48 protein-coding genes and 6 tRNA genes are annotated in these 52,373 nt (G+C 52.8%); 33 read left to right on the top strand and 21 right to left on the bottom strand.

Going from position 1 to position 52,373, the window contains the following annotated elements; all coding sequences use genetic code 11:
• The 3 genes from BQ7483_RS13985 to BQ7483_RS13975 all read left to right on the top strand — a co-directional run.
• A partial coding sequence (locus tag BQ7483_RS13985) for a MobC family plasmid mobilization relaxosome protein (protein ID WP_072546320.1) occupies positions 1-363 on the top strand: 363 nt, incomplete at its 5' end.
• Positions 329-1,258, top strand: a complete 930-nt coding sequence (locus BQ7483_RS13980) for a relaxase/mobilization nuclease domain-containing protein (RefSeq protein WP_072543637.1) — start codon at positions 329-331, stop codon at positions 1,256-1,258. The genes BQ7483_RS13985 and BQ7483_RS13980, both read left to right, overlap by 35 nt.
• 6 nt (positions 1,259-1,264) lie before the next feature.
• Entirely contained in the window at positions 1,265-1,984 is a 720-nt protein-coding gene (locus tag BQ7483_RS13975) for a hypothetical protein (RefSeq protein ID WP_072543636.1), read from the top strand.
• An 89-nt stretch (positions 1,985-2,073) separates the two neighbouring features.
• Here BQ7483_RS13975 and BQ7483_RS13970 read toward each other — a convergent pair whose 3' ends face one another.
• From BQ7483_RS13970 to BQ7483_RS13940, 7 genes are all read right to left on the bottom strand, one after another.
• On the bottom strand, positions 2,074-2,766 hold the full coding sequence (locus tag BQ7483_RS13970) for a hypothetical protein (RefSeq protein ID WP_072543635.1): 693 nt from the start codon (positions 2,764-2,766) through the stop codon (positions 2,074-2,076).
• 16 nt (positions 2,767-2,782) lie between these two features.
• Positions 2,783-3,427: a DUF4377 domain-containing protein gene (locus tag BQ7483_RS13965; RefSeq protein WP_072546319.1), complete on the bottom strand. Its 645-nt coding sequence runs from the start codon at positions 3,425-3,427 to the stop codon at positions 2,783-2,785.
• Between the two features lie 119 nt (positions 3,428-3,546).
• The gene (locus BQ7483_RS13960) at positions 3,547-4,239 is read right to left on the bottom strand and encodes an SIMPL domain-containing protein (protein WP_072543633.1); all 693 of its coding nucleotides are present in this window, start codon (positions 4,237-4,239) and stop codon (positions 3,547-3,549) included.
• A 15-nt stretch (positions 4,240-4,254) separates the two neighbouring features.
• Positions 4,255-4,923: a SecDF P1 head subdomain-containing protein gene (locus tag BQ7483_RS17930; protein ID WP_072543632.1), complete on the bottom strand. Its 669-nt coding sequence runs from the start codon at positions 4,921-4,923 to the stop codon at positions 4,255-4,257.
• 122 nt (positions 4,924-5,045) lie between these two features.
• On the bottom strand, positions 5,046-7,214 hold the full coding sequence (locus BQ7483_RS13950) for an XAC2610-related protein (RefSeq protein WP_072543631.1): 2,169 nt from the start codon (positions 7,212-7,214) through the stop codon (positions 5,046-5,048).
• Between the two features lie 262 nt (positions 7,215-7,476).
• Complete coding sequence (locus BQ7483_RS13945; RefSeq protein ID WP_072543630.1) at positions 7,477-8,619, bottom strand: PDDEXK nuclease domain-containing protein; 1,143 nt, start codon at positions 8,617-8,619, stop codon at positions 7,477-7,479.
• A 25-nt stretch (positions 8,620-8,644) separates the two neighbouring features.
• Positions 8,645-9,871 carry a site-specific integrase gene (locus tag BQ7483_RS13940; RefSeq protein ID WP_072543629.1) on the bottom strand — a complete coding sequence of 409 codons (1,227 nt, stop codon included), beginning with the start codon at positions 9,869-9,871 and terminating at the stop codon, positions 8,645-8,647.
• A gap of 430 nt (positions 9,872-10,301) precedes the next feature.
• Here BQ7483_RS13940 and BQ7483_RS13935 point away from each other — a divergent pair, with 430 nt between their 5' ends.
• A complete protein-coding gene (locus BQ7483_RS13935) occupies positions 10,302-11,111 on the top strand; it encodes a Fic family protein (protein WP_072546317.1) in 810 nt (269 codons plus the stop codon).
• Between the two features lie 126 nt (positions 11,112-11,237).
• Here BQ7483_RS13935 and BQ7483_RS13930 read toward each other — a convergent pair whose 3' ends face one another.
• Both BQ7483_RS13930 and BQ7483_RS13925 read right to left on the bottom strand, forming a co-directional pair.
• The gene (locus BQ7483_RS13930; protein WP_072546316.1) at positions 11,238-11,900 is read right to left on the bottom strand and encodes a DUF1349 domain-containing protein; all 663 of its coding nucleotides are present in this window, start codon (positions 11,898-11,900) and stop codon (positions 11,238-11,240) included.
• A 13-nt stretch (positions 11,901-11,913) separates the two neighbouring features.
• Positions 11,914-12,498 carry a sugar O-acetyltransferase gene (locus BQ7483_RS13925; RefSeq protein WP_022020506.1) on the bottom strand — a complete coding sequence of 195 codons (585 nt, stop codon included), beginning with the start codon at positions 12,496-12,498 and terminating at the stop codon, positions 11,914-11,916.
• 109 nt (positions 12,499-12,607) lie between these two features.
• On the opposite strand from BQ7483_RS13925, the gene BQ7483_RS17615 reads away from it, so the two are divergent.
• The 5 genes from BQ7483_RS17615 to BQ7483_RS13900 all read left to right on the top strand — a co-directional run bounded on the left by BQ7483_RS17615 (position 12,608) and on the right by BQ7483_RS13900 (position 17,519).
• Complete coding sequence (locus BQ7483_RS17615) at positions 12,608-13,345, top strand: response regulator transcription factor (RefSeq protein WP_317041275.1); 738 nt, start codon at positions 12,608-12,610, stop codon at positions 13,343-13,345.
• 84 nt (positions 13,346-13,429) lie between these two features.
• Positions 13,430-14,062, top strand: coding sequence for a hypothetical protein (locus BQ7483_RS17610; RefSeq protein ID WP_022020504.1), 633 nt, complete (start codon positions 13,430-13,432; stop codon positions 14,060-14,062).
• A 39-nt stretch (positions 14,063-14,101) separates the two neighbouring features.
• Positions 14,102-14,662, top strand: coding sequence for a cob(I)yrinic acid a,c-diamide adenosyltransferase (locus tag BQ7483_RS13910; RefSeq protein ID WP_072546314.1), 561 nt, complete (start codon positions 14,102-14,104; stop codon positions 14,660-14,662).
• A 77-nt stretch (positions 14,663-14,739) separates the two neighbouring features.
• The gene (locus tag BQ7483_RS13905; RefSeq protein ID WP_002558131.1) at positions 14,740-14,961 is read left to right on the top strand and encodes a DUF2795 domain-containing protein; all 222 of its coding nucleotides are present in this window, start codon (positions 14,740-14,742) and stop codon (positions 14,959-14,961) included.
• A gap of 125 nt (positions 14,962-15,086) precedes the next feature.
• Complete coding sequence (locus tag BQ7483_RS13900; RefSeq protein ID WP_022020502.1) at positions 15,087-17,519, top strand: DEAD/DEAH box helicase; 2,433 nt, start codon at positions 15,087-15,089, stop codon at positions 17,517-17,519.
• A 39-nt stretch (positions 17,520-17,558) separates the two neighbouring features.
• Here BQ7483_RS13900 and BQ7483_RS13895 read toward each other — a convergent pair whose 3' ends face one another.
• On the bottom strand, positions 17,559-18,062 hold the full coding sequence (locus BQ7483_RS13895; RefSeq protein WP_072546313.1) for a GNAT family N-acetyltransferase: 504 nt from the start codon (positions 18,060-18,062) through the stop codon (positions 17,559-17,561).
• A 125-nt stretch (positions 18,063-18,187) separates the two neighbouring features.
• Positions 18,188-18,274, bottom strand: a tRNA-Ser gene (locus BQ7483_RS13890).
• A gap of 98 nt (positions 18,275-18,372) precedes the next feature.
• Here BQ7483_RS13890 and BQ7483_RS13885 point away from each other — a divergent pair.
• The 4 genes from BQ7483_RS13885 (at position 18,373) to BQ7483_RS13870 (ending at position 23,517) form a co-directional block, all read left to right on the top strand.
• Complete coding sequence (locus tag BQ7483_RS13885) at positions 18,373-19,020, top strand: porin family protein (protein WP_072546746.1); 648 nt, start codon at positions 18,373-18,375, stop codon at positions 19,018-19,020.
• A 104-nt stretch (positions 19,021-19,124) separates the two neighbouring features.
• Positions 19,125-21,590, top strand: a complete 2,466-nt coding sequence (gene priA / locus BQ7483_RS13880; protein WP_072546312.1) for a replication restart helicase PriA — start codon at positions 19,125-19,127, stop codon at positions 21,588-21,590.
• Positions 21,591-21,614: 24 nt separating this feature from the next.
• Positions 21,615-22,337 (top strand): phosphatase, encoded by a 723-nt coding sequence (locus BQ7483_RS13875; protein ID WP_072546311.1) that lies wholly within the window; start codon positions 21,615-21,617, stop codon positions 22,335-22,337.
• A 676-nt stretch (positions 22,338-23,013) separates the two neighbouring features.
• Complete coding sequence (locus BQ7483_RS13870) at positions 23,014-23,517, top strand: low molecular weight protein-tyrosine-phosphatase (protein WP_072546310.1); 504 nt, start codon at positions 23,014-23,016, stop codon at positions 23,515-23,517.
• Between the two features lie 66 nt (positions 23,518-23,583).
• Here BQ7483_RS13870 and BQ7483_RS13865 read toward each other — a convergent pair whose 3' ends face one another.
• On the bottom strand, positions 23,584-24,351 hold the full coding sequence (locus BQ7483_RS13865) for a hypothetical protein (protein WP_072546309.1): 768 nt from the start codon (positions 24,349-24,351) through the stop codon (positions 23,584-23,586).
• A gap of 19 nt (positions 24,352-24,370) precedes the next feature.
• Entirely contained in the window at positions 24,371-26,446 is a 2,076-nt protein-coding gene (locus tag BQ7483_RS13860) for an HD family phosphohydrolase (protein WP_072546308.1), read from the bottom strand.
• A gap of 97 nt (positions 26,447-26,543) precedes the next feature.
• Between BQ7483_RS13860 and gltX the strand changes: the two genes are divergently transcribed.
• The gene (gltX, locus tag BQ7483_RS13855) at positions 26,544-28,070 is read left to right on the top strand and encodes a glutamate--tRNA ligase (RefSeq protein WP_072546307.1); all 1,527 of its coding nucleotides are present in this window, start codon (positions 26,544-26,546) and stop codon (positions 28,068-28,070) included.
• Positions 28,071-28,103: 33 nt separating this feature from the next.
• The gene (locus tag BQ7483_RS13850; RefSeq protein WP_072546745.1) at positions 28,104-29,324 is read left to right on the top strand and encodes a 3-deoxy-D-manno-octulosonic acid transferase; all 1,221 of its coding nucleotides are present in this window, start codon (positions 28,104-28,106) and stop codon (positions 29,322-29,324) included.
• Positions 29,325-29,494: 170 nt separating this feature from the next.
• Here the strand turns inward: BQ7483_RS13850 and BQ7483_RS13845 are convergent, their stop codons facing one another.
• Positions 29,495-30,010, bottom strand: a complete 516-nt coding sequence (locus BQ7483_RS13845; RefSeq protein WP_022020001.1) for a gamma carbonic anhydrase family protein — start codon at positions 30,008-30,010, stop codon at positions 29,495-29,497.
• Between the two features lie 87 nt (positions 30,011-30,097).
• The gene (locus tag BQ7483_RS13840; RefSeq protein WP_072546306.1) at positions 30,098-31,879 is read right to left on the bottom strand and encodes an aminopeptidase P family protein; all 1,782 of its coding nucleotides are present in this window, start codon (positions 31,877-31,879) and stop codon (positions 30,098-30,100) included.
• 293 nt (positions 31,880-32,172) lie between these two features.
• Between BQ7483_RS13840 and rpsU the strand changes: the two genes are divergently transcribed.
• The 17 genes from rpsU to BQ7483_RS13755 all read left to right on the top strand — a co-directional run bounded on the left by rpsU (position 32,173) and on the right by BQ7483_RS13755 (position 46,818).
• Positions 32,173-32,364: a 30S ribosomal protein S21 gene (gene rpsU, locus BQ7483_RS13835; RefSeq protein WP_022020003.1), complete on the top strand. Its 192-nt coding sequence runs from the start codon at positions 32,173-32,175 to the stop codon at positions 32,362-32,364.
• A 70-nt stretch (positions 32,365-32,434) separates the two neighbouring features.
• Positions 32,435-33,319: a tyrosine recombinase XerC gene (gene xerC / locus BQ7483_RS13830; RefSeq protein ID WP_072546305.1), complete on the top strand. Its 885-nt coding sequence runs from the start codon at positions 32,435-32,437 to the stop codon at positions 33,317-33,319.
• A gap of 16 nt (positions 33,320-33,335) precedes the next feature.
• Positions 33,336-33,635: a ribosome hibernation-promoting factor, HPF/YfiA family gene (hpf, locus tag BQ7483_RS13825; protein WP_022020005.1), complete on the top strand. Its 300-nt coding sequence runs from the start codon at positions 33,336-33,338 to the stop codon at positions 33,633-33,635.
• An 87-nt stretch (positions 33,636-33,722) separates the two neighbouring features.
• Positions 33,723-33,796: transfer RNA gene (locus BQ7483_RS13820), tRNA-Thr, on the top strand.
• A gap of 13 nt (positions 33,797-33,809) precedes the next feature.
• Positions 33,810-33,892 (top strand) — tRNA-Tyr (locus BQ7483_RS13815).
• A gap of 11 nt (positions 33,893-33,903) precedes the next feature.
• Positions 33,904-33,975 (top strand) — tRNA-Thr (locus BQ7483_RS13810).
• Between the two features lie 49 nt (positions 33,976-34,024).
• Positions 34,025-35,218 carry an elongation factor Tu gene (tuf, locus tag BQ7483_RS13805; protein WP_072546304.1) on the top strand — a complete coding sequence of 398 codons (1,194 nt, stop codon included), beginning with the start codon at positions 34,025-34,027 and terminating at the stop codon, positions 35,216-35,218.
• A 53-nt stretch (positions 35,219-35,271) separates the two neighbouring features.
• Positions 35,272-35,344: transfer RNA gene (locus BQ7483_RS13800), tRNA-Trp, on the top strand.
• A gap of 15 nt (positions 35,345-35,359) precedes the next feature.
• Entirely contained in the window at positions 35,360-35,548 is a 189-nt protein-coding gene (gene secE, locus BQ7483_RS13795; RefSeq protein WP_072546303.1) for a preprotein translocase subunit SecE, read from the top strand.
• A 13-nt stretch (positions 35,549-35,561) separates the two neighbouring features.
• The gene (gene nusG, locus BQ7483_RS13790; RefSeq protein WP_072546302.1) at positions 35,562-36,104 is read left to right on the top strand and encodes a transcription termination/antitermination protein NusG; all 543 of its coding nucleotides are present in this window, start codon (positions 35,562-35,564) and stop codon (positions 36,102-36,104) included.
• A gap of 59 nt (positions 36,105-36,163) precedes the next feature.
• A complete protein-coding gene (gene rplK / locus BQ7483_RS13785) occupies positions 36,164-36,607 on the top strand; it encodes a 50S ribosomal protein L11 (RefSeq protein ID WP_072546301.1) in 444 nt (147 codons plus the stop codon).
• 15 nt (positions 36,608-36,622) lie between these two features.
• On the top strand, positions 36,623-37,321 hold the full coding sequence (rplA, locus tag BQ7483_RS13780) for a 50S ribosomal protein L1 (RefSeq protein WP_072546300.1): 699 nt from the start codon (positions 36,623-36,625) through the stop codon (positions 37,319-37,321).
• Positions 37,322-37,336: 15 nt separating this feature from the next.
• Positions 37,337-37,858 carry a 50S ribosomal protein L10 gene (rplJ, locus tag BQ7483_RS13775; protein ID WP_022020580.1) on the top strand — a complete coding sequence of 174 codons (522 nt, stop codon included), beginning with the start codon at positions 37,337-37,339 and terminating at the stop codon, positions 37,856-37,858.
• Positions 37,859-37,953: 95 nt separating this feature from the next.
• Positions 37,954-38,331 carry a 50S ribosomal protein L7/L12 gene (gene rplL / locus BQ7483_RS13770; RefSeq protein WP_022020579.1) on the top strand — a complete coding sequence of 126 codons (378 nt, stop codon included), beginning with the start codon at positions 37,954-37,956 and terminating at the stop codon, positions 38,329-38,331.
• Positions 38,332-38,436: 105 nt separating this feature from the next.
• Positions 38,437-42,249: a DNA-directed RNA polymerase subunit beta gene (gene rpoB / locus BQ7483_RS13765; RefSeq protein ID WP_072546299.1), complete on the top strand. Its 3,813-nt coding sequence runs from the start codon at positions 38,437-38,439 to the stop codon at positions 42,247-42,249.
• A 43-nt stretch (positions 42,250-42,292) separates the two neighbouring features.
• A complete protein-coding gene (rpoC, locus tag BQ7483_RS13760; RefSeq protein ID WP_072546298.1) occupies positions 42,293-46,591 on the top strand; it encodes a DNA-directed RNA polymerase subunit beta' in 4,299 nt (1,432 codons plus the stop codon).
• A gap of 139 nt (positions 46,592-46,730) precedes the next feature.
• A tRNA-Ser gene (locus BQ7483_RS13755) sits at positions 46,731-46,818 on the top strand.
• Between the two features lie 25 nt (positions 46,819-46,843).
• On the opposite strand, the gene BQ7483_RS17925 is transcribed toward BQ7483_RS13755, so the two are convergent.
• The 6 genes from BQ7483_RS17925 to BQ7483_RS13730 all read right to left on the bottom strand — a co-directional run bounded on the left by BQ7483_RS17925 (position 46,844) and on the right by BQ7483_RS13730 (position 50,796).
• On the bottom strand, positions 46,844-47,266 hold the full coding sequence (locus tag BQ7483_RS17925; RefSeq protein WP_022020576.1) for a hypothetical protein: 423 nt from the start codon (positions 47,264-47,266) through the stop codon (positions 46,844-46,846).
• Positions 47,267-47,352: 86 nt separating this feature from the next.
• Entirely contained in the window at positions 47,353-47,652 is a 300-nt protein-coding gene (locus BQ7483_RS17605; protein WP_022020575.1) for a hypothetical protein, read from the bottom strand.
• Positions 47,653-47,663: 11 nt separating this feature from the next.
• A complete protein-coding gene (locus BQ7483_RS13745; protein WP_022020574.1) occupies positions 47,664-48,455 on the bottom strand; it encodes a class I SAM-dependent methyltransferase in 792 nt (263 codons plus the stop codon).
• Positions 48,455-48,880: a tail fiber domain-containing protein gene (locus BQ7483_RS13740; protein WP_235847371.1), complete on the bottom strand. Its 426-nt coding sequence runs from the start codon at positions 48,878-48,880 to the stop codon at positions 48,455-48,457. Before BQ7483_RS13740 ends, BQ7483_RS13745 begins: the two co-directional genes overlap by 1 nt.
• Positions 48,881-49,089: 209 nt before the next feature.
• Positions 49,090-49,470, bottom strand: coding sequence for a hypothetical protein (locus BQ7483_RS13735; RefSeq protein ID WP_022020572.1), 381 nt, complete (start codon positions 49,468-49,470; stop codon positions 49,090-49,092).
• Positions 49,471-49,605: 135 nt separating this feature from the next.
• Positions 49,606-50,796 carry a tetratricopeptide repeat protein gene (locus BQ7483_RS13730; protein ID WP_072546296.1) on the bottom strand — a complete coding sequence of 397 codons (1,191 nt, stop codon included), beginning with the start codon at positions 50,794-50,796 and terminating at the stop codon, positions 49,606-49,608.
• Between the two features lie 307 nt (positions 50,797-51,103).
• On the opposite strand from BQ7483_RS13730, the gene BQ7483_RS13725 reads away from it, so the two are divergent.
• Entirely contained in the window at positions 51,104-51,970 is an 867-nt protein-coding gene (locus BQ7483_RS13725; RefSeq protein ID WP_456085463.1) for a VapE domain-containing protein, read from the top strand.
• The last annotated feature ends 403 nt before the right edge of the window (positions 51,971-52,373 follow it).

Below are 52,373 nucleotides of genomic sequence, written 5' to 3'. Positions count from 1 at the left end.
CCGGGCGGTCGTCCGGCAAAGAGCCGGATAGACAAGCAGAGAAGGGTGGTCAGCACGAAGCTGACCGAATTGCAGTATTACGCTGTCAGGAAACGGGCGGGCGAAGCCGGGATGCGTGTCAGCGAATACGTGCGGCAGGCGGTCGTGGCGGCGCAGGTGACGCCCCGGCTGAACAGGCAGGACGCGGACACCCTCCGCAAGCTGGCGGGCGAAGCCAACAACATCAACCAACTGGCGCACCGGGCAAATACCGGGGGCTTCGCGCTGGTGGCGGTTGAACTGGTGAAGCTCAAGAACAAGATAGTAGAAATCATAAGCCATTTGTCGGATGATTGGAAAAATAAGGAAAGGAAGCGGGTTTAAGGGCTGTGTGGACTATGTGCTGGGCAAGCAGCAGGCGGTGCTGCTCCATGCGGACGGGGTGCTGGCGGAAAGCAGGCAGGACATCGTCCGCAGCTTCCTCGCGCAAGCCTCCATGAACCCGCGCTTGGGCAAACCCGTCGGGCATATCGCGCTGAGCTATTCGGCAGCGGACGCGCCCCGGCTGACGGACGAGAAGATGGTGCAACTGGCGCAGGAATACATGCGTGAGATGAAAATCACCGACACGCAGTACATCATCGTGCGCCACCAGGACAGGGAACATCCGCACGTGCATATCGTGTTCAACCGCGTAGGCAACGACGGCAAGACCATTTCTGACCGGAACGACATGTACCGTAACGAGCAGGTGTGCAAGAAGCTGAAAGCCAAACACGGGCTTTATTTCGCCAAGGGGAAAGAGCGGGTGAAGCAGCATAGGTTGAAGGAGCCGGACAAGTCGAAGTACGAGATTTACACGGCTGTGAAAAATGAAATCGGCAAATCCCGGAACTGGAAGCAGTTGCAGGAGCGGCTGGCGGAAAAGGGAATCACCATCCGGTTCAAATGCAAAGGGCAGACGGGCGAGATACAGGGCATTTCCTTTTCCAAAGGCGGATACACGTTCAAGGGTTCGGAGATAGACCGCAGCTTCAGCTTCTCCAAGCTGGATAAGCATTTCGGGAACGCAGGAATGGATACCACAGAAAATAGTCGGCAGCAGATATTTTCCGCACCTATTTTGGAGCCTGAGCAAACACCGCAAAGGAACGACAGCCCTTCAATGGGCGGCTTGTTCAGCCTGTTTGATGTTTCGCCGTCTGCTCCATCGGACGAAGAAATTGACTGGAATCTGAGAAAAAAGAAGAAGAAAAAGAAAAGACAACTTAAACTGTAAACGGATATGGAAGAAAATTTGATTTTAGAGGGGCTTCTCTCCATGGTCACGGAACTGAAGGAGAAGCAGGAAGCGCAGGTAACGCCAGCCAGTCGGGAAGAAACGCTCGAAAGGCTGGATGTCATCGAACGGACATTGTCGGAGTTACGCAGGAACCCGGCGATTCCCGAAAAAGAGTTACAGGCAGTCCAAAGCCGACTTGACAACATAAGGGACGAGATGCAAGGTCAGCAGAAGCACATTGAGGACACCAAGAGAATAGCGTTGGAAACCTACCGTTGCTTCAATGTAATGGTCAAGACCCTGAACGCTTACAGGACGGAGAGGGAGGAAGCCGCTCCTTTACCGTTTTACCGGCGGATTTACAACAGGGTCGCTTCGTGGGTACGTCCAAGACTGTTCCTCTTTTCGGCAGGTCTGATTGTCTGCGCCGCTTCCCTGTACCTGAATGTCCGTCTGGCAGAACGGATGGGACAGTTGCAGGACAACGACATGAAATACCGCTTCCTGCTAATGCAGGGGCAGGCAGACGGCACCACCCTTGAATGGCTGGAGAAAAAATTCAAGTGGCAGCGGGACGGGCGTTTCATCCGCAGCCTGACGGATTCGGTGTTAAACTTTGAAGAACGTTGCCGCAAGCAGGCGGAAGCCTTGGAACGGGCAAGGTTGCTCAATGAACAGGCAAAGCAATTGAAAAGGGAAGCTGACAAGATTGCTAATCCATAAAAATAAAAAGAGAAAAGTCGGAGTAAGAAGATTCAATTCATATTCCGACTTTTCATCCTTTTTTCTTATAGATTGCTCCATTATAACATCTAAAATGCAAATGAGATTGTCACGTAGCTACCGTGTATTTTCTCTGCTTTGGGATAAAAATACCCCAATAATGTATTGTCATATTTCATATTCCTGCGCATGGCAAAAACGTCTAAATTGGAAAATATGTAACCGACAGTTATCATTAGCGGATCGATTTTTATAGCAATGCCTACCCTAATATCATAAAAGCACCAATTCCCTCTCTTATTACTGATATACTTTTGCTCATAAGGAATGTAATACTCGTCTTTGCAAATGTCGATGCAAGCCTTATCATATGGAATATTCATTATCAATCCTGTTTCTGCAGTCATGTGGACTGAAAAATCTTCTTTTTTGATGATTGTAGGCGAAATCAAGAGTATCGACGGATGAAAGTATAAGTCTGAGAGTTCCTGATAATCTTCATTGACTTTCCAATATTTGCCACTTGGAACGCAAGCAGAACTGAATTGTTTCCAAAAGCCAATGCCACTACCAATTCCCACATAAGGTACAGGCAACCAGTGATAAGAAGCTTCAAGCTGCCACGTGTCACCGGAAGTCAAGGCTGCGGTCAAACCTACATTATGGTGCGGATTATCTTCTTGCGCTTTCGCCTTCACACAAAAGAAAGCGAAAATACATATACATAACACGCATCTGAAAAAGGAAAACAAGGAAAACTTTTCTACTAAAAAATCAGCCATGACAATTCAACGATTTTTATTCACCATTTGTTTGAGAAATGATTTCTTGCAGTACATATTGTGTTGTCTGACACCTTGTATCTTTAGGATGGGCTGAGAGGACTATTTTCTCTACTCGCAGCTCATAATCATATCCTTTTTCGTAAGTAAAACCTTCTATTTTATTGAACGGAACATTCGTCCATGCATCCTTTTCAGATTCACGTATTTTCATACAAGGTGCTTGAAGGTCACTGTTACCCCAATCATTCCAATCATATATTCCTTCTTTTGCCGATACAAACAGACTGATGGTGTCACGTGTACTTTCAGCCTCTTCTTTTGACAGTTCTTTCACCAGCTTATAAGTATATCCGCTGCCATCTGCCGGAGGATTTCCCAAGGTTGTCCGCTCTATCTGTAACTTATAGGCGTATCCACGGTCATACTTAAATCCGGCTATTTCGTTGAAGTCCATATATTCGAAATCAGCATTTCCAACCTTTACCCACATGCCTTCAATCGGGTAACTTGACATGACAGGACTGTCAATATAGGTCATGGGAGAAACCTCAGCATCCATCGTTTCCACTTTGTCTTTCGGCGTATCGTCATCCATACAACCTGCCATCAGGAAACAGATTGAACATAACAGTAAAAATAATACACCATTTCTTTTCATAATCGCACTTTTGTGGTTTTACTGCTGACAAAGGTATATAATTCCCCTTCTGATAGATATCTTACTATATGGAATTTATCCGTTTTAAGAATATTTAGCTCACTAAACTCCAGATTTTATTATCTATCTGCAATCTCAAAGCGCACCAGCATGGAATAGTTCTTCTTAATGGTACGGAAGTTGTCGAATGAAGCGGCATCGGATGCCAGAACGTTGCTTTGCGCAAATGGAAAAGCATTGCTGCTCCCTTCTTCCACAATGCGTATCACGTTGCCCAATTTCTTGCCTAATGCCTCCACCAAATAAGTAGCTTTCCGTTGGGCGGCTTTCAATGCTTCAATCTTCCCCTTTTGGTGATAGGCAAGCATATCTTTGTTCTCCAATTCGCCGATGCGCATGGTGTGGATGCCTTTCGTGTCGATGCGTTTGACGATTTCATTAATCTGATTGAAGTCTGTCAAGGTAATGTCGAATTTTTTAGAGACCAAAAAGTCTTGCCCTTGCTGCCGCCAATAGTCACCGATTTCTTGTGTCCGGATAGCATTTTGCGGAATACCTGCCTTATCAAGAGCTTCTCTCAATCCTTGCTCTATCTCTGACAAAGGCACTTTGGTATGGTATTCTTCGGGCTTCGATTTGCCGTCGAATTCTTCCTCGAAGTATTCACGGATTTCAATCAGATAATGGATTTTGTCGGGTACGATTTCTATTTCCGATGTACCCGTCACTTCGATGTAGCACTCATTTGTCTGTGCTTGTAACGAAATAGTGGTCAATAGGCTGATTGTCAATGCAAATAATTTTATTCTCATTTCTTCTGGTTTTATTTATTTGTTCTCAAATCCTTTTACAATGGAACAGGCATCAATATAGTCCAATGTGTTTATAATTGAGTCCTGTTTTTCTTGGCTTAACCGATTAAAAAAGAGCGTATCATTTTCCCATCCGTTGGCTTCGAACAAAGCATCCAAAGAATCCTTCTTTTCTTTTAACAAGCTTTTATATAAAGATAACATGTCATAATTATGTGGATTCGATATTTGGAAATTCCCACTTTCTAACCTCATGTTTATTCGTGGCGCGGTAATCACGGAATCATTGAATACAAATCCTATCCGCTTGCCTATGAGCTGTTCCGTCGAATCTGCCCATGCCTGCAATTTATGCTTGCTTACACTTCCTGTTATTACCGCTTTTCCGAAGAAGTCGTTGTCCAGCCGTAAGCTGGCAAATTCCTTTACAGTAACAATTGGTCGGGAAGCTATGCTGTCTTTTTGTCCGTCTATGATGCGGTACCAACCGTTCTCCCTATGCTTGGCTGACTTTATATATCCATTTGCATAAGTTGCGATTATTTCTTTGTTCTCATCATAGACATATCCGTTGGAATAATTCCCTTTGACTTTTCTTTCATTATCAAAAATGTATCCATTGGCATAATAGCCCACAACTTTTCCTTTTGCATCCACAATATAACCATTACGGTATGTGGTCATATTTGTCGTTCCGCAAGAAACAAAACAACAAATGATGACTGTTACAGTTACTGACAGAAATATGTGTACAAGTGCTATGTACTTAAAATGCATCCTCGCTTTCATTCCTCTTGTTTTTAGTGTTACTTCATTATGATTGATAGCCAATCACGGTCTATCTTGTCCACTGAAACATCTTTGTGCAATGTTACCAAGCCTTTGCTTTTTACATATTGCTTTTCCGTGAATAAAGGCGGTTGTTTGGAAGCCCTGAAAGTTTGGGTCAAAGCTGCTGTTTCCATAAAACGCCCGTCAATAAACTCAAAACGCTTATAGCAGTAAGATGCAGCCGAAATGCGTGATGAAGAAAATACGCATTGTTTCTCGTTGTTTATTTGTGGATTTTCTATCTGCTTAAAGCTCTCATCTTTACGATATTGCTTCTTCGTTTCGTCCCATACAAAGCAATCATAATACTGTATCATCTGATTACCATACCGACCAAGGTTGACAAGTATATCGTCCTTACCGTCAAAATTGACATCTTGTAAATTAACCCCAATATTAAGATTATCGGCAAACTCAATGTCGGACGGATAGGAATAAGATATTTCCTGGGCTGTTTTTCCCTGCTTATCAAATAGGGCGATTCGCAATCCTTTCAAGTTCGTACCGTTCCTGACAGCCGTATATCTCATCATTTTAGTTCCATTATGCCCAACGAGCTCCCATTCGTCAGATGCCCAAAAAGAATGTTCTCCGTCATCATGCGCTTTTCCGCTTGTTGTCGTTTGAGCTTTCCCGTTTTCAAACGGTGTGGCAAACTTGAATTGAGGCTTAATGACCACATTGCCCAATGAATCGGCAAAGCCAACCAGTCCGTTATCATCCATGATGCGGAAAAGTCCTTCACGGATATGGTCGGGACTGCTATCGCATTTGAACACATAAAACAATTCTTTGCCTTGATTGTCTATGCAAACAATCCGTGCGTCCTGCTTGTTCTCATACACAAAACCGATGTGCCGTATAGTATCTGTTTGGCAGAATTTATACTTACCGTATGGTACAATGGTATCACCACGTTCATTCAAGTAGCATACAGGGACACCGACTTCAAGATGTTTTTCTGTTGTATGGGCAATCAAGCTCTCGTTCCTCTTAAAAATTACGGGTATAGTCCACACAGATTTCTGAAATTCTCCTTTGCCGTAATAATTGATAGTGGGTGTCCAGCGGGGCATCTTTCTGATGATTTCCAATACTTGGTTGTCCCAATCTTCAATACCGCAGCTTTGCACCACTTTCGCATCATATACTTCTCCATACGAGTTAATCCGCACTGTATAGATGCCTCTCGCTTGTTGTTTATCACCCAATAAATTAGGTTCATACTTTAAGTGTTGGGTGATGTAATTTTGCGCAGACCACGGCTTCCCGTCTTGAAAATAAGAAACGGTTTCCCATTCAACGAAGCAATGCTTCAATTCTTCTTCCGTGATGCTATCCGCTTTCACCTTGTCCCTGTAATGTTGGGGCAAGAAAGGAACATATACCGCATAGAAACATTTCATCCGCTTGCCGTTCTTGTCCCTGCACGGCAGACAATGCGGCAATTCTTTTATCAGCCGGACAACTTCTTTGTCAAATTCTTTATGTTTGGATGTCAACACATTGATTCCGCGCGGTAGCCCCAATGTGTCGATAGAGAACATCACTACGGAATATCCTGCTTGGTTTTTCTTCAACAATTTTTCGGGATAAACCATTTGGGAAGCGAAATACTTTTCCAAGTCGTAATTCCATTTCGCCCATCGGGGCGGCTCTATGGCTGACAGGTCTTTGAAAGGTTTCCCTGACATATCCAAAGTACCCAAGTTCCAACTGATTTCCGCACGCCAAATGCTGTCCAAGCGATTTTCATTCTTCCGTTGTCCTTGTAAGCTATTATCTGTTGTACATATGACAGGACCGACACCAACAGTCAGCGTATCGGGCAGGTATTGAAAGACTAATATACTGTCAGTCAGCTCTTGGATAATGTAATTTTCCCTCGATTCAAAGGCTTTGATTGTATCTCCGTATAAAGAATAAGAATAAAAAGTTTCTTTCCTTTTTCCATCATACAAAAAGACGTTTCTCCACCCCGCATCACGAAATTCCATTTCCATAGCATATTGCTTGTTTGGGGGTAATTGCACTTTCCATACTTTGTTTTCCAGCAATGCGGACATATCTGCACATTTATTGTTTTGGGCAGAAAGTCCGCCTATTACAACCCATGCAAGCCATATGAACAGAAGTTTCTTCATAACCTATCATCTTAATAGCACTCAAAGATAGCGAAAAGGAATAATCTAATCAATTATTAGACAATTCCTTTCCCGTTAGGTTTAAGCAAATTAACTCTTATGGTGAAAATAGGCACCTTAAAAATATCTACAAGTTTAGTTTGTTCCTTTGTCTATATACCCAAACCAACCTAAACCTATTCTTGTAGGCAGTAATAAACGTGCTGGCGAAAAGAGAAAAGGATGGATATTTCTTCTCTTTTCGCCAGTAGTACTTTTATTGCTAATAGTTTGCAGCCGAGATAAACTTCTTGATTTCTTCCTCCGACGGCAGTTCTATCATATATTTCCGCACAAAGATGTTGGGGTCTAATCCGGCGGTGGCGTACTTCACCATCGTATCGCCCTTTTCGGTGCAGAGCAGGATGCCGACGGGCGGATTGTCGTCGGGCTGCATCACTTCCGCCTTGAAGTAGTTGAGGTACAGGTTCAGTTGTGAGGCATACTCGTGGCGGAACTTGTCTATCTTCAATTCTACGATGACGTGGCATTTCAGGATGCGGTGGTAGAACACGAGGTCGGCAAAGAAATAATCCCCGTCTATCAGGATTCGCTTTTGGCGGGCTTCGAAGCAGAAGCCGTGTCCCATTTCCAAGAGGAAGCGTTGCAGGTTGTCAAGTATGGATTGTTCCAAGTCGCTCTCCGTTACCAAAGCACGGTCGTTCAATCCCAAGAACTCCAATGTGACAGGCGTGTTGATAACGTCTTTGGGCTGCAACGGCGCGGCTTGCTGTTGCACCAAGGCGGATAGGGCTTCCTTGTTCCTTGACAATCCGCTGCGCTCGTAATAGAGGGAGTTGATTTGGCGTTCCAATTCCTTATACGACCAGCATCCACGAATGGTTTCCATTTCATAAAAGGCTCTTTTTACCGGGTTGTCAATCGTGGATATAAGCATCAGATTAGAATATGTGAGCCTGTTAAAGAGCCTGTCAGCCGAAATCATCCATCTTTTTGCGTCATTCAATTCGGCGGACGGCATCCGCCGAATGTTTGTCGCAGATTCGGCGGACGGCAACCGCCGAATTGGTTCCATGAATTCGGCACTCAGTGTGTGCCGAATTTGGCTTTGCGAAACAATGTATTGTGCAATAGGCTCTTTCAGTTGCGGGTAAACAAGGTACAATCGCCGGAACTCACGAAACCTGCGCTCGTTCAGCCCCTTGACGTTCAGCCGCTGTTCCAGCTTCTTCAACAGTTGTTCGCCGTATGCGGCACGGTCTTCCCCGTTCTGTTCAAACTCTACGATGTAGCAGCCCATGAGCCAGTTGCGGGCGGTCAGGGCAAGATTTACAGCGTGTGCGGCTTGCGCCTGCAACGTGCTTTGTATCGTGCTGATATGTTTTACTAATGCTTCAAAGTTCATAGTTGCAAAGATAAGTCTTTTGTGGTTAAAACTTTAATTCCGGCAGGCTGTTTATCGCTTCCTCCTTCAATTTATCCACCGCACGGGTGTATTTCTCCGTATGTTTCAGTCCGCTATGCCCTAAAAGGCTGGCAACCGTCTTGATGTTCGCACCATTGTTGAGGATGTTCACGGCAAACGAGTGGCGGGCGCAATGCCAGCTGATGTGCTTGTCTATCCCGGCTCTTTTCACCCAACGCTTGACCGATTTGCAGCAACTTTCATAAGAAGGCAAATTGAAAATGAGAGCGTCCTTGTTGCCATCTGGCGGTGTCCCCACAAGCGAAAGAATCCCGTCATTGAGCGGAATGACCACTCCGCTGTTGGCTGAATGTCCTTTGGTTTTGGTCTGCTCGAACTGCAACTTCTTGTTGGAATAGTCGATATTCCGGTAAGTAAGGTCTTTCACATCACAGAAGCGCAAACCGCAATACAGACAGAAGATGAACGCGCGTCTTACGTTGGGGGTCTCGTTCTCATAATGACACGCTATCAACCGTTGGATTTCCTCCGGCGAAAGCACGTCTTTGCGCAATATCTGGCTGTCCACCTTGCAGGTAACGCCCTTGCACGGGTCTTTCAACATCACATCATGGTCAATCGCATAATGGATTACCTTCTTGAAACGCTGGAAGATGCTTTTGGCTCCTTCGCCCACACTTCGCGATTGCAAATAAGCCACAAACTGCTCCATCATGTCCTTTGTGATAAGTTCGGGCTTGATGCTGAACTCATACATCGGATAATGCTCATGCAAAAAATCCTTGAATCGGCTGAGCGCGATTTGCACCATCCGAATGTCCTTCTTGGTGTAGTCATTGATATAGGCTTGAAAATAATCCAAGAAATTCACGTTCCGGTCTTTTTTCAGGCGATACCCCAACATGCTTTCCTTGAACTCCTGTTCACGTTCCGCGCGTATCCTTACGGCAAGCTCCAATGTTTCCTTGTTCTGCTGGCGTTCCGCAGGGGTACGGGGCTTGTCTATCAGATACAGGCTAAGGTTTTCTTTTCGCCTATGATGTTTGACTGCGAATTTTGGCTTTCCTTGCATCTTCCCGCTATCGTAGTACACCTGATTGCCGTTTTCGTCCAGCACAGGCTTTTCCTCCCTGCCCAAATAATACTCCAGATAAAGGCTGATTCTGCCATCCGAAAGTTTATTTTGCTCCAATTTGGGGTTTTCTTTCGTTTTATTTTCTAACTTTGCCATTGCTTAGAGGTTTTATCCCGATTCAGATACCATAACCGGGAGATTACACTAAATAATTGATTTCCTTTTGTTTTCCGATGTTGCAAAGGTACAAAAGAAATCGGAATTTCAAAGCGTACTAAAAGTGTACTGAATAACAGAAAATGGGCAAAATATGGCAAAAATGGAGAAAATAAGAAACACGCAAGTCATTGATAATAAGGAAGATAAATTCTTTTATTTTCCTATGGTTTCTATGGGCTGTACCGGGTCTGGGTACTAAGAAGAGCTAAGTATTTGATAATTCGATACTTGGCTCTTTTTATTTGTCTGATTTATCTCTTATCCTTCCTGCATTTGCAAAAAAATGGAGTTGTAAGTCTTTGTTTTCTTTGGTTACGCAAGACAAATGCAGTACCTTTGAGAGGAAAAATGCATATAATAAAAGTCTATGGAACAAGGTGTTTGGCAGGAGATTGAACAGTTGTACCAGAAGTTTCTGCAACTTGGTATCAGTGAAGCGGTGGACTATGAGAAGTACTACCTCTATTCTCTTATTACCCATTCTACAGCGATTGAAGGTTCAACACTCACCGAAGCAGAAGCACAAATGCTTTTCGATGAGGGGGTGACTGCCAAAGGAAAGCCATTGGTGTATCATTTGATGAACGAGGACTTGAAGAATGCATACGGCCTTGCGAAAGAGGAAGCCAAACGTAAAGAGCCCGTCACATCGGCATTTTTACAGCAATTGAATGCCATGTTGATGCGTACGACAGGCGGCGTACACAATGTAATGGGTGGCTCCTTTGATTCTTCCAAAGGTGAATTTCGTTTGTGCGGCGTGACGGCTGGTGTGGGCGGCCGTTCTTATATGAATTATCAGAAAGTTCCTGCCAAAGTAGAGGAGCTGTGCGCTTTATTGCAGGAAAAGCAAAAAGCTGTGGGAACGTTTCGGGAACAATACGAATTGAGTTTCAATGCTCACCTCAATTTGGTAACCATTCATCCGTGGGTAGATGGTAATGGTAGGACCGCCCGTCTGCTGATGAATTACATTCAGTTCTGCTACAACCTCTTCCCAACCAAGATATTCAAGGAGGACAGGGAAGAGTATATTTCTGCCTTGCGGCAGTCGCAGGAAGAAGAAGTTAATCAGCCATTCTTGGACTTCATGGCCGGGCAGTTGAGAAAAACGCTCTCTGTGGAGATTGAGCGGTTTGATGCTTCACAAAAGAAAGGATTTGGTTTTATGTTCTGATGCGGGGAAGCAGATTGTTCTCTCTGTTGAGGACGGAAAACCCGTCATTGAGATGGATTCTGTCAATGACGGGTCGCTTGCTGTTCTCCGATTTTTGTTTTACTCTGCCTCTCAGGCCGTCCGTCGTTACATGCCGGCGCTGTTCTTCTTCAGCCATTCCACCCGGCGCTGGTCGGGCAGGTGCTTGACGGTGAAATGTTCGAACCGGGCCTGGAAGCCGTTGCCGTCGGGGCAGGCGCCCATGATGCCCACCATGACCGGATGATTGTCCTGCAGCCAGGCGTTGCGCATCATCGTGTACTCCTTGTCGTCGAAAGAATAGAAAATCTCTACGGCATCCAGCCGTCTGACAGCCTTGATCCAGACAAACGGTACGGGCTTCTCCAGGGGGATGATGCTCCAGTCGCTCGTGTGGTGGGTGACGACGGTGCTGAGGTTATACTTCCCGTCCACAAACTCGATGCCGGCCTTGATGTAGTTTTCGTGGTCGATGCGCAGCATCAGGCCCGACTGGTCGAAGCGGGTCTTGTAGTCGCCCGAAATCTTGACCTTGACTTCGAACTCCCCTCCGCGCAAGGTGTACAGAAACGGGGCGTCGTCGACGGTAAACCCGTAGTGGGAGATGCGCCAGTAGTCGGTCTGGGACGTGACATCCATCGAAAGTGCGTTGTCTTTGATTTCCCAGTGTTCCGGTTCGTTGAACCACTGCATTTTCTCCAGCGATTGGGCCATGCAGGTCCAGCAGGAGGCGGCAAGCAGCAGTCCGCTCAATACGATTGATTTCTTCATGGTGATAAAATGTTTATTGTATGGATTTCTTTTCTGAGTCCGTCAGTTGCCGGACGACGCGGCAGGGGTTGCCTACGGCCAGCGTACCGGCCGGAATGTCTCTGTTGACAACGCTCCCGGCACCGATGACGCAATTGTCGCCGATGGTGACGCCGGGCAGGACGCAGACCTGTGCCCCGATCCATACGTTGTTGCCGACGGTGATGGGGCGGGCATATTCCAGCCCGCTGTTCCGCTGCCCGATGTCGAAAGGATGGCCGGCCGTATAGAAACCGCAGTTGGGCGCGATGAACACATGGTCGCCGAAGCGGACCTTGGCCTCGTCCAGGATGACGCAATTCATGTTGGCATAGAAGTGTTCGCCGATTTCGATGTTGTAGCCGTAGTCGCAGAAGAAGGGTTGCTCTATCAGGAAGTCTTCCCCCGTTTTCCCCAGCAGGGCTTTCAGCAGCTCCGTTCTCCGCCGGGTTTCCGAAGGCGGCAGTTGGTTGTATGCGTAGCATTGGTCCTTGCACAGCTGCCTTTCGGCTATCAGCTCCGGGTCGTGGTTGGCGTCGTATAATTTGCCCCGGAGGCACTTTTCCTTTTCGCTTGCCATGAGATAATGATCTTTTTTTGTTACTTTTGCAAAGATAGGCCTTTGCGGCCTCATGTACAATGATTATAAATAACCATTTTATGGCTGGCCGATGGATACCGTAGACCGATTGAACAGAGAATTTTCTGCACAGGACTTTGCGGAGAATCTTCCTGACAGCTCCGTGCTGGAACGTTACAGGGAGGTGGCCCGCAACTATGCGCGGATGGAAAATGCCGTGGCCGTGCTGAGCGACCTGCGTGCCCGCGTCAGCTACATCTACTATGGAGGGTTTGCGCGGATGCTGGGCATCGGGGAGGCTCAGAAGGACGACACGATCGCTTCCATCTGGGAGGAGAACCTTTTCCGGCTGGTCCATCCCGACGACCTGGCCGGGAAGCATCTGCACGAGCTTTGCTTTTTCCATTTTGTCCGTCAGCTGCCTCCGGGGAAGCGTGGCGACTATTATCTGCAGGGGCGGCTTCGCATGAAGACCGTCACGAACGGTTATGTGCCCGTGCTGCACCGGATGTTCTATATTCCGATTTCCTCCAGCGGCACGCTGTGGCTGGCCTTGTGCCTGTACAGCCCCCTGGTGTTCGATATGTCTGCCGGGGCGTTCATCGTTCATTCTGTGACGGGCCGTACGGAGGAGCTGGGCGAACGTCATGGCGCGATGATACTGTCTGCCCGCGAGAAGCAGATACTCTCCCTGATCGACAAAGGGCTGCCCAGCAAGGAGATTGCAGACCGCCTTTCGATCAGCGTCCATACCGTCAGCCGCCATCGGCAGGAAATCTTGAACAAGTTGGGAACCCGGAACTCCATAGAGGCCTGCCGGGTGGCCAGGGAACTGCACCTGCTTTGAGCGGACAGTTACAAAAAGTGGGGGCGGCAGATGGTTTTCAGACAGATTCTTTTATCTTTGCAAGTGTAAAAATATGTCAGGAGCATGAACCAGATATCTTTATTGTGCAGACGGCCTTTCGTGTGGCTGGCCCGTTTCCGCTATCGGCGGGGCTATGGGGTGCATTCGCCTTTTGCTTTCCATCTCATTACGGGCGTCGTCTACGAGGCTGCACCTTATTATAAATACGCATCCCTGCTGGAAGAGGAAAAACGGCAGGCGTCGCGGCAGCCCAGGGGCTGGCGGGGCGAATCGCTCAAGGTGAAGCGGCTGCTGTTCCGCCTGGTGAACTATGCCCAGCCGGAGACGGTGGTCGATGCCGGACGGCTCTCGGCCTCGGCCCTCTACCTGAAGGCCGCGCGGGAAGGAGCCGTCTATACGCCTGCGGCCGGGCTGGACGAGCTGTTCCTGGAGGCCGGTGTGCCGGTGGACTTCCTGTACCTGCACGACTGGCGCCGTCCCGACTTTGTGGAAGAGGTGTTCCGGCAGTGCGTGGGGCGCACGCGCGGCCGCTCGGTGTTCGTCATCGAGGGCATCCGCTACACGAAGGCCATGCACCGGCTGTGGGATGCGATGAGGCGGGACGAACGGTGCGGCATCTCCTTCGACCTCTACGACCTGGGCATCCTCTTCTTCGACCGGACGAAGATAAAACAACATTATTTGGTAAACTTTTAAGGCCTTCGGGCTGTTTAATGCTTAAAAAACAACGGATTTATGAAGAAAAGTCTGATATACACCCGCACGGGCGACGCAGGCAAGACGTCGCTGGTAGGAGGGACGCGCGTCCCCAAAACACATGCCCGCCTGGAGGCGTATGGCACGGTCGACGAACTGAATTCTTTCCTGGGGCTGCTGGCTGCACGCCTGACGGCCGACGACCTGGCCTTTGTCCAGTGGATACAGAACGAGCTGTTCGTGGTGGGCAGTTACCTGGCCACCGACAGCGAAAAAACAGAACTTCGGGCGGTAAGCATCATCACCCCCGAACACGTGGCGGAGGTGGAGGCGGAGATCGACCGTCTGGACAGCCTCGTGCCACCTCTGACAGCATTTGTCCTGCCGGGCGGCGACGAGGGAGCAGCCCTTTGCCACGTGTGCAGGACGGTGTGCAGGCGGGCCGAACGCCGCATCCTGGCCCTGGCGGAGGAAGTCGCCGTTTCGGCCGAATTGCTGGCTTTTATCAACCGTTTGTCCGATTATCTGTTCGTTTTGTCCCGGAAAATCAATCTGGACAATAAAAAAGACGAAATATTTTGGCAGAAAAGTTGCAAGTGATATTTTTTGTTATACATTTGCCGAAAAATTGAGAAAAAGAACTGATTGTTTACGAATAATTTTAACGCTTAAAGACTATGTATTGGACATTGGAATTGGCGTCTAAACTGGAAGATGCCCCTTGGCCGGCAACTAAGGATGAATTGATTGATTATGCCATGCGTTCGGGTGCTCCGCTTGAAGTGATAGAAAATCTTCAGGAGATGGAAGATGAAGGCGAAATATATGAAAGCATTGAGGATATTTGGCCTGATTATCCCAGCAAGGAAGATTTCTTCTTCAACGAAGAGGAGTATTGATGTACGTAGTAATCAGAAGAAGCCTGCTTACAGGCTGGATAGAGAATAAGAAGGGCAGTCTGACGGCTTGATCGAGAGCTGACAGACGGCCCTTTTCTGTCTTTAAAGGTTCCAGGAGGAATATCATGGATACACAGGAAAACGAAACATACCGTTTGCCCGGGCTGAAGGAACGCCGGGTGCCTGAAGCCTGCCGCGAGGAGATCGGCGCGCTGTTGGGCGAGATTTATGGCTACACCCAGTTTCGCGAGCTGGAGATATACGACGACCTGTTCAAGGGAAAGGAGACGACCACCCTCTCGCAGGGGCAACTCATCGAGCACGTGGCGCGCGAGGCCGAGAAAGGACTTGGGGAATCGGGCGGCAGTCCCGACAATCTCCTGCTGACGGCACCTACGGGATCGGGCAAGTCGCTGCTCTTCCAGTTGCCGGCCATCTATCTGGGCCGGCGCTACGGGACGCTCACGCTGGTAGTGTCGCCGCTGAAGGCGCTGATTGTGGACCAGGTGGAGAGCCTGCAGGATCAGGGCTACGGGCGTGTGGCCTATGCTTCGTCCGACCTGTCGCCCGAGCAGAAGGCCGAGGTGTACCGCCGGGTGCGCGAGGGGGAGGTGGACCTGTTCTACCTGTCGCCCGAGCTGTTGCTGTCGTATGACATCCGCCACTTTGTGGGCGACCGGCACATCGGGCTGGTGGTGGTCGACGAGGCCCATACCGTGACCACCTGGGGCAAGGAGTTCCGTGTGGACTACTGGTTCCTGGGACGCTATCTGGCCGGCTTGAAGCAGACGCTGGGCTATACCTTCCCGCTGTTTGCCCTGACGGCCACGGCGGTGTGGAATCCGGCGGGCGACAACGACATGGTCTTCGAGACGGTACGCTCGTTGCAGATGGAGCCCTGTGTGCTCTACATCGGTACGGTGAAGCGCAGCAACATCGGCTTTGACATCCGTCAGTTGCAGCTGCAGGAAGGGGAAACCTACGACAAGGCCAAGCAGCGTGCGGTCTCTGCCCGGGTGGACGACTATCTGGACGGACACAAGACGCTGCTCTACTATCCCTTTGCCGGTGGCATCGACATGCGCATCAAGTCGTGGGTGAAGCCCGCCGACTGGCCGCTGGTGGCCTCCTATTACGGCAAGAAGGACAAGGTGCAGAAGGCGGCCATCGTGGATGCCTTCAAGGACGGCAGCAAGCGGCTCATCGTGGCCACCAAGGCTTTCGGTATGGGCGTGGACATCAGTGACATCGACCGCGTCTACCACGTGGCCCCGTCGAGCACGTTTGTCGACTACGTGCAGGAAATCGGGCGTGCCGCCCGCGACGCGTCCGTGCAGGGCATTTCGGCGACCGACTTCCACGAGCGCGACTTCTACTACATGAACCGTCTGCACCAGACGGGAGCCATCGCGCAGGAGCAGCTGGCACTGATCCTGCAAAAGCTCGTCGAGGTGTACCACATGAAGGGCCGGAAGCCTGAGATGCTGGTGTCGCTCTCCGACTTCGAGTTTGTCGTGAAACTGCCCCGCACGAAGAACAAGCTGGAATACGAAACCGAGCTGGGGCAGTTTGTGAAGACCGCCCTGCTGTGGCTGGAGGAAGATATCCAGAAACGTTTCGGCGCGCGTCTGCTGGAAGTCAGTCCGCAGAATCTGCTGGTGGAGGGCTATGTGCAGGACAAGACGGGCGACGCCTTTGCCCGCGAGTATGCTGCCTACCTGACTCCGGTGGCAGGCGAGGAGAATGTCTACCTGGCCCGTCTCGATCGCCTGTGGGAAGAGCGTTTCCCCGAGTTGGGCTACAAGGAGTTCAAGCAGAAGCTGAACAACGGTACGCTGTGCGAGGGCGCGCGTCCTGTGGCTGTCGGCAAGCACGAGGTGCTGCTGAAGGAGGATGCCGACACGCTCCGCCGCCGCATGGACGAATTGTTCAAGAGCCTGGTCACGCTGCTGAAGACGGCTTTGTTGAAGACCAAGGGCCGCTTTGACGAAGAAGCCCTGCGTGCCGTCTTTGCCGAACATGCGATGGACGTCCGTTCGGCCAAGCGCTTCATTGGCTCCCTGCTCGAGAGCCGTACGGAAGAGGGACGCAGCGTCAGCTACATCAGCAGTCAGAAGAAGGAATCCAACGAGCTGTCGTTTACCGTGACCCGCGGTTTCGACTTGTTGCTGTCGCGCTACCAGAAACTGTTTGCCCAGCGCATCACGGGGCATAAGGGCGACCGGCTGGAATTCTATTGCACGCCTTTCTCCGACTTGAACATGCTGCTCAACCTGCTTTCCATGTTGGGAGGGCTGTCGTTCAGTGTGGCGGGAGGAGGCACGCCGTGTGTCCACGTGCGCTTCAACGATGTGGAAGCCTTGGAACAGCTGGCGGCTTCCGACGGTTATCGCAACCTGATTCTCGATGCCAACGAACGCATCTTCCAGGAGCAGATCGAGCTGTTCTCGATGTTTTTCGGTACCGACCGCCTGAGTGACGACCGTCGTTGGGACTTTATAGAAGACTATTTCACCGGTACCTCGGTGGAGGAACTGAAGAAGAGGTATTGTTGTTAGTGGTTAGCGGTTAGCAGGTATGTACTGACCGCTCACCACTCACCGCTCACCGCTAATCTTCTGGTACGCCAGTCGTTCGTCGCCGTTCATCAGATAGATGATGCCGCAGTAGCGGAAACCATGCTTTTGCAGAATGTGTTGCAGGATGTGGTTGTCGCGGTGGGTGTCGGCCCGCAGGTTCTGTATCTGCGTGTAGCACCACTCCAGGCAGGCGGCAGCCACGCCGTGGCTGTCTTCCGTGCTGGCCAGCCGGTGTATGGTGGCGTAGGGCTGTTCGTCGTCCAGCCACTGGCCGTCGTAGATGCGGGCGTATGTAGGGTCCTTGCCCGGAATGAAGGTGAAGGTGCCGATGATGTCCCCCTTTTCGTTCAGGCACACGTAGCTGTGCCCGGCTTCGATGTCTTTCGTTACCAGTTCGCGGCTGGGGTATCCGCCCGTCCATTGCTTCAGGTTGCCGCTTTTCCGCATGATGCGTTTGCCTTGTTCGAAGATGTCCATCAGGCGGTTCATGTCTTCCATCCGGGTTTTTCTGATTTGTATCATAAGCAGTCAGTTCATGGGAAGCCCTTGTCGTTTTCCTTGTTCTTTTTGAACATTGTCGGGGCGTAGAGTGTTCTTTAATAAAGAAAAGGATGCAAACCTATGGTAAGATTTACATCCTTTCTGAGCGGAAAGACAGGGATTCGAACCCTGGGAACAGTTGCCCGTTCACCGCATTTCGAGTGCGGCCCGATCGACCACTCCGGCATCTTTCCTTGTTCGGCGGTGCAAATGTAGCATGTTTTCTGCTAAATTGTGCGCTTTTTATGGAATATTTTACATATATTTGCCCAAAACTTAAAAAATGAAGATTATGAAAAAGGTTTTTAGTATTTTGTTGGTGGCCGTATGCTGCTTGGCATTGGCTACGCCTGCACAGGCCCAGCTCTTGAAGTGGGGTGTCAAAGGCGGTGTGAACATGTCCAAGATTGATTGGAAAGGCGGATATGAAGGAAACAAGGACAATAGCGCCGGTTTCTTCATCGGCCCGATGGCTGAAATAACGATTCCCGTAGCCGGATTGGGTGTGGATGCAGCAGTGATGTATTCGCAACGCGGCAAGAAATACGATGTGACGGACGGTTCCGACGGATTGTCGTTGGATGCCCGGCAACAGGGTATTGAAATTCCCATTAACCTGAAGTATACTATCGGTTTGGGAAGCCTTTTGGGTATTTATGTAGCCGCAGGTCCCGATTTCTTCTTTAATTTCAAGGACATGGACTTGAAAGGTTTCGGACAGTCTCTGAATGGTGATGACTTGATTGATTCAAAGAAAACGCAGGTCGGCATCAACGTCGGTGCCGGTGTCAAGCTGGTAAAACATCTGCAGGTAGGCTTTAACTATCAGATTCCGCTGGGCGACAGCTTCTCGGCAGGCAAGGCCCTGGAGGCCATCGGCGAGGATATTCTTGGCGGCAAGACCAAGACCTGGCAGATTTCTGTAGCATATATTTTCTGATAAAAGTTAGAGGGATTATTTTATCAGAGTGGTGCCGCTCGTCTTCGGATGGGCGGCGCTTTTTTTTGCACTGTCTTCAGATAAGTCGTATCTTTGCCGCATCTATGGAAAAGTTTGTCGACGTCATATTGCCCTTGCCTCTGCATGCCTGTTTCACGTATGCCCTGCCGTCCGGAATGGACGCGGAGGTGCAGATCGGCTGCCGGGTGGTGGTGCCCTTCGGCAAGAAGAAGTACTACACGGGCATCGTGCGCAACGTCCACTACCTGAAGCCGCAGGACTACGAGGTGAAGGAGGTGTCGGCTGTGCTCGACGGGCAGCCCATCCTGCTGCCCCTGCAGTTCCGGTTCTGGGAGTGGCTGGCCGACTATTACCTCTGCACGCAGGGCGACGTCTATAAGGCGGCCTTGCCTTCGGGGCTGAAGCTGGAGAGCGAAACGGTGGTGGAGTACAACCCCGACTTTGAAGCCACGGAGCCGCTGTCCGAACGCGAACAGAAGGTGCTCGACCTGCTGGCCGCCGAGCCCGAACAGACGGTGACCCGGCTGGAGAAGGACAGTGGGCTGAAGAACATCCTCGCCGTGGTGAAGTCACTGCTTGAGAAAGACGCCCTTTTTGTGAAGGAAGAGCTGAAGCGAACCTACAAGCCCAAGACCGAGACACGCGTGCGTCTTACCGAAGCGGCGCGCAGCGAACGGCGGCTGCACTTCTTCTTCGACGAACTGCAACGACGGGCGCCCAAGCAGCTGGACCTGCTGATGAAGTACATCGAACTCTCCGGCTGCCTGGGTGGGCAGACGGTCAGGGAAGTGTCCAAAGCCGAACTGCTGAAACGCTCGGGCGCCACACCTGCCGTGTTCGGCGGGCTGGTGGACCGGGGCGTGTTCGAGGTCTATCACCAGGAAGTGGGGCGGCTCGAGACCGTTTCGCAGGCCTTGCAGCCCCTCAATGAACTGAACGTCCACCAGCAGCGCGCCCTCGACGAAATCTGGGCATCGTTCCGCGAGAAGAATGTCTGCCTGCTCCACGGCGTCACGTCCAGCGGCAAGACCGAAATCTATATCCACCTCATTGATGAGGCCCTCCGGCAGGGCAGGCAGGTGCTCTATCTGCTGCCCGAAATCGCCCTGACCACCCAGATTACCGAACGCCTGAAGTGGGTCTTCGGCAGCCGGCTGGGCATCTACCATTCCAAGTTCCCCGACGCCGAGCGGGTGGAGGTGTGGCAGAAGCAGCTCTCCCAGGAACCCTATGACATTATCCTCGGCGTACGCTCGTCTCTCTTCCTGCCCTTCCGGAGGCTGGGACTGGTCATCGTCGACGAGGAGCACGAGAATACCTACAAGCAGCAGGACCCCGCTCCCCGTTACCACGCCCGCAACGCGGCCATCGTGCTGGCCTCCATGTGCGGGGCCAAGACTTTGCTGGGCACCGCTACGCCCAGCGTGGAGAGCTGGTACAATGCCACCGAGGGCGGCAAGTATGCCTTGGTGGAGCTGAAGGAACGGTACAAGGAAATCCAGCTGCCCGAAATCATTCCGGTCGACATCAAGGAGCTGCAGCGCAAGAAGCGAATGAACGGTCCCTTCTCGCCCCTGCTGCTGCAATACGTGCGCGAGGCGCTGGAGCAGAAGGAACAGGTCATTCTCTTCCAGAACCGCCGCGGCTTCGCGCCGATGATCGAGTGCCACACGTGCGGCTGGGTGCCGAAGTGCAAGAACTGCGACGTCAGCCTTACCTATCATAAGGGACTCAACCAGCTCACCTGCCATTACTGCGGCTACACGCAGCCCGTGCCCCGCCGGTGTCCCGCCTGCGAGGGGGTGGACCTGCGCAACCGTGGCTTCGGCACGGAGAAGATTGAAGACGATGTGAAGGCCATCTTCCCAGAGGCCCGCGTGGCCCGCATGGACCTGGACACCACCCGTACCCGGACGGCCTACGAACGCATCATCCACGACTTCCAGCAGGGACGGACGGATATCCTTATCGGCACGCAGATGGTATCCAAGGGGCTGGACTTCGACCACGTCAGCGTGGTGGGCATCCTCAATGCCGACACCATGATGAACTATCCCGACTTCCGCGCCTACGAGCGTGCCTTCCAGCTCATGGCACAGGTGGCCGGGCGGGCCGGGCGCAAGAACAAGCGCGGGCGGGTGGTGCTGCAGACCAAGAGCATCGACCATCCCATTATCCCGCAGGTGATGCACAACGATTTCGAGGGAATGGTATCCGGGCAGCTGGCCGAGCGGCAGCTGTTCCGCTATCCGCCCTACTACCGCTTGGTATATGTTTACCTAAAGCACCGCAACGAGCAGCTGCTCGACGTCATGGCGCAAACCATGGCCGCCAAGCTGCGTGCCGTCTTCGGCGCACGGGTGCTGGGCCCCGACAAACCGCCCGTGGCCCGCATACAGACGCTGTTCATCCGCAAGATTGTCCTCAAGATAGAAGTCAACGCTCCCATGGCCCGTGCCCGCCAGCTGCTGGTGCAGGTGCAGCGCGAGATGGTGGCCGAAGACCGTTTCAAGTCGCTCATCGTCTATTACGATGTCGACCCGATGTAGCATCATATATATACGAATACAAATATGAAAATAGCATTAGACGTACACACGCACACCCTGGCCAGCGGGCATGCCTTCAGCACCCTGCAGGAGATGGCGCAGGCCGCGGCCGACAAGGGACTGGAATTGCTGGGCATCACCGAGCATACGCCCGGCATCCCCGGCACCTGCGACCTGATTTACTTCCGCAACCTGCACGTCGTGCCCCGCCGCATGTATGGGATAGACCTGCTGCTGGGAGCGGAAATCAACATCCTTGATACGACGGGGCGGCTCGACCTTGACGAGAGTTATATGGAGAAGCTCGACCTGCGCATTGCCGGCATCCATTCGCTGTGCTACCAGCCGGGCACGCCCGAGGAGAACACACAGGGCCTGCTGCGCGTGATAGCCAACCCCTACATCCACATCATCAGCCATCCCGGCGACGGTACGGCCCGCCTGCTGTTCGAACCCCTTGTCCGGGCGGCGAAGGAGCACCACACACTGCTCGAAATCAACAACAGCTCTCTGAAGCCCTGTCGCCACAAGGAGGAGGCCCGCCCCAACAACCTGGAAATCCTCCGTCTGTGCAAGCAGTATGAAGTGCCCGTCATCCTGGGCAGCGACGCCCACATCTCGTTCGACATCGCCAACTACGAATACGTGCTCGAACTGGTTCGGGAGGCCGACTTCCCCGAGGCACTGATTCTGAATTCCGACGTGCGGCAGTTCGAGGAGTATGTGGGAATCGGGCTGACAAAGTGAGGCTCAAAAAAAGAAGAAGCGTTACCGTTTTTCGGGGATGTCTCCAAATAGAGGTATCTGCGGCTCTCCTCCTTCTGGAAGGAGGAGTACCCGATAGGGGGAGGTGGTAGGCGAAAACATAACACGTTGATTGATAGCATTTCGCGAAAACCTACCACCCTGCCCTTTGGGCAGAGGCTGTCTCAAAATAGAAATTCAAAAGTAATAATCTTACAGATTGAAACTTAGTAATAAAAAGCCTCCTGCTTTAGCCCTTATTTATTGCAATTATAGGACTAAAAGCAGGAGGTTTTTATGTTGTAGCTTATAAATTGTAAGTAAACTTATCTCTGTTTTTAATTTTGAGACAGCCTCAGTTAAATAGCCCCACCTCATTTTGAGACATCCTCCCCATAGTCTGCCGATTGTTCGTGTAGTTGTGGATTCCGGCTCAAGGTCGGGATGACGCAGTATTCGTCTTATTATTTTTTTTGACAGATATATCGAGAGGTTTTAACTGCGACCTCCTTAGGTTTCAACCCCGACCCCCTTATGATTGAAACATAGAGGCCGAATGTTTGAAACATAGGGGCCGAATATCTCAAACATTCCGATACCTCCGCCTGAGAGCGGTTCTGACGGCTGTCGGAGCCTTATCTGGGCGAATAATGATTTTATTTGACAATTATAAAACTATATGGAAAGTAAAGACCTGAAAACCCCGAAAAAGCATCGCATCCTGTTCGTCTGCCTGGGTAATATTTGCCGTTCTTCTTCGGCCGAAGGCGTGATGAAGCATCTGGTGGAGGAGGCCGGACTGGCCGATGAGTTCGTGATAGACTCCGCCGGTATCCTGAGTTACCATCAGGGCGAACTGCCCGACCCGCGGATGCGTGCCCATGCCGCCCGCCGCGGTTACGACCTCGTGCACCGTTCGCGCCCCGTCCGCACCAGCGATTTCGAGGACTTCGACCTCATCATCGGCATGGATGACCGCAACATCGAGGACCTGAAGGAACGTGCCCCCTCCGTGGAGGCCGAGCGGAAAATCCGGCGCATGACCGACTATTGCACCCGCTTTACCCATGCCGACCACGTGCCCGACCCCTATTACGGCGGTGCCGACGGCTTCGAGTATGTGCTCGACCTGCTGGAGGATGCTTGTGCAGGACTGCTGGGGGAATTGAGAATGGAAAATTGAAAATGGAAAATTATTCATAGAAGGGAAATTCTTTCTCATTATCCATTTTCCATTCTCAATTCTCCATTACCCATGGTACACGTCGTGATAGTGCCGCTTCTCGTCGTTGAGGCTGCACGTGGCGTCGATGCCCGCCTGCCGGAGGTGTTCGGCAATTTCCTGTAGCTTCGTGCGGGGTACGCGTCCGATGTAGTACAGGCGGTAGCGGTAGGTGTTGTCCAGCACTTCCATGACATGCGTGGCGTTCGGTTCGCGGGCAAAGTCGAAGTTCACCTTCAGCAGGTCGTCGTAGGCATAGTGGATTTCGCGTCCGGCACTGACGATGGTCAGGCGCTCGGCTTCCAGGCGGAGGTAGCAGAAGCGCACCTGCAGCAGGTAGATGCTGTAGAGGCTCATGCCGAAGAAGAGGACGGGCAGCACGATGCCCGCCCACGGCCCGGCGTTCAGGGTGTGGAAGGCCATGCTGAGGCAAAGGACAAACAGCACGAAGTACCAGAACTGGTAGAGCGACAGGCGGCGGTAGACCACCGGCTGGGCAGGCCCCCTGCCGCCGGCCGTGATGTCCGGGTGGTTGTCGAACGCAATGCCGCGGCCCACCAGCGTGCGCACCAGGGCCGTGGGATGGTTGCGCAGGTGGACGATGAGAATCTTCTCTCCGCCCGACTTCAGCCGCAGGGTCAGGATGCCGGGGCCGTAGACATTGGCCCGGCTGTGGCGGTCGGGTTCGGGCGTGTGGCGTTGCATGAAGCTGAAGCCGGCTATCTGCTCCGGCGTCAGCTGGTTGCGTTGCAGGAAGCGCAGGGCGCGCTGTTCTTCTTTGGGCGTTGGTTTCATGGCTTTATGGGGTTAGGTTTCACTTTTTCTCATCTTGTTTCTTCAGTTCGGGATAGCTGATGCGCGTGTGGTAGATGGTTTTAAGCTTCTCCTTGAACACCTCCTTCACGGTAGCGATGTCCTTGAAGGTGATGGGGCACTCCTTGAAGTAGCCCTCGGCCACCTGCGAGTCGATGATTTTATCCACCAGGTTGCTGATGCTTTCCTCGTCATACTGCGGCAGGCTGCGCGAGGCGGCTTCCACCGAGTCGGCCATCATCAGGATGGCCTGCTCCTTGGTGAAGGGATTCGGGCCGGGATAGGTGAACAGGGCCTCGTCGGGTTCCTGGCCGGGGTGTTCGTTCTTCCACGAGATGTAGAAGTATTTGGTCTTCCCCTTGCCGTGGTGGGTGGTGATGAAGTCCTTGATGACCTTGGGCAGGTTGTGCTTCTCGGCCAGCTTCACGCCGCCGGTGACGTGGCTGATGACCACTTGGGCGCTCTGTTCGTAGGTCAGGTTCTTGTGCGGATTGATGCCGCCCCGCTGGTTCTCGGTGAAGAACACGGGGTTCTCCATCTTGCCGATGTCGTGGTAGAGGGCACCGGTACGCACCAGCTGGCTCTTGGCCCCGATGCGGTTGGCCGCCTCGGCTGCCAGGTTGGCCACCTGCATGGAGTGCTGGAAGGTGCCCGGCACGGTCTCGGACATGCGGCGCAGCAGCGGGTTGTTGATGTTGGACAGCTCGACCAGCGTCACGTTCGAGGTGAAGCCGAAAGTCTTCTCCAGCACGAACAGCAGCGGGTAGGTGAAGAGCAGGAAGATGCCGTTGATGATGAAGTACATGTACATCCGTGCGTTCAGCTTGGACACGTCGTTCTCCGTAATCATCTCGAAGGCGAAGTAGAGGGCGGCATACGTCAGGATGACCAGTACAGCCGTCTTGAAGAGTTGCGAGCGTTGCGACAGCTCGCGCAGGCTGTAGATGGCCACCAGGCCTGCGGCTATCTGGAGCAGGATGAACTCGTGCGGGTAGCGCAGGCAGATGGAGCACACCAGGATGGTGATGACGTGCGTCAGGAAGGCCGTGCGCGAGTCGAGGAACACGCGGATGATGACCGGCAGCATGGCGTAGGGCAGAATGTAGACGTTGAACAGGTTCTCGGACACCATGACGGCCGTCACGACGGTATAGAACATCATCAGCGCGAACAGCAGCGACAGGCTGCCCTTGCGGTCGTAGTAGTCCTTGCGGAACAGGTCGAGGTAGAGCATGAAGCACAGCATGAAGATGCTGACGTAGAGTATCTGCCCGAGGAGCATCAGCCGCTGCTGTCCCACCGAGTCGCTGCGCTTGATGGACTCCTTGCGCAGGCTCTCCAGGATGTTGTAGGTCTCGGGGCTGACAATCTCGCCGCGGTCGATGATCTTCTGCCCGCTCAGTACGATGCCGCTGGCCCACGAATAGTTTTCCAGCATCTCCTTGCGGGCAGCCTCGGTGCGCAGGCTGTCGTAGGTCAGGTTGGAGGTCAGGTAGTTGTTCAGGGCACACTGGCGCAGGATGTAGGGACTGTAGCGCAGGGAGTCGGCCGTCAGGATGTAGTGGTAGGCCGACTTGACGGTGAACAGCTTGTCCGTGCCTTGCTGCCGGGCCGTCTTGTCGCTTACGGTCATGACGCTTTGGGTACTGTCACGGAGCAGCGTTTCCATGTCTTCGGACGAGAGGATGCCCGCCTGGTACACTTCCTTCAGTTTTTTTTCGATGTATTGCAGGTAATTGGAGTTCAGGCGCGTCATGAGGGTGTGGTTCTGGTAGTCGGTCCTCAGCTTCTTCAGGGCTTCTTCCTCCACGGCCTTGTCCTGCTGGTAGTAGGGCTGGAAGCGGGCCAGGATGCTGTCCTGCTCGTGTTTCACCACTTCGTCCGTCTTGTAGATGGGGAAGTCGAACGTGGCCATCAGCTGGCCGTATTTCCAGGGCTTGTTGATGTCAAACTGATAGTTAAACTTCCCGTCACGCGGCAGGAAGTAGACCATAACCAAGACACTGCCGATGAAAATGAGGGCTTTGTATAGCAAATCTCTATAACGCGTCGGCTTTTTCTCGTTGATTTTGTTCATATCGGTTGAAATTTTTGCGAAAAGTACAAAAAAAAACAATCATGTGGAAAAAAAGGCTTAATTTTGCCGTCTAAATATTCATAAAGTAAGGTAGATTATGACAGAAAGAAGAGTCAGAGTCCGTTTTGCTCCGAGTCCGACAGGAGCTCTGCACATCGGTGGTGTGCGCACCGCGTTGTACAATTACCTCTTTGCGCGCCAGCATGGAGGCGACCTCATTTTCCGTATTGAAGACACCGACAGCAACCGTTTCGTACCCGGTGCTGAAGAATATATCCTGGAGTCGTTCAAGTGGCTCGGCATCCCCTTCGACGAGGGTGTCAGCTTCGGCGGCGACCACGGTCCCTACCGCCAGTCCGAGCGCCGCGACATCTACAAGAAGTACGTCAAGGTGTTGCTCGATGCCGGAAAGGCCTACATCGCCTTCGACACGCCCGAGGAGCTCGAGGCCAAGCGCAAGGAAGTGGCCAACTTCCAGTATGACGCCTCCACCCGTCTGCAGATGCGCAACTCGCTGACACTCTCCAAGGAAGAAGTGGATGCGCTGATTGCCGAGGGCAAGCAGTACGTGGTGCGCTTCAAGATCGAGCCGAACGAAGACGTGCATGTGCACGACCTCATCCGCGGCGAAGTGGTCATCAACTCTTCCATCCTCGACGACAAGGTGCTCTACAAGTCGGCCGACGAACTGCCCACCTACCACCTGGCCAACATCGTGGACGACCACCTGATGGAGGTGTCCCACGTCATCCGCGGCGAGGAGTGGCTGCCGTCGGCTCCGCTGCATGTGCTGCTCTACCGCGCCTTCGGCTGGGAAGACACCATGCCCCAGTTTGCCCACCTGCCCCTGCTGCTGAAGCCCGAAGGTAACGGCAAGCTGAGCAAGCGCGACGGCGACCGTCTGGGCTTCCCCGTCTTCCCCCTGGAATGGCACGACCCCAAGACCGGCGAAGTGTCTTCGGGCTACCGCGAGGCCGGCTACCTGCCCGAGGCCGTCATCAATTTCCTCGCCCTGCTGGGATGGAACCCCGGCAACGACCAGGAGCTGATGTCGATGGACGAGCTGGTGAAGCTCTTCAACCTGAGCCACTGCAGCAAGGCCGGTGCCAAGTTCGACTATAAGAAAGGAATCTGGTTCAACCACGAATACATTCTCCGCAAGCCCGATGCCGAGATTGCCGGGCTGTTCAAGCCCGTACTGGCTGCTCACGGCGTGGACACGGCACAGTACAGCGACGAGTACCTGACCCGCGTGGTGTCGCTCGTCAAGGGCCGCGTCAACTTTGTGAAGGAACTTTGGGACCAGGCACGCTTCTTCTTCGTGGCTCCCGAGGCCTATGCCGAGAAGGACGTGAAGAAGCGCTGGTCCGAAGACACGCCCCGCATCATGGGCGAGCTGGTGGAAGTGCTGCGCGGCATTGCCGACTTCAGCTCGAAGCCGTCCGAAGACATCGTCATCGGCTGGATTACGGAGAAGGGCTACCACATGGGCAACGTGATGAACGCCTTCCGCCTGGCCGTCGTGGGCGAGTGCAAGGGCCCGCACATGTTCGACATCACCGAACTGCTGGGCAAGGAAGAGACCATCCGCCGCATCCAGCGTGCCGTGGAGGTACTGAAATGAAACGGAAATAACCCATAATCTTCGGAGGATATGCTGTTATACGATTTGGGAATAGGGCTCTACGATCTTGCGGTCCATCTGGCCGCGCCTTTCAGCCGCAAGCCTCGCAAGATGATGAAAGGCCATTGGGTGGTGTACGAGCTCCTGCGCCAGCAGCTGCAGAAGGACGTGCCCTACATCTGGTTTCACGCCGCCTCGCTGGGCGAGTTCGAGCAGGGCCGTCCGCTCATCGAGCGGATCCGTGCCAAGTATCCCCGCTACGGCATCCTGCTCACTTTCTTCTCGCCGTCGGGCTACGAGGTGCGCAAGAACTACCGTGGGGCCGACGTGGTGTGCTACCTGCCCTTCGACAAGCCGCGCAACGTCAGGAAGTTCCTCGACATCGTGAACCCCTGCATGGCCTTCTTCATCAAGTATGAGTTCTGGAAGAACTACCTCGACGAGCTCCACCGCCGCCGCATCCCCGTGTACAGCGTTTCTTCCATCTTCCGCCGCGGACAGATTTTCTTCAAGTGGTACGGAGGGCCTTATCGCAACGTGCTGCGCAACTTCGACTACCTCTTCGTGCAGAACGACCGCTCCAAACGCTACCTGGCCAAGATAGGCATCAACCGCGTCACCGTGGTGGGCGACACGCGCTTCGACCGTGTGCTCCAGATCCGCCGCGAGGCCAAGGACCTGCCGCTGGTCGAGGCCTTCAAGGGCGGGGCGCCGACCTTCGTGGCCGGCAGTTCGTGGCAGCCCGACGAAGACCTGTTCATCGACTACTTCAACGGCCATCCCGAGATGAAGCTCATCATTGCGCCCCACGTCATCGACGAGAGCCATCTGGTGGAAATCGTGCGCAAGCTGAAGCGTCCCTACGTGCGCTACACCCGTGCCGACGAACAGAACGTCCGCAAGGCCGACTGCCTCATCATCGACTGCTTCGGCCTGCTCTCTTCCATCTACCGCTACGGCGAGGTGGCCTACATCGGCGGCGGCTTCGGCGTCGGCATCCACAACACCCTCGAGGCGGCCGTCTATGGCATCCCCGTCATCTTCGGGCCCAAGTATCAGAAGTTTCAGGAGGCCGTGCAGCTCATCGAGGCTCAGGGTGCCTTCTCCATCCAGAACGGCGACGAGCTGAACCGTCTGCTCGACCGCCTCTTCTCCGACCATGCGTTCCTCGAAACAACCGGCCGCCGCGCGGGCGACTACGTCACCGGCCAGGCCGGTGCCACGGACAAGATTCTGGAGATGATCAACTTCTGACTTCAGTTCCCGCTGTCGATGCCGGGACTCTGTAGTTCCCATCCCGTACTTCCATACCTCCTCACGAAGCACTGCATGGGGGTGTGACGCAGTGCTTCGTGAGACATTGACGCCGTGCTCTGTCAAGTGGTGACGAAGCACGGCGTCAGCTTATCATGGTGTAGGCGTGGTCATTCCTTGTACCAGCCGGCGTACATCAGGTAGTTGTGCGCTATCTTCTGGTTCAGCTCCTTGGCCTGTTCGGGGTCTACTTTCTTGATGAACTTGGCAGGTACGCCGCCCCAAATGCTGCCCGGCTCGATGACCGTGTTGCTCAGCACCAGCGAACCGGCAGCCACGATGGCGCCTTCGCCCACCACGGCGTGGTCCAGCAACGTGGCACCCATGCCGATGAGGGCATAGTCCTTCACGGTGGCGCCGTGAATGGTGACGTTGTGGCCGATGGACACGTGGTCGCCTATCTCGATGGTCGATTTCTCGTAGAGCGTGTGCAGCACGCTGCCGTCCTGTATGTTCACACCGTTGCCGATGCGGATGGAGTTGACGTCGCCGCGCAATACGGCGTTGAACCATACGCTGCAGTCGCGGCCCATCTTCACGTCGCCCACGAGGGTGGCGTTGTCGGCCAGGAAGCAGTTTTCTCCTATTTCGGGCGTAAAGCCTCTTACTGATTTGATTAATGCCATTTCTTTTAGTGGTTAGCGGTTAGTGGTTAGCGGTGAGTGGTTAACGATGCTTACTAACCGCTTACCGTTAACCACTCACCGCTCTGTTTAAATCCTTTTGCAAGCCTTCTCCAGCCACAGCCGTTCGTCTTCGTCGAGGCTGGGCGAGAGTTGTTCGTACACCCTGCGGTGGTACTGGTTCAGCCAGTCGATTTCTGCCGGAGTCAGCAGCTCGCGGACGATGCCGCGGGTACAGATGGGGCAGAGGGTGACGGTCTCGAACTTCAGGTAGCGGCCAAACAGGCCTTCGCCTGCAGGGACGGTGAGCACGAGGTTCTCCGTGCGGATGCCGTGGCTGCCGGCCTTGTAGACGCCCGGCTCGTTGCTGGTGAGCATGCCCACGTGCAGGGTGACGGGGTTCTCGTTCATGCGGATGCTTTGCGGACCTTCGTGCACGTTGAGGAAGTGGCCCACGCCGTGCCCCGTGCCGTGCAGGAAGTTCATGCGGTGCTGCCAGATGGGCATGCGGGCCAGCACGTCGAGCTGTGCGCCGCGCGTGCCTTCGGGGAAGACAGCCATGGCCAGGTCGATGTGGCCCTTCAGTATCAGGGTGTAGTCGGTCTTCTCTTCCTCGGTCAGCGGGCCCAGGGCGATGGTGCGGGTGATGTCCGTAGTGCCGTCCAGGTATTGTGCGCCCGAGTCGAGCAGCAGGAAGCCGCGGGGCTCCAGCGGAATATCCGTTTCGGGTGTGGCTTCGTAGTGGACGATGGCTGCGTGGGCACCGTATCCGGCGATGGTGTCGAAGCTCTCGCCCATGTAGAGCGGCTGGGCGGCACGCAGTTCGTGCAGTTTCCGGTCGATGCTGATTTCCGTCTCATGGCCTTGGGGTACAGCCTCTTCCAGCCACTTCAGGAACTTGACCAGCGCCACGCCGTCGCGCTGCATGGCCTGTCGCAACCCGGCTATCTCCTGCTCGTTGCGCACCGCTTTCAGCAGAGCGACCGGCGAGGCGGTTTCGATGACGCGGCACTGCTGCGGTATGGCCGAGCGGACGGCATAGTTGGTCTTGCCCGGCTCCAGCATCAGACTGCCTGCGGGCAGCTCCTGCAGGTGGGCGAGGATGTCGGCGTAGGGCAGGCAGGCGACGCCGTTCTCCTCAAGGTAGGCGCGGACGGAGGACGTCAGCTTCTGCGGCTCGATGAAGTAGCAGGCTTCCTGTTCGCCAATCAGCAGGTAGCTGACGACTACGGGGTTGCAGTGTACGTCGCTGCCGCGCAGGTTCAGCGTCCAGGCTATCTCGTCGAGGGCGGAGAGCAGCAGGCACTGTGCCCCGGCCCGGCGCATCTCAGCGCGTACAGCCTCCAGTTTCTGGGCGCAGGTGCGCCCGGCATACTTCAATTCATGGATGAAGGCCGGTGCCTGCGGCAGGGGCGGACGGTCGGTCCAGATGTCGTCCATGGGGTCGGGCAGGCTCTTCACGGCGATGCGGGCGGCGGCCAGCTCTTCTTTCAGGCTGCGCGCCGCTTCGGTAGAGAAGACGGTGCCGTCGATGCCCACCGTCTGACCTTCCTGCAGCTCGGCACAGAGGAAGGCGGGGATGGAGGGTGTTTCGGGCAGCATCTCCTTGTACAGGTCGATGCCGGTGCCTTCCAGCTGGCTGGCAGCCTGTAGGAAGTAGCGGGAGTCGGTCCACAGCCCCGCTTTCTCCCGTGTCACCACGACGGTGCCCGCCGAGCCCGTGAAGCCCGATATCCATTCGCGGCTCTGCCAGTGGGGCGCCACGTATTCGCTCAGGTGCGGGTCGGTACTGGGGATGACGAAAGCCTCCACACCGGCCTGCTTCATCCAGGCGCGCAAGGCCCGGATGCGTTCTTGGATGGTAGTGTTCATAGTCGTTATATATATAATAATGTATCGTTTCCCGATTTCCACCACCGTCGGCGACGGCGGAAACACGTATCAAAAGTACGAAAAGGCCGCCGATTGCACAAACTTTCCGTCATGTTTTTGGAGCTTCATCCATGGAGCACAGGCCGGAAGAAGTGGCTTCGGAAGGCCGAATATCTGTCTGTCTGCTAATATTTTGCGGAAAGTTTTTTTGAGAATAAAGAAAATATGTGTACTTTTGCGGCTCGAATTAATCGTGAGATTTTATACATTAACTTTTTAATTAATTAATAACAATGATTGTAGTACCTGTAAAAGAAGGCGAAAACATTGAGAAGGCGCTGAAGAAATTCAAAAGAAAATTTGAAAAGACCGGCATTATCAAAGAATTGAGAAGCAGACAGCAGTTCGACAAACCGTCTGTAATCAAGAGACTTAAGAAAGAGCGTGCCGTTTACGTTCAAAAACTTCAGCAAGTAGAAGATTAATAATTCGTAAAATCCTTTGAATTATTGATTTCTTTTCATACATTCGTTGCACATTTAGTTATGTAGCGATATGTGGCTGACAGATTCTTTTTTGGACTATCTCCGTTACGAGCGGAACTATTCGGACGAGACCCTCAAGGCCTACGGCGAAGACATCCGCCAGTTTCAGAGCTTCGGCGAAGAAGAATCCGGCGTCCAGTCTCCTTCGGAAGTGGAGGCGGAACTGGTCCGTGAATGGGTAATCTCCCTGATGGACCGGGGATATACTTCGACTTCCATCAACCGGAAACTGAGTTCGCTCCGTTCTTATTACAAGTTCCTTCTGAAAAAGGGCGAGGTGAAGGCCGACCCCCTGCGCAAGGTGGTGGGGCCCAAGAACAAGAAACCTCTGCCGGTATTTCTGAGGGAAAGTGATATGAACCGGTTGCTGGACGATATCGATTTCGGCGACGGCTTCGAGGGGTGTCGTGACCACCTGATTATCGAAATGTTCTATGCCACGGGCATGCGGCTTTCCGAACTGATCGGGCTCGACGACAAGGATGTGGACTTTGCGGCTTCGGTCATCAAGGTGACCGGCAAGCGCAACAAGCAGCGTCTCATTCCCTTCGGTGACGAACTGAAGAACGGAATGCTGGAATATGTCAGGGTGAGGAATGAAAACGTGGATGTCAAGTCCGACGCTTTCTTCGTCCGCAAGACGGGCGAACGCCTCTATCGCAACATCGTGGAAAGAATTGTGAAGCGAAACCTTTCGAAAGTGGTGTCCGTGAAAAAACGGAGCCCGCACGTGCTGAGGCATACCTTTGCGACGAGCATGCTCAATCATGAAGCAGCGCTGGGAGCCATCAAGGAACTGCTGGGGCACGAAAGCCTGGCCACTACCGAGATTTATACGCACACGACTTTCGAGGAGCTTAAAAAAGTGTATAACCAGGCCCATCCTCGGGCTTAAAGAAAAGGAGGTATGTATGGAAATTAGAATTCAATCAATTCACTTTGACGCATCAGAGCAATTGCAGGCTTTTATCCAGAAGAAAGCTGCGAAGTTGGAGCGATTTTATGACGATATAAAGAAAGTAGAGGTGTCATTAAAGGTAGTTAAACCGGAAACAGCCGAAAACAAGGAAGCCGGGGTGAAAGTTTTGGTCCCCAACGGCGAATTGTATGCGAACAAGGTCTGTGATACGTTTGAAGAGGCCGTAGACTTGTGTCTGGACGCTTTGGAAAAACAGCTGGTTAAGTACAAGGAAAAGATTCGAAATAAATAAATATCGCAAAAAATTTTGCGGGAAAGAAATAAATGTCTAAATTTGCAGCCGTTTCGCACACGATACGGCGAAGCGGCTGCAAATAATGCCTCTTTAGCTCAGTTGGCCAGAGCACGTGATTTGTAATCTCGGGGTCGTTGGTTCGAATCCGACAAGAGGCTCTAAAAAAGTGATGGGCAAATACCAGAGTGGCCAAATGGGGCAGACTGTAAATCTGCTGGCTTACGCCTTCGGTGGTTCGAATCCATCTTTGCCCACTCCTTCACTTGCTGTTATAGCTCAGCGGTAGAGCACTTCCTTGGTAAGGAAGAGGTCCCGGGTTCAAGTCCCGGTAACAGCTCTTTCGGTAGTAAAAGCTGATTATTAATCAAATAAATAAAAGTAAAGCTATGGCTAAAGAGAAATTTGAACGCACCAAACCCCATGTGAACATTGGTACGATTGGTCACGTAGACCACGGTAAGACGACTTTGACTGCTGCTATTACGAAGGTATTGGCAGAAAGAGGTTTCACAAAAGCTGACGAAATCAAGTCTTTCGATCAGATCGATAACGCTCCCGAAGAGAAGGAACGTGGTATCACAATCAACACTTCTCACGTAGAGTATGAAACTGCCAACCGTCACTATGCACACGTTGACTGCCCGGGACACGCCGACTATGTAAAGAACATGGTAACTGGTGCTGCTCAGATGGATGGTGCTATCATCGTAGTTGCTGCAACTGATGGTCCGATGCCTCAGACTCGCGAGCACATCCTGTTGGCCCGTCAGGTAAACGTACCGAGACTGGTTGTATTCATGAACAAGTGCGATATGGTAGACGACCCCGAAATGTTGGAGCTCGTTGAAATGGAAATGCGCGAACTGCTGTCTGCTTACGACTTCGATGGCGACAACACTCCGTTTATCCAGGGTTCTGCACTGGGTGCATTGAACGGTGTTCCCAAATGGGAAGACAAGATCATGGAGCTGATGGATGCTTGCGACACTTGGATTCCTCTGCCTCCGCGTGACATCGACAAACCGTTCTTGATGCCTGTTGAAGACGTATTCTCTATCACGGGTCGTGGTACTGTAGCTACTGGTCGTATCGAGGCTGGTGTTGTTAAGGTAGGCGACGAAGTTGAAATCCTGGGTCTCGGTGAGGACAAGAAGTCGGTTGTAACTGGCGTTGAAATGTTCCGCAAACTGTTGGACGAAGGTGAAGCTGGTGATAACGTAGGTCTGTTGCTGCGTGGTATCGACAAGAACGAAATCAAGCGTGGTATGGTACTCTGCAAGCCGGGTCAGATTAAGCCCCACTCCAAATTCAAAGCTTCTATCTACGTTTTGAAGAAAGAAGAAGGTGGCCGTCACACTCCGTTCCACAACAAATACCGTCCTCAGTTCTATCTGCGTACTATGGACTGTACAGGTGAAATCACTCTGCCCGAAGGTGTAGAAATGGTAATGCCTGGTGATAACGTAGAAATCACTGTTACTCTGATCTATCCGGTAGCTTTGAACGTAGGTCTGCGCTTCGCTATCCGTGAAGGTGGTCGTACAGTAGGTTCTGGTCAGATTACTGAAATTCTTGACTAATAAATATTCTCTTAATCAGTTCTCGGCTCAGGTCGGGAACTGATTATGTTCAAACGGGAGTAGCTCAGTTGGTAGAGCACCGGTCTCCAAAACCGGGTGTCGGGAGTTCGAGCCTCTCCTCCCGTGCTAAGTATTATTGCAATGAAAAAGATTGTAACCTATTTGAAAGAAACCTACGACGAGCTTGTACATAAAGTGTCGTGGCCCACGTATTCTGAACTTACCAACAGTGCAGTAGTTGTTTTATATGCTTCCCTGCTCATTGCATTGGTGGTATTCGTGATGGACTTCTGCTTCCAGCATGTAATGGAGTTTATTTATCCTCATTAAAAAAGTTTGAAGAATGTCTGAGATTGAAAAAAAGTGGTACGTGTTGCGTGCTATTAGCGGAAAAGAAGCTAAGGTAAAGGAATATCTTGAAGCTGACATTAAGAACAGCGACCTTGGTGATTACGTATCTCAGGTGTTGATCCCTACTGAAAAGGTGTATCAGGTTCGCAACGGAAAGAAGATTGTGAAAGAAAGAAGTTATCTTCCCGGATATGTCTTGGTAGAGGCGGCTTTGGTTGGTGAGGTTGCTCATCACTTGAGAAATACTCCTAACGTGATTGGTTTCTTGGGCGGCATGGACAAACCGGTCCCCTTGAGACAGTCGGAAGTCAATCGCATACTTGGCACGGTCGACGAATTGCAGGATGCCGCAGACGATGTGAACATCCCGTATGTAGTCGGCGAGACCGTAAAAGTGAATTACGGTCCGTTCAGCGGATTCAGTGGAATCATTGAAGAAGTGAATGCCGAGAAGAAGAAACTGAAGGTCATGGTAAAGATATTCGGGCGGAAGACTCCGCTTGAATTGGGCTTTATGCAAGTGGAAAAAGAATGATGCAGGTGTTACGCTGTATCGTTTCGTCATTATTGTAATATATAAATCAATCAATTAAAATGGCTAAAGAAGTTGCTGGACTAATCAAGTTACAGATTAAAGGAGGCGCTGCAAATCCATCACCTCCCGTTGGACCTGCATTGGGTTCGAAGGGTATCAACATCATGGAATTTTGCAAGCAATTCAACGCCAGAACCCAGGACAAGGCAGGTAAGATACTTCCTGTTATCATTACTTACTACGCAGACAAGTCTTTCGATTTTGTTATCAAGACTCCGCCAGTAGCCATCCAGTTGCTGGAGCTGACCAAGCAAAAGAGCGGTTCTGCAGAACCCAATCGTAAGAAGATTGCAGAGATTACTTGGGATCAGGTTCGTACGATTGCTCAGGACAAGTTGGTCGACTTGAACTGCTTCACTGTAGAAGCCGCCATGAAGATGGTTGCCGGTACAGCGAGAAGTATGGGTATCACTGTAAAAGGGGAGTTCCCGGTTAATAACTAATAAACTTCAATTAGAATGGGTAAACTGACAAAAAATCAAAAGTTAGCTGCAGAGAAGATTGAAGCAGGGAAAGCATACTCTCTTAAAGAAGCTTCTGCTTTGGTAAAGGAACTCACTTTTACTAAGTTTGACGCTTCCATAGATATCGACGTACGTTTGGGCGTTGACCCGCGTAAGGCTAACCAGATGGTGAGAGGTGTCGTTTCACTTCCTCACGGTACTGGTAAGGTGACGCGTGTTTTGGTGCTTTGTACACCGGATGCTGAAGCTGCTGCAAAAGAAGCTGGCGCTGACTATGTTGGTCTTGACGAATATATTGAAAAGATCAAAGGTGGATGGACTGATATTGATGTAATCATCACTATGCCGTCTATCATGGGTAAGATTGGTGCCCTCGGTCGTATTCTCGGTCCTCGTGGATTGATGCCGAATCCGAAGAGTGGTACTGTAACTATGGATGTTGCTAAAGCTGTAAAGGAAGTAAAACAAGGTAAAATCGACTTCAAGGTTGACAAGAGCGGTATCGTTCATACTTCCATCGGTAAAGTTTCATTTACTGCGGACCAGATCCGTGACAATGCAAAGGAATTCATTTCTACATTGAATAAATTGAAACCGACTGCAGCCAAGGGTACATATATTAAGAGTATTTATCTTTCTAGTACAATGAGTGCGGGTATCAAGATCGACCCGAAATCAGTGGAAGAAATCTAATAAAACGGAGTAATAATGAGAAAGGAAGATAAAAGTACGATTATAGAGCAGATTGCTGCTACAGTAAAGGAATACGGACACTTCTACCTGGTTGATACAACTGCTATGAACGCAGCTGCTACCAGCGCGCTGAGAGCTGCTTGCTTCAAGGCCGACATCAAGCTGATGGTCGTTAAGAACTCGCTGCTTCACAAGGCTCTGGAAAGCCTGGAGGAAGATTATTCTCCGCTTTATGGTTGTCTGAAAGGTACAACAGCCGTGATGTTCTGCAACGTTGCAAATGCACCGGCCAAGTTGATCAAGGACAAGTCTAAAGACGGTATTCCCGGACTGAAAGGCGCATATGCTGAAGAAAGCTTCTATGTTGGTGCTGACCAGTTGGATGCTCTCGTAGCTATCAAGAGCAAGAACGAAGTTATTGCCGAAATCGTGGCATTGCTGCAATCTCCGGCCAAGAACGTTATCTCTGCTCTGCAATCAGGTGGTAACACCCTTCACGGAGTTCTCAAGACTCTTGGTGAAAGAACCGAGGCTTAAGCCTCGATTTATCAGGGCGGCCTGTTGAAGCAGGCAGCCGAAAACAACAATTTATCAATTTACATTAGTATTTAAACAATTAAATTCATACAAAAATGGCAGATTTGAAAGCTTTTGCAGAACAATTAGTTAACTTGACAGTAAAAGAAGTTAATGAACTTGCAACTATCCTGAAGGAAGAATATGGTATTGAACCTGCTGCTGCAGCTGTTGCTGTTGCTGCTGGCCCCGCAGCCGCTGGTGCTGCTGCCGCTGAAGAGAAGACCTCTTTCGATGTAGTTTTGAAGAGCGCTGGTGCAGCTAAACTTCAAGTAGTTAAGGCCGTTAAGGAAGCTTGTGGTCTTGGTTTGAAGGAAGCTAAGGACATGGTTGACGGTGCTCCTAGCGTAGTAAAAGAAGGTTTGGCTAAGGACGAAGCAGAATCATTGAAGAAAACACTGGAAGAAGCTGGAGCTGAAGTTGAACTTAAATAACATTAGCCTGTAAATCAGGTAATTCGGTTAGGAACCCTTCGTGAAAAGGGTTCTTAACCTTTTTGTGTATATATTTAAAATTCACTTCTACAAATCCATTATCAGATGTCTTCAAATACTGTAAATCAAAGAGTTAATTTTGCTTCGACTAAGAATCCGCTTGAATATCCGGATTTCCTGGAAGTACAATTGAAGTCATTCAAAGACTTTCTACAACTGGACACTCCTCCCGAAAAGCGTAAGAATGAGGGATTGTATAAAGTATTTGCTGAAAACTTCCCAATTGCCGATACAAGAAACAATTTTGTTCTCGAATTTCTGGACTACTATATTGATCCGCCGCGTTATACCATCGACGAATGTATAGAGCGAGGGCTTACTTATAGTGTGCCTTTGAAAGCAAAGTTGAAGCTGTATTGTACCGACCCTGACCATGAGGATTTCGATACGGTGATTCAGGATGTATTCCTGGGCCCCATCCCCTACATGACTGAGAAGGCTACGTTTGTCATCAACGGTGCAGAGCGTGTCGTTGTGTCCCAGTTGCACCGTTCGCCCGGCGTATTCTTCGGCCAGAGCGTACATGCCAACGGTACCAAGTTGTACTCGGCCCGCATCATTCCGTTCAAGGGTTCGTGGATTGAGTTTGCCACTGACATCAACAATGTCATGTACGCATACATCGACCGTAAGAAGAAATTGCCCGTTACGACATTGCTGAGAGCCATCGGCTTCGAGAACGACAAGGACATTCTCGAAATCTTTGATTTGGCTGAAGACGTGAAGGTCAACAAGGCCAATCTGAAGAAGATTGTAGGCCGCAAGCTCGCTGCCCGTGTCTTGAAGACATGGATCGAGGATTTTGTAGACGAAGACACCGGTGAAGTGGTTTCCATCGAGCGTAACGAAGTCGTTATCGACCGTGAGACCGTTATCGAGCCGGAACATATTGACATTATTCTGGAGTCAGGCGTTCAGAACATCCTGGTACACAAGGAAGAACCGAACCAGTCTGACTACTCCATCATATATAATACGCTGCAGAAGGACCCCAGTAACTCGGAAAAGGAAGCTGTGCTCTACATCTACCGCCAGTTGCGCAACGCCGACCCTGCAGACGACGCCAGTGCACGTGAAGTCATCAACAACCTGTTCTTCTCTGAAAAGAGATACGACCTGGGTGATGTAGGCCGTTACCGTATCAACAAGAAGTTGAACCTGACGACCGACATGGACGTGCGTGTGCTGACCAAAGAAGATATCATTGAAATCATCAAGTATCTGATCGAGCTGATCAACTCGAAGGCTGATGTCGACGATATCGACCACTTGAGCAACCGCCGTGTACGCACCGTGGGCGAGCAGCTGTCCAACCAGTTCGCTATCGGTCTGGCACGTATGTCGCGTACCATCCGCGAGCGTATGAACGTGCGCGACAATGAGGTGTTCACTCCGATCGATTTGATCAATGCGAAGACCATCTCTTCGGTCATCAATTCGTTCTTCGGTACCAATGCCCTGTCGCAGTTCATGGACCAGACGAACCCGCTGGCCGAAATCACCCACAAGCGCCGTATGTCGGCCCTGGGTCCTGGCGGTCTGTCGCGTGAGCGTGCCGGTTTCGAGGTGCGCGACGTACACTATACCCACTACGGCCGTCTGTGTCCGATCGAGACGCCTGAAGGTCCGAACATCGGTCTGATTTCTTCACTCTGTGTGTTCGCCAAAATCAACGACCTCGGCTTCATTGAGACTCCCTACCGCAAGGTAAGCAACGGCAAGGTCGACCTTTCGCCCGAAGGCCTGGTTTACCTGTCGGCCGAAGAAGAGGAAGGCAAGATCATCGCTCAGGGTAATGCTCCGCTGAACGACGACGGAACCTTCATCCGCGACAAGGTAAAGGCCCGTCAGGATGCCGATTATCCGGTTGTTCCGCCCAGCGAGGTAGAGCTGATGGACGTATCTCCGCAGCAGATTGCCTCTATCGCCGCTTCTTTGATTCCGTTCCTGGAGCACGACGATGCCAACCGTGCGTTGATGGGTTCGAACATGATGCGCCAGGCAGTACCTTTGTTGCGTAGCGAAGCGCCGATTGTCGGTACCGGTATCGAACGCCAGCTGGCCCGCGACTCGCGTACGCAGATTGCAGCCGAAGGCGAAGGTGTGGTAGAGTTTGTAGACGCTACGACCATCCGTATCCTTTATGACCGTACCGAGGAGGAAGAATTTGTAAGTTTCGAGCCCGCCTTGAAGGAATACAGCATTCCGAAATGGCGCCGCACGAACCAGAATATGACCATCGACCTGCGTCCCATTTGCGAGAAGGGACAGCGCGTGACGAAGGGACAGATCCTGACCGAAGGTTATTCGACCGAGAACGGCGAACTGGCCCTGGGCAAGAACCTGCTGGTAGCCTACATGCCGTGGAAGGGTTACAACTACGAGGATGCCATCGTGCTGAACGAACGTGTGGTTCGCGAGGACCTGCTGACGTCTGTACACGTGGAAGAGTTCTCGTTGGAAGTGCGCGAGACGAAGCGCGGTATGGAAGAGCTGACTTCCGATATCCCCAACGTGAGCGAAGAGGCCACCAAAGACCTGGACGACAACGGTATCGTCCGTGTAGGTGCCCGCATCGAGCCGGGTGACATCCTGATCGGTAAGATTACCCCGAAGGGTGAGTCCGATCCGTCGCCCGAGGAGAAGTTGCTTCGTGCCATCTTCGGTGACAAGGCCGGCGATGTGAAGGATGCTTCGTTGAAGGCTTCTCCTTCGTTGAAGGGTGTAGTTATCGGCAAGCGTCTGTTCTCGCGTGTCATCAAGACCCGCAGCTCCAAGCTGGCCGACAAGGCTCTGCTGCCGAAGATCGACGAAGAGTTCGAGGCTAAGGTGGCCGACCTGCGCAAGATATTGGTCAACAAACTGTTGAAACTGACAGAAAACTATACTTCAGAAGGCGTGAAGGACTACATGGGTACCGACGTCATTGCCAAGGGAGCTCCTTTCCACGCTTCCGATTTCAGCGACCTGGACTTCACCGCCATTCAGCTGAGCGGCTGGACCAAGGACGAGCATACCAACGGCCTGATCCGTGCGCTCATCATGAACTTCATCAAGAAATACAAGGAATTCGACGCCGAGCTGAAGCGTAAGAAATTCGCCATCACCATCGGCGACGAGCTGCCCGCCGGTATCATCCAGATGGCCAAGGTCTACATCGCCAAGAAGCGTAAGATCGGTGTAGGTGACAAGATGGCCGGTCGTCACGGTAACAAGGGTATCGTGTCGCGTGTGGTACGTCAGGAAGACATGCCGTTCCTGGCCGACGGTACACCGGTCGACATCGTGTTGAACCCGCTGGGTGTGCCTTCGCGTATGAACATCGGACAGATCTTCGAGGCCGTTTTGGGACGTGCCGGCAAGAAGCTGGGTGTCAAGTTTGCCACTCCGATCTTCGACGGTGCTTCGCTGGACGACCTGAACGAATGGACCGACAAGGCCGGTCTGCCCCGTTACGGCAAGACTACGCTGTACGACGGCGGTACCGGTGAAGCCTTCGAACAGCAGGCTACGGTCGGTGTGACCTACATGTTGAAGTTGGGCCACATGGTTGAAGACAAGATGCACGCCCGTTCCATCGGTCCGTACTCACTCATCACGCAGCAGCCGTTGGGTGGTAAGGCACAGTTCGGTGGCCAGCGTTTCGGAGAAATGGAGGTTTGGGCACTCGAAGCCTTCGGTGCCGCCCACATCCTGCAGGAGATTCTGACCATCAAGTCCGATGACGTGGTAGGCCGTTCCAAGGCATACGAAGCCATCGTGAAGGGTGAGCCGATGCCTACTCCGGGCATTCCCGAGTCTCTGAACGTGTTGCTCCACGAGTTGCAAGGACTGGGACTGAGCATCCACTTAGAGTAATTTTTCAATTATCCATTGTCAATTATCAATTACATCATAACGTATGGCTTTTAGAAAAGATAATAAGATAAAGAGTAATTTCTCGAAGATCTCCATCGGTTTGGCTTCCCCCGAAGAAATCCTGGAGAATTCGAGCGGTGAAGTGTTAAAGCCTGAAACGATCAACTACCGCACCTACAAGCCCGAGCGTGACGGTTTGTTCTGCGAGCGCATCTTCGGTCCGGTCAAGGACTACGAGTGCCATTGCGGTAAATACAAGCGCATCCGTTACAAAGGCATTGTCTGCGACCGATGCGGTGTGGAAGTGACCGAGAAGAAGGTACGCCGCGAGCGTATGGGCCACATTCAGCTGGTGGTTCCCGTTGCCCACATCTGGTACTTCCGTTCCCTGCCCAACAAGATTGGGTACCTGCTCGGACTGCCCACCAAGAAGCTGGATGCAGTCATCTATTACGAGCGTTACATTGTCATCCAGCCCGGTGTACTGAGCGACGAAGTGGCCAAGTACGACCTGCTGGAAGAAGGCGAATACCTCGACCTGCTGGAGAAGCTCCCCAAGGAGAACCAGTATCTCGAGGATACCGACCCCAATAAGTTCATCGCCAAGATGGGTGCCGAGGCCATTTACGACCTGCTGTGCAACATCGACCTGGACGCCCTGTCCTACGAACTGCGCCACCGCGCCAACAACGACGCTTCGCAGCAGCGCAAGAACGAAGCGCTGAAGCGTCTGCAGGTGGTCGAGTCGTTCCGTGCTTCTCGCGGCCGCAACAAGCCCGAGTGGATGATTGTCCGCATCGTGCCTGTCATCCCGCCCGAACTGCGTCCGTTGGTTCCGCTGGACGGCGGACGTTTCGCTACGTCCGACCTCAACGACCTCTACCGTCGTGTCATCATCCGCAACAACCGTCTGAAGAGACTCATTGAAATCAAGGCACCCGAAGTCATCCTCCGCAACGAGAAGCGTATGCTGCAGGAAGCTGTCGACTCGCTGTTCGACAACTCCCGCAAGTCCAGCGCCGTGAAGACCGATGCCAACCGTCCGTTGAAGTCACTCTCCGACAGCCTGAAAGGTAAGCAGGGACGCTTCCGTCAGAACCTGTTGGGTAAGCGTGTCGACTACTCGGCCCGTTCGGTAATCGTCGTAGGTCCCGAGCTGCGCATGGGCGAGTGCGGTATCCCCAAACTGATGGCTGCCGAACTCTACAAGCCGTTCATCATCCGCAAGCTCATCGAGCGCGGCATCGTGAAGACCGTGAAGAGTGCCAAGAAGATTGTAGACCGCAAGGAACCCGTCATCTGGGACATCCTGGAGCACGTCATGAAGGGACACCCCGTCCTGCTGAACCGTGCCCCGACACTGCACCGTCTGGGTATCCAGGCCTTCCAGCCCAAGATGATCGAGGGCAAGGCCATCCAGCTGCACCCGTTGGCATGTACGGCCTTCAACGCCGACTTCGACGGTGACCAGATGGCCGTCCACCTCCCGCTGAGCAACGAAGCCGTGCTCGAGGCACAGCTGCTGATGCTCCAGTCGCACAACATTCTGAACCCGGCCAACGGCGCACCTATCACCGTGCCTGCCCAGGATATGGTGCTCGGTCTGTACTACATCACCAAGCTCCGCAAGGGTGCCAAGGGTGAAGGCCTCACCTTCTACGGTCCCGAAGAAGCCCTCATCGCCTACAACGAAGGCAAGTGCGACATCCACGCTCCGGTCAGCGTCATCGTCAACGACGTCGACGAGAACGGCAACGTTGTCAAGAAGATGATGCACGACACCTCCGTGGGCCGTGTCATCGTCAACGAGCTGGTGCCCGACGAAGCCGGATACATCAATACCATCATCTCCAAGAAGTCACTGCGCGACATCATCAGCCACGTCATCAAGGTGTGCGGTGTGTCCAAGGCGGCCGACTTCCTCGACGGTATCAAGAACCTGGGATACTACATGGCCTTCAAGGGCGGTCTGTCGTTCAACTTGGGCGATATCATCATCCCCAAGGAGAAGGAAGCGCTCGTACAGAAGGGTTACGAAGAAGTGGAACAGGTCATCAACAACTACAACATGGGTATCATTACCAACAACGAACGTTACAATCAGGTAATTGATATCTGGACACACGTCAACTCCGAGTTGTCCAACATCCTGATGAAGACCATCTCGGCCGACGACCAGGGATTCAACTCCGTCTACATGATGCTGGATTCCGGTGCCCGTGGTTCGAAGGAGCAGATCCGTCAGCTCTCCGGTATGCGTGGTCTGATGGCCAAGCCGCAGAAAGCCGGTGCCGAAGGCGGTCAGATCATCGAGAACCCGATTCTTTCGAACTTCAAGGAAGGTCTGTCCGTGCTGGAGTACTTCATCTCTACCCACGGTGCCCGTAAGGGTTTGGCCGACACCGCCTTGAAGACGGCCGACGCCGGATACCTGACCCGTCGTCTGGTAGACGTGTCGCACGACGTCATCATCAACGAAGAAGACTGCGGTACGCTCCGCGGACTGGTTTGTACAGCCCTCAAGAACAACGACGAGACCATCGCCACGCTGTACGAACGTATCCTGGGACGTGTATCCGTACACGATATTGTACACCCCACGACCGGCGAACTCATCGTGGCCGGCGGCGAGGAAATTACCGAAGAGATTGCCCAGAAGATCGAAGACTCTCCCATCGAGAGCGTCGAAATCCGTTCCGTGCTCACCTGCGAGTCCAAGAAGGGAGTCTGCGCCAAGTGCTACGGCCGCAACCTGGCCACCAGCCGCATGGTACAGAAGGGCGAGGCTGTCGGCGTCATCGCGGCACAGTCTATCGGTGAGCCGGGTACCCAGCTGACTCTGCGTACCTTCCACGCCGGTGGTACGGCGGCCAACATCGCCGCCAACGCCAGCATCGTGGCCAAGAACGACGCCCGTCTGGAGTTCGAAGAGCTCCGCACTGTCGACGTGGTCGACGAGGCAGGCCAGCCCGCCAAGGTAGTGGTAGGCCGTCTGGCCGAGCTGCGCTTTGTCGATGTCAACACCGACATCGTCCTCTCCACCCACAACGTGCCCTACGGCTCTACGCTGTATGCGGCCGACGGCGAAGTGGTGGAGAAAGGCAAGCTCATCGCCCGTTGGGACCCCTTCAACGCGGTTATCATTACCGAAGCTACCGGTAAGATCGAGTTCGAGGACGTCATCGAGAACGTCACCTACAAGGTAGAGTCCGACGAATCGACCGGTCTGCGTGAAATCATCATCATCGAGTCCAAGGACAAGACCAAGGTGCCCACCGCGCACATCATGACCGAGGACGGCGAGCTTATCCGCACCTACAACCTCCCGGTGGGCGGCCACGTGGTAGTGGAAGACGGCCAGAAGGTGAAGGCCGGCGAAGTGATTGTGAAGATTCCGCGTGCCGTCGGCAAGGCCGGCGATATCACCGGTGGTCTTCCCCGTGTCACCGAGCTGTTCGAGGCCCGCAACCCGTCCAACCCCGCCATCGTTTCCGAAATCGACGGCGAGATCACCATGGGCAAGGTGAAACGCGGTAACCGTGAAATCATCGTCACCTCCAAGGGTGGTGAAGTCAAGAAATACCTCGTTCCGCTGTCCAAGCAGATCCTGGTACAGGAGAACGACTACGTGCGTGCCGGTACGCCGCTGTCCGACGGTGCCATCACGCCGGCCGACATCCTGGCCATCAAGGGTCCCACGGCCGTACAGGAATACATCGTCAACGAGGTGCAGGACGTATACCGCCTCCAGGGTGTGAAGATCAACGACAAGCACTTCGAGATCATTGTCCGCCAGATGATGCGCAAGGTCGAGATCAACGAGCCGGGCGATACCCGCTTCCTCGAGCAGCAGGTGGTCGACAAGATCGAGTTCATGGAAGAGAACGACCGCATCTGGGGCAAGAAGGTGGTTACCGACGCCGGTGACTCGCAGAACCTGCAGCCGGGTCAGATTGTCACCGCCCGCAAGCTGCGCGACGAGAACTCCATGCTGAAGCGCCGCGACCTCAAGCTGGTTCAGGTACGCGATGCCGTGCCCGCCACTTCGACGCAGATTCTCCAGGGTATCACGCGTGCCGCCCTGCAGACTTCGAGCTTCATGTCTGCCGCATCCTTCCAGGAAACCACGAAGGTGCTCAACGAGGCAGCCATCAACGGCAAGGTCGACAAGCTGGAAGGTATGAAGGAGAACGTCATCTGCGGTCACCTCATTCCGGCCGGTACCGGTCAGCGCGACTTCGACAAGATCATCGTCGGTTCGAAGGAAGAGTACGACCGCATGCTGGCCAACAAGAAGACCGTGCTCGACTACAATACGGTGGATGAAAAAGTAGAGGAATAATCACTTGTAATACATCAATTGTAATATTTTCCGGGGAGGATGTCCGCAAGGAGGTCCTCCCCCTTTTTTGGGCAAACTCCGGCTTCAGGATTTGGAAAATTCGGAAACTTGTCGTACCTTTGCACCCCGAAATCAAGAAGGAGAGGTGCTCGAGTGGTTGAAGAGGCGCGCCTGGAAAGCGTGTATACCCCTAAAGGGTATCACGAGTTCGAATCTCGTTCTCTCCGCAATTTTTCATACAAGTGAAGTTTTTTATCCGAGGGGATGTACCGGCCGCAACGGTACGTCCCCTTTTTCTTTCTGTCCCTGTTCCTCTTCCAGCCGCTTGCGGACGGCGGCGGGCAGCGGTGCCACACTTCGGGCGATGCGCATCCGCGAGTCGGCCAGGCGCCGGTATTCGTCGTCCATTTCCTCGGGGCCGAAGTACAGGCAGCACAGGGCGGTGAGGGTGCTGTAGATGCGGTCCACCGTCTCCAGCGTCAGCGACCCGTCGGGGTGGGCAGGGTTCAGCTTGGCCGTGGTACGCGGATTCATGGCCAGGGCCTCGGCGAACTGTCGGTTCGAGGTGAGGTGCCACCGTTTCCTGATTTCGTAAAGCTCCCTGGCGGCGGTCTGTATCCAGGTATTGTCCATCTTCCCGGGTTCGTCGGATTGTGAAGGGAGAAGATGGGGCATGGTTGTTCAAGGTGTTTTTCGTAGTACGGTACGAGGGGATAAAAAAAGATGAGGATGAAATCAAAAGTTTCATCCTCGTCTGTCGTTTAGTTAATTTCCAGTTCTGAACCATATTCAACGGTGAATGGGCCGTTTATCGTAACGGAGTTATCTATTTCAAACGTCAGTTTTGCTTGATTTTTAACTGTTATATTTTCTGTGATGATATCTGTTCCCGAAACCGTTTCATCAGTGGTGACCGTACGATTGGAGAAGGTTACGGTAGCTTCGCTGGCAGTTCGGGTCAGGGCTGGTTCATTATAAATATTTTCGGTTTCTTCACTGCAACTGTTCAGTGCGATGGTTGCTGTACAGATGACGGATAATATTGCTAACTTCCTTTTCATAATAGTGCCGGTTAAGTGGATTGATGATATCGGGTCAGGTAAAAGCAGGAGGTTGACAGAAAGTTTCTGATGTATCTGATCCGCGAAAGCGCGGCAGGCAGCTTCCGTGGCTTCAGGTGAAACTTCTGTTCGTAGTGCGGATTGACCAGCCACAGGCAGCGGTCCACGATGGATAGCCCGTGTGTCTCGGCCAGTTGCTCAAACCGTTCTGTCGTTACCCGGCTTTTCCTGATATCCAGCAGTTCGTTGATGCATCCGGTTGTTTCCTTGTTGGCTTTCAGCAAGTACTGGTACACAGGCACAGGGAGCAGGTGGATGAAGGGGAGGTGCGAGCACAGGCGGCTGCGGCAAATCTGCTGGTGTCCGCCAAAGGGCATCTGCCAGGCAGGAAATCCCCAGAATATCAGGCTGTCCTTGTGGACGAATCCTTTCAGATGTTCCAGGAAGCTGTCCTTGTCCGGAATGTGTTCGATGACATCGTGAATCAGTACAAGGTCATACTTCTCGTTCGTCTGCGGCTTGTATTTCAGGAAGTCGTCCGCGATGAAACGGCCGCTGTATCCCTTCTTCTGAAAATAGGCCTGAGCCTGCTCCACCCGTTCGGGAAAACGTTCTATGCCCGTCACCCGGCATCCCATTTCGGCAAAGGGCAGCAGATTGCCGCCTTCGCCACAGCCCACTTCGAGCACCTTTGTTGTCGGCGTAATGGGCTGGAATCGGCTGATGTAACCGATGTAGTGTTCGCGTGCCGTCTGGGCCAGTTCGTTGAAATATTGCTCCCTGTTCAAGTGTCTTTGTTGCATTACAGTCTGCTTTTTAATTCATTGATTTCCTTTTGTTGTTCATCTATAGCCTTGATTAATATGGGGATCAAGGAAATGTAGTCTACTAATTTTTTCCCTTCGTTGTCTGTAAATACCAGATTAGGCAAAACTTTTTCTACATCTTGTGCCAATAACCCTATTTCTTGATTAGCGTTTGAGGAAATATCATTCTTGAAGTTATAGGTTACAGGTTTCAATTTGCTGATAATGTCACAACCTGTATTTAGTGGCTTGATGTTGGTTTTGGCCAAGGCATCCGAGTAATTATATACTTTTCTGACTTGCAGGTCGTTGAATGTGCTGGTTTGGGTGTTGTAGAACACAACTTGATTCCCATGGCTCGCCAGACGCGTAGCTGCTGCACTTACATCAATTTGAAAGAAATTGTTAGTCGCACATTTCATGTACATTCCTGTTGTCACAAAAGTGTAATAATAAAAGCTGTATGGGGTGGTGTTACCTATCGTCAAGCGATTGTTGTCATAGAATTTGAGCTGTGCATAACTGTTACATCCCATCCCCAGAGGAGAACGATTAAAACTGTTTTGTAAATGAATGAAGTTTTCATACGCTTTGTTTTTTAGTTAATATTAGGTTTGGTAAAAAATAAGGTTCAATACTCATCGACCACAATCTCCCCTGTCAGCTCCAGGGCGGGCGACTCCACTTCCAGCAGATACGGATAGCCGGTGGGGGTATGTACATAGAGAGTCATCCCATCGTAGATAAGGGTGGGGCTTTCGTTGATGACGGTGTCGCCGTTCTTGTCCGTCAGGCGGATTTCGGCATCCGGCAGTGTGCCGGTGAAGACAATCTGAAGGGTGTTGTTCACTTCTTCGACGTGAACGTCGAAGGTGGAGGGGGTGCGGGTGACCATCTTTTCCTTTAGTGTCTTGTAGATAATCAATTTCTTGGTTTTACTTGTTGTTTCTGCACTCATCGGCAGAATCAACAGCAGCGACAGAAACAGCATACAATAATACTTTGCTCTCATAATGTGTGAATGTTTTTGGGGTTAATGATGGAGCAAAGTTACGCCTTTAGACCGCGAAGTCCAAGGAAAGCGAGTCACACTTTAAAAAGCTAACTGTCTGTAAATCAATGTGCATTTTTCGGCTGGAGTCACACTTTACGCTTTCGGGCCGATATATCGGGCCTTCAGCCGCAATTTTCGCTGGTTGATGGTGTGGGTGTCGGTGTAGCCGAAGCAGAGCGCGATGGTCTGTGTGTCGAGCCCCGCCGCAGCCAGGCAACAATACAGGCGGTCGTCCTCGGTCAGGGGGGAGTAGAGGGTTTGCAGATGCGCGATGTAGTCGGCATAAATCCCGTCGACGGTGCGGCGCAGTTCGGTCCGTTCGTCGGGAGACAGTACCTTCCATGCTTTCCGATCGGCTGTATCCTGCCGGGTCAGGGCATGTATCTTCTTGTAGATGCGGGTACCCCTGAACTGCTGGTGCTGCAGTTGCAGTTTTTCTGCTTTCAGCCGGTCGATGGTCTGCCTCAGGTGCTGTGTCTGTTGCACCTGGTCGGCTTGCCGGTCGGTCTTTTCCTGTTGCAGGCGGTCGAGGGCTTCCTGGTTGCGGTCTATTTCCTGCTGGAGGGTGTGCTGGCGTTGTTCCAGTTCCTGCAGGATGCTTTCGTAGACCAGCTTCTGCCGCCTTTTCTTCTGGTAGAGGTGCTGGCACAGCAGGGCCAGCAGGGCGCAGCACACCACAGCTGTCAGCACGATGCGGCTCCGGTGTTCGCGGTTCCGGGCTTCGGCCTCCTGTACGCGCAGGCGCGTCTTGTATTCGTAGATGGTCCGGTTGATACCTGAATTCCTTTCGGCGATGAACAGGGAGTCTATGATGTCTGCATGTTTTTCCAGGTAGTGCAGGGCTTGGGGACAGTTGCCCCGTTCCTTTTCCACTTCGTACAAGTCCAGATAGGCGGCGAGGTCCGGAAATGAGGTGCCTGTCAGGCTTTGCTGCAGGTAATGCAGGGCCGAGTCCGGATGGATGCCTTGCTCGGCATACAGGCTTCCCAACAGGCTGTAGCATTGGGCCGGGTCATGCCCGTGGGGCGTGTTTGCAAGGGAGCGACGGGCGTAGTGGATGGCCGAATCGATGTCGTCATTCGAATAAAACCGCAGGCTCAGGTTGTATTCCGACATGGCAATCACGCCCGAATCTCCGCTGGCCAGTGCGTAGCGGAGCGCGCGTCGCTGAATGTCTACGGCCGAGTCGCCGATCTCCTGGACCACCGGATAGTCCGAAAGGGCGTTCAGGGCGATGGCCTTGTCCTTGTCTGTGTGGCAGAGGGGCCACAGGGCGAGGTGCATCTTCCGGGCATCCTCGTAGTGGCTGTTCTCGAAGTAGAGGTTGCCCAGCGAACTGAGCGTATGGCGGCGTATCTCTTCGGCTTCCGGGAAGNGCGTGAGCGAGGCCGATGCCGAGGCATGGGCCCTCAGCGAGTTTGCCGACTACGACGCCGCCGAGCACTCCGTGGCGGCCACCGTGCGCAGCTGCTACGCCCTGACCGCCGAACATGCCACGTGCCGCCTCGCGCGCTATGTGCGGGCGCGTACCTCTACTACTAATGGAGGGACGCCGGGCAGCGGGCGTGCGCCCCGCGTGTCGGTAGGGCAGATGGAGGCCTTCATCGGCCGCTGGTGCCAGCTGCGCCGCAACCTCCTCATCCACCAGCTGGAGGTGCGGCTCACGGACGGGGCGGGGGAGGAGGAGCCCCGCTGGCAGCTGATGACCGACGCGCTGGAGAACTCCCTGTGGCGCGCCATGCAGCACGAGGGGCTGGACGCCGACCTCTTCCGCCTGCGCACGCTGCTGCAGAGCGACTTCGTGCCCACGTACCACCCCCTGCGCCGCTACCTGGACGCGCTGCCGCCCTGGGATGGCGTGTCCGACCCCATCGGCCGCCTGGCCCGGATGGTGGTGTGCCGCGGCACGTCGGCCGCCGAGTTCGACCACTACTTCCGCCGCTGGCTGGTGGGGCTGCTGGCCGCCGCGCTGGACGACGGCGTGGTGAACCACGAAATCCTCGTCCTCCTCGGTCCGCAAGGCTCGTTCAAGAGCTCCTTCCTGGAGAACCTGCTGCCGCCCTGCCTGCGCCGCTACTACACCACGAAGACCAACTCGCAGCGCCTCACCAAGGACGACCTCTTCACCATGACCGAGAACCTGCTCGTCAACTTCGAGGAGATCGACTCCATGCAGCGTCCCGAGCTGAACCAGCTGAAGGCCATGACCACCACGCTCTACATCAACGAGCGTCCGGCCTACGGGCGCAACAAGGTGCGGCTGCCCCACGTGGCNGAGGGCCCGTGCCAGCAGCAGGGCATAGCGGGCACACTCCCGTGTGGAACGCGGCGGCAGCCGGTCGGCATGCTGTTCCAGCAGGTGCAGGGCGCTGTCGGGGCGGGTAGCCAGCAGGGAGTCGGCCTGGTTCAGGATGCGGCCGGTCTGGCTGTCGTGCCGGCAGGCAGTGCTCAGAAATAAGGTCAGAAAAAAGAAGAGCAGGGAGAGATAGCGTGTTGTCATGCAGTAAGGGGTTTTGAGGCTGCAATGTTACGCAATTTCTCCGAAAAATCCATCGGTTTCCTCTCTTTTTTCCGTTCCGGCCTGTGATGATTCCGGTCGGCAGGGGCTGTTTACGGCCCCTGTTTGGTGAATAAATCATAAATTACACTGTGCTCCCTTAAAAATGATGCACCCATGTGTACATCACGGCCAAAAATGAAAGGGCTAACTTCGTCGCAAACTTTAAAAGAAACATGTTATGAAAACAACCGAACAGACCCTTTCCTTCCAGCCCCCGCGCTTCGCCTCCCTGCGCGACACTGTGCCCGTGCCCACCCCGTGGGATGCACTGGTGGAAGAAATCCGTGGAGGCCGTTACCTC

The organism is Mediterranea massiliensis (genome assembly GCF_900128475.1).
Lineage (GTDB): Bacteria > Bacteroidota > Bacteroidia > Bacteroidales > Bacteroidaceae > Bacteroides > Bacteroides massiliensis_E.
The sequence above is the reverse complement of the archived record's forward strand: the minus strand, read 5'-3'. Positions and strand labels throughout refer to the sequence as shown.

Excerpts from the sequence above, each read along its gene's own strand:
- BQ7483_RS13900 (WP_022020502.1), top strand. The coding sequence starts at position 15,087 with ATGGATACACAGGAAAACGAAACATACCGTTTGCCCGGGCTGAAGGAA.
- BQ7483_RS17605 (WP_022020575.1), bottom strand. The coding sequence starts at position 47,652 with ATGAAAAGGAAGTTAGCAATATTATCCGTCATCTGTACAGCAACCATC.
- BQ7483_RS13975 (WP_072543636.1), top strand. The coding sequence starts at position 1,265 with ATGGAAGAAAATTTGATTTTAGAGGGGCTTCTCTCCATGGTCACGGAA.
- secE (WP_072546303.1), top strand. The coding sequence starts at position 35,360 with ATGAAAAAGATTGTAACCTATTTGAAAGAAACCTACGACGAGCTTGTA.
- BQ7483_RS13930 (WP_072546316.1), bottom strand. The coding sequence starts at position 11,900 with ATGAAGAAATCAATCGTATTGAGCGGACTGCTGCTTGCCGCCTCCTGC.
- BQ7483_RS13870 (WP_072546310.1), top strand. The coding sequence starts at position 23,014 with ATGGAAAGTAAAGACCTGAAAACCCCGAAAAAGCATCGCATCCTGTTC.
- priA (WP_072546312.1), top strand. The coding sequence starts at position 19,125 with ATGGAAAAGTTTGTCGACGTCATATTGCCCTTGCCTCTGCATGCCTGT.
- BQ7483_RS13860 (WP_072546308.1), bottom strand. The coding sequence starts at position 26,446 with ATGAACAAAATCAACGAGAAAAAGCCGACGCGTTATAGAGATTTGCTA.
- BQ7483_RS13970 (WP_072543635.1), bottom strand. The coding sequence starts at position 2,766 with ATGGCTGATTTTTTAGTAGAAAAGTTTTCCTTGTTTTCCTTTTTCAGA.
- BQ7483_RS13845 (WP_022020001.1), bottom strand. The coding sequence starts at position 30,010 with ATGGCATTAATCAAATCAGTAAGAGGCTTTACGCCCGAAATAGGAGAA.
- gltX (WP_072546307.1), top strand. The coding sequence starts at position 26,544 with ATGACAGAAAGAAGAGTCAGAGTCCGTTTTGCTCCGAGTCCGACAGGA.
- BQ7483_RS17610 (WP_022020504.1), top strand. The coding sequence starts at position 13,430 with ATGAACCAGATATCTTTATTGTGCAGACGGCCTTTCGTGTGGCTGGCC.
- rplL (WP_022020579.1), top strand. The coding sequence starts at position 37,954 with ATGGCAGATTTGAAAGCTTTTGCAGAACAATTAGTTAACTTGACAGTA.
- BQ7483_RS13910 (WP_072546314.1), top strand. The coding sequence starts at position 14,102 with ATGAAGAAAAGTCTGATATACACCCGCACGGGCGACGCAGGCAAGACG.
- nusG (WP_072546302.1), top strand. The coding sequence starts at position 35,562 with ATGTCTGAGATTGAAAAAAAGTGGTACGTGTTGCGTGCTATTAGCGGA.
- BQ7483_RS13895 (WP_072546313.1), bottom strand. The coding sequence starts at position 18,062 with ATGATACAAATCAGAAAAACCCGGATGGAAGACATGAACCGCCTGATG.
- rpoC (WP_072546298.1), top strand. The coding sequence starts at position 42,293 with ATGGCTTTTAGAAAAGATAATAAGATAAAGAGTAATTTCTCGAAGATC.
- BQ7483_RS13740 (WP_235847371.1), bottom strand. The coding sequence starts at position 48,880 with ATGAAATGTGCGACTAACAATTTCTTTCAAATTGATGTAAGTGCAGCA.
- BQ7483_RS13960 (WP_072543633.1), bottom strand. The coding sequence starts at position 4,239 with ATGAGAATAAAATTATTTGCATTGACAATCAGCCTATTGACCACTATT.
- rplA (WP_072546300.1), top strand. The coding sequence starts at position 36,623 with ATGGGTAAACTGACAAAAAATCAAAAGTTAGCTGCAGAGAAGATTGAA.
- rplK (WP_072546301.1), top strand. The coding sequence starts at position 36,164 with ATGGCTAAAGAAGTTGCTGGACTAATCAAGTTACAGATTAAAGGAGGC.
- BQ7483_RS13745 (WP_022020574.1), bottom strand. The coding sequence starts at position 48,455 with ATGCAACAAAGACACTTGAACAGGGAGCAATATTTCAACGAACTGGCC.
- rpsU (WP_022020003.1), top strand. The coding sequence starts at position 32,173 with ATGATTGTAGTACCTGTAAAAGAAGGCGAAAACATTGAGAAGGCGCTG.
- BQ7483_RS13940 (WP_072543629.1), bottom strand. The coding sequence starts at position 9,871 with ATGGCAAAGTTAGAAAATAAAACGAAAGAAAACCCCAAATTGGAGCAA.
- rplJ (WP_022020580.1), top strand. The coding sequence starts at position 37,337 with ATGAGAAAGGAAGATAAAAGTACGATTATAGAGCAGATTGCTGCTACA.
- BQ7483_RS13875 (WP_072546311.1), top strand. The coding sequence starts at position 21,615 with ATGAAAATAGCATTAGACGTACACACGCACACCCTGGCCAGCGGGCAT.
- BQ7483_RS13925 (WP_022020506.1), bottom strand. The coding sequence starts at position 12,498 with ATGGCAAGCGAAAAGGAAAAGTGCCTCCGGGGCAAATTATACGACGCC.
- hpf (WP_022020005.1), top strand. The coding sequence starts at position 33,336 with ATGGAAATTAGAATTCAATCAATTCACTTTGACGCATCAGAGCAATTG.
- BQ7483_RS13980 (WP_072543637.1), top strand. The coding sequence starts at position 329 with ATGATTGGAAAAATAAGGAAAGGAAGCGGGTTTAAGGGCTGTGTGGAC.
- BQ7483_RS17925 (WP_022020576.1), bottom strand. The coding sequence starts at position 47,266 with ATGCCCCATCTTCTCCCTTCACAATCCGACGAACCCGGGAAGATGGAC.
- BQ7483_RS17930 (WP_072543632.1), bottom strand. The coding sequence starts at position 4,923 with ATGACCACATACCGTAATGGTTATATTGTGGATGCAAAAGGAAAAGTT.
- BQ7483_RS13735 (WP_022020572.1), bottom strand. The coding sequence starts at position 49,470 with ATGAGAGCAAAGTATTATTGTATGCTGTTTCTGTCGCTGCTGTTGATT.
- BQ7483_RS13730 (WP_072546296.1), bottom strand. The coding sequence starts at position 50,796 with ATGCACCTCGCCCTGTGGCCCCTCTGCCACACAGACAAGGACAAGGCC.
- tuf (WP_072546304.1), top strand. The coding sequence starts at position 34,025 with ATGGCTAAAGAGAAATTTGAACGCACCAAACCCCATGTGAACATTGGT.
- BQ7483_RS13885 (WP_072546746.1), top strand. The coding sequence starts at position 18,373 with ATGAAAAAGGTTTTTAGTATTTTGTTGGTGGCCGTATGCTGCTTGGCA.
- rpoB (WP_072546299.1), top strand. The coding sequence starts at position 38,437 with ATGTCTTCAAATACTGTAAATCAAAGAGTTAATTTTGCTTCGACTAAG.
- xerC (WP_072546305.1), top strand. The coding sequence starts at position 32,435 with ATGTGGCTGACAGATTCTTTTTTGGACTATCTCCGTTACGAGCGGAAC.
- BQ7483_RS13905 (WP_002558131.1), top strand. The coding sequence starts at position 14,740 with ATGTATTGGACATTGGAATTGGCGTCTAAACTGGAAGATGCCCCTTGG.
- BQ7483_RS13840 (WP_072546306.1), bottom strand. The coding sequence starts at position 31,879 with ATGAACACTACCATCCAAGAACGCATCCGGGCCTTGCGCGCCTGGATG.
- BQ7483_RS13865 (WP_072546309.1), bottom strand. The coding sequence starts at position 24,351 with ATGAAACCAACGCCCAAAGAAGAACAGCGCGCCCTGCGCTTCCTGCAA.
- BQ7483_RS13935 (WP_072546317.1), top strand. The coding sequence starts at position 10,302 with ATGGAACAAGGTGTTTGGCAGGAGATTGAACAGTTGTACCAGAAGTTT.
- BQ7483_RS13945 (WP_072543630.1), bottom strand. The coding sequence starts at position 8,619 with ATGAACTTTGAAGCATTAGTAAAACATATCAGCACGATACAAAGCACG.
- BQ7483_RS13950 (WP_072543631.1), bottom strand. The coding sequence starts at position 7,214 with ATGAAGAAACTTCTGTTCATATGGCTTGCATGGGTTGTAATAGGCGGA.
- BQ7483_RS13965 (WP_072546319.1), bottom strand. The coding sequence starts at position 3,427 with ATGAAAAGAAATGGTGTATTATTTTTACTGTTATGTTCAATCTGTTTC.